At 69.5% G+C, this 42539-nt stretch carries 40 protein-coding genes and 4 pseudogenes; 23 read left to right on the top strand and 21 right to left on the bottom strand.

Annotated features, from left to right (window positions below; genetic code table 11):
- Positions 1-535 precede the first annotated feature (535 nt).
- Positions 536-1345, top strand: a complete 810-nt coding sequence (locus ACWD5O_RS31925; protein ID WP_450087588.1) for a nucleotidyl transferase AbiEii/AbiGii toxin family protein — start codon at positions 536-538, stop codon at positions 1343-1345.
- 197 nt (positions 1346-1542) lie between these two features.
- Here the strand turns inward: ACWD5O_RS31925 and ACWD5O_RS31920 are convergent, their stop codons facing one another.
- Together ACWD5O_RS31920 and ACWD5O_RS31915 are read right to left on the bottom strand one after the other, a co-directional pair.
- Entirely contained in the window at positions 1543-1824 is a 282-nt protein-coding gene (locus tag ACWD5O_RS31920; protein ID WP_450087587.1) for a hypothetical protein, read from the bottom strand.
- A 426-nt stretch (positions 1825-2250) separates the two neighbouring features.
- Positions 2251-2454 (bottom strand): cold-shock protein, encoded by a 204-nt coding sequence (locus tag ACWD5O_RS31915; protein WP_250799179.1) that lies wholly within the window; start codon positions 2452-2454, stop codon positions 2251-2253.
- Positions 2455-2760: 306 nt separating this feature from the next.
- Here ACWD5O_RS31915 and ACWD5O_RS31910 point away from each other — a divergent pair.
- Both ACWD5O_RS31910 and ACWD5O_RS31905 read left to right on the top strand, forming a co-directional pair.
- Positions 2761-3300 (top strand): annotated as a pseudogene (locus tag ACWD5O_RS31910) (IS6 family transposase); the annotation flags it as partial.
- 232 nt (positions 3301-3532) lie between these two features.
- Positions 3533-6019 carry a tetratricopeptide repeat protein gene (locus ACWD5O_RS31905; RefSeq protein ID WP_450087586.1) on the top strand — a complete coding sequence of 829 codons (2487 nt, stop codon included), beginning with the start codon at positions 3533-3535 and terminating at the stop codon, positions 6017-6019.
- 529 nt (positions 6020-6548) lie between these two features.
- Here ACWD5O_RS31905 and ACWD5O_RS31900 read toward each other — a convergent pair.
- The 3 genes and pseudogenes from ACWD5O_RS31900 to ACWD5O_RS31890 all read right to left on the bottom strand — a co-directional run.
- Positions 6549-6725: pseudogene (locus ACWD5O_RS31900) on the bottom strand (site-specific integrase); the annotation flags it as partial.
- 202 nt (positions 6726-6927) lie between these two features.
- On the bottom strand, positions 6928-8115 hold the full coding sequence (locus ACWD5O_RS31895; RefSeq protein WP_450087585.1) for an FAD binding domain-containing protein: 1188 nt from the start codon (positions 8113-8115) through the stop codon (positions 6928-6930).
- Complete coding sequence (locus ACWD5O_RS31890) at positions 8108-8587, bottom strand: cupin domain-containing protein (protein WP_450087584.1); 480 nt, start codon at positions 8585-8587, stop codon at positions 8108-8110. Before ACWD5O_RS31890 ends, ACWD5O_RS31895 begins: the two co-directional genes overlap by 8 nt.
- A gap of 36 nt (positions 8588-8623) precedes the next feature.
- On the opposite strand from ACWD5O_RS31890, the gene ACWD5O_RS31885 reads away from it, so the two are divergent.
- Entirely contained in the window at positions 8624-10444 is a 1821-nt protein-coding gene (locus tag ACWD5O_RS31885) for a GAF domain-containing protein (protein WP_450087583.1), read from the top strand.
- Here the strand turns inward: ACWD5O_RS31885 and ACWD5O_RS31880 are convergent.
- The 4 genes from ACWD5O_RS31880 to ACWD5O_RS31865 all read right to left on the bottom strand — a co-directional run bounded on the left by ACWD5O_RS31880 (position 10417) and on the right by ACWD5O_RS31865 (position 15691).
- Entirely contained in the window at positions 10417-11601 is a 1185-nt protein-coding gene (locus ACWD5O_RS31880; RefSeq protein WP_450087582.1) for an MFS transporter, read from the bottom strand. The two genes, ACWD5O_RS31885 and ACWD5O_RS31880, sit on opposite strands and share 28 nt — an antisense overlap.
- 1 nt (position 11602) lies before the next feature.
- Entirely contained in the window at positions 11603-13066 is a 1464-nt protein-coding gene (locus ACWD5O_RS31875) for a CoA-acylating methylmalonate-semialdehyde dehydrogenase (protein ID WP_450087589.1), read from the bottom strand.
- A 101-nt stretch (positions 13067-13167) separates the two neighbouring features.
- A complete protein-coding gene (locus tag ACWD5O_RS31870; protein WP_387328934.1) occupies positions 13168-14442 on the bottom strand; it encodes a PucR family transcriptional regulator in 1275 nt (424 codons plus the stop codon).
- Positions 14443-14713: 271 nt separating this feature from the next.
- Positions 14714-15691 (bottom strand): LacI family DNA-binding transcriptional regulator, encoded by a 978-nt coding sequence (locus ACWD5O_RS31865; protein ID WP_450087581.1) that lies wholly within the window; start codon positions 15689-15691, stop codon positions 14714-14716.
- 436 nt (positions 15692-16127) lie between these two features.
- Here ACWD5O_RS31865 and ACWD5O_RS31860 point away from each other — a divergent pair, with 436 nt between their 5' ends.
- The 6 genes from ACWD5O_RS31860 (at position 16128) to ACWD5O_RS31835 (ending at position 22155) form a co-directional block, all read left to right on the top strand.
- Positions 16128-17195 carry an ABC transporter substrate-binding protein gene (locus ACWD5O_RS31860; RefSeq protein ID WP_354968024.1) on the top strand — a complete coding sequence of 356 codons (1068 nt, stop codon included), beginning with the start codon at positions 16128-16130 and terminating at the stop codon, positions 17193-17195.
- Positions 17196-17273: 78 nt separating this feature from the next.
- Positions 17274-18131 (top strand): ABC transporter permease, encoded by an 858-nt coding sequence (locus ACWD5O_RS31855; protein ID WP_354968025.1) that lies wholly within the window; start codon positions 17274-17276, stop codon positions 18129-18131.
- Positions 18098-18952 carry an ABC transporter permease gene (locus tag ACWD5O_RS31850; protein WP_450087580.1) on the top strand — a complete coding sequence of 285 codons (855 nt, stop codon included), beginning with the start codon at positions 18098-18100 and terminating at the stop codon, positions 18950-18952. Before ACWD5O_RS31855 ends, ACWD5O_RS31850 begins: the two co-directional genes overlap by 34 nt.
- 49 nt (positions 18953-19001) lie before the next feature.
- On the top strand, positions 19002-19766 hold the full coding sequence (locus tag ACWD5O_RS31845; RefSeq protein WP_354968027.1) for an ABC transporter ATP-binding protein: 765 nt from the start codon (positions 19002-19004) through the stop codon (positions 19764-19766).
- 26 nt (positions 19767-19792) lie between these two features.
- A complete protein-coding gene (gene hisD / locus ACWD5O_RS31840; protein ID WP_354968028.1) occupies positions 19793-21103 on the top strand; it encodes a histidinol dehydrogenase in 1311 nt (436 codons plus the stop codon).
- Between the two features lie 41 nt (positions 21104-21144).
- A complete protein-coding gene (locus tag ACWD5O_RS31835; protein ID WP_450087579.1) occupies positions 21145-22155 on the top strand; it encodes an amidohydrolase family protein in 1011 nt (336 codons plus the stop codon).
- A gap of 23 nt (positions 22156-22178) precedes the next feature.
- On the opposite strand, the gene ACWD5O_RS31830 is transcribed toward ACWD5O_RS31835, so the two are convergent.
- From ACWD5O_RS31830 to ACWD5O_RS31820, 3 genes are all read right to left on the bottom strand, one after another.
- Positions 22179-22589, bottom strand: coding sequence for a GlcG/HbpS family heme-binding protein (locus ACWD5O_RS31830; protein ID WP_354968062.1), 411 nt, complete (start codon positions 22587-22589; stop codon positions 22179-22181).
- Between the two features lie 5 nt (positions 22590-22594).
- Positions 22595-23485 (bottom strand): NAD(P)-dependent oxidoreductase, encoded by an 891-nt coding sequence (locus tag ACWD5O_RS31825; protein WP_354968030.1) that lies wholly within the window; start codon positions 23483-23485, stop codon positions 22595-22597.
- A gap of 91 nt (positions 23486-23576) precedes the next feature.
- Positions 23577-24833, bottom strand: a complete 1257-nt coding sequence (locus ACWD5O_RS31820) for a PucR family transcriptional regulator (protein ID WP_450087578.1) — start codon at positions 24831-24833, stop codon at positions 23577-23579.
- A 111-nt stretch (positions 24834-24944) separates the two neighbouring features.
- On the opposite strand from ACWD5O_RS31820, the gene ACWD5O_RS31815 reads away from it, so the two are divergent.
- The gene (locus tag ACWD5O_RS31815; RefSeq protein WP_354968032.1) at positions 24945-25640 is read left to right on the top strand and encodes a cyclase family protein; all 696 of its coding nucleotides are present in this window, start codon (positions 24945-24947) and stop codon (positions 25638-25640) included.
- Positions 25637-26437, top strand: a complete 801-nt coding sequence (locus ACWD5O_RS31810; RefSeq protein ID WP_354968033.1) for an SDR family NAD(P)-dependent oxidoreductase — start codon at positions 25637-25639, stop codon at positions 26435-26437. Before ACWD5O_RS31815 ends, ACWD5O_RS31810 begins: the two co-directional genes overlap by 4 nt.
- On the opposite strand, the gene ACWD5O_RS31805 is transcribed toward ACWD5O_RS31810, so the two are convergent.
- Genes ACWD5O_RS31805 through ACWD5O_RS31795 form a run of 3 tightly spaced genes read right to left on the bottom strand, consistent with a single transcriptional unit; the run spans position 26434 to position 29372 of the window.
- Positions 26434-27084 carry a GntR family transcriptional regulator gene (locus tag ACWD5O_RS31805; RefSeq protein WP_354968034.1) on the bottom strand — a complete coding sequence of 217 codons (651 nt, stop codon included), beginning with the start codon at positions 27082-27084 and terminating at the stop codon, positions 26434-26436. The two genes, ACWD5O_RS31810 and ACWD5O_RS31805, sit on opposite strands and share 4 nt — an antisense overlap.
- A gap of 45 nt (positions 27085-27129) precedes the next feature.
- Complete coding sequence (locus ACWD5O_RS31800) at positions 27130-27837, bottom strand: enoyl-CoA hydratase/isomerase family protein (protein WP_354968035.1); 708 nt, start codon at positions 27835-27837, stop codon at positions 27130-27132.
- Entirely contained in the window at positions 27837-29372 is a 1536-nt protein-coding gene (locus ACWD5O_RS31795) for an aldehyde dehydrogenase (RefSeq protein ID WP_450005022.1), read from the bottom strand. Before ACWD5O_RS31795 ends, ACWD5O_RS31800 begins: the two co-directional genes overlap by 1 nt.
- Before the next feature lie 29 nt (positions 29373-29401).
- Here ACWD5O_RS31795 and ACWD5O_RS31790 point away from each other — a divergent pair, with 29 nt between their 5' ends.
- From ACWD5O_RS31790 to ACWD5O_RS31770, 5 genes are all read left to right on the top strand, one after another.
- Positions 29402-30295 (top strand): NAD(P)-dependent oxidoreductase, encoded by an 894-nt coding sequence (locus ACWD5O_RS31790; protein WP_450005021.1) that lies wholly within the window; start codon positions 29402-29404, stop codon positions 30293-30295.
- Positions 30292-31038, top strand: a complete 747-nt coding sequence (locus ACWD5O_RS31785) for an SDR family oxidoreductase (protein ID WP_450087577.1) — start codon at positions 30292-30294, stop codon at positions 31036-31038. The genes ACWD5O_RS31790 and ACWD5O_RS31785 overlap by 4 nt, the downstream gene beginning before the upstream one ends.
- 249 nt (positions 31039-31287) lie before the next feature.
- Positions 31288-32391: an LLM class flavin-dependent oxidoreductase gene (locus ACWD5O_RS31780; protein ID WP_354968039.1), complete on the top strand. Its 1104-nt coding sequence runs from the start codon at positions 31288-31290 to the stop codon at positions 32389-32391.
- A complete protein-coding gene (locus ACWD5O_RS31775; protein ID WP_354968040.1) occupies positions 32388-32951 on the top strand; it encodes a carboxymuconolactone decarboxylase family protein in 564 nt (187 codons plus the stop codon). Before ACWD5O_RS31780 ends, ACWD5O_RS31775 begins: the two co-directional genes overlap by 4 nt.
- The gene (locus tag ACWD5O_RS31770; protein WP_354968041.1) at positions 32948-33670 is read left to right on the top strand and encodes an alpha/beta fold hydrolase; all 723 of its coding nucleotides are present in this window, start codon (positions 32948-32950) and stop codon (positions 33668-33670) included. The genes ACWD5O_RS31775 and ACWD5O_RS31770 overlap by 4 nt, the downstream gene beginning before the upstream one ends.
- A 741-nt stretch (positions 33671-34411) precedes the next feature.
- Here ACWD5O_RS31770 and ACWD5O_RS31765 read toward each other — a convergent pair.
- Positions 34412-35413 carry a Gfo/Idh/MocA family protein gene (locus ACWD5O_RS31765; RefSeq protein ID WP_450005020.1) on the bottom strand — a complete coding sequence of 334 codons (1002 nt, stop codon included), beginning with the start codon at positions 35411-35413 and terminating at the stop codon, positions 34412-34414.
- A 202-nt stretch (positions 35414-35615) separates the two neighbouring features.
- Between ACWD5O_RS31765 and ACWD5O_RS31760 the strand changes: the two genes are divergently transcribed.
- Entirely contained in the window at positions 35616-36836 is a 1221-nt protein-coding gene (locus ACWD5O_RS31760; protein ID WP_450087576.1) for a flavin reductase, read from the top strand.
- A gap of 635 nt (positions 36837-37471) precedes the next feature.
- Here ACWD5O_RS31760 and ACWD5O_RS31755 read toward each other — a convergent pair.
- The 5 genes and pseudogenes from ACWD5O_RS31755 to ACWD5O_RS31735 form a co-directional block, all read right to left on the bottom strand.
- Positions 37472-38053 (bottom strand): integrase core domain-containing protein, encoded by a 582-nt coding sequence (locus ACWD5O_RS31755; protein WP_450087575.1) that lies wholly within the window; start codon positions 38051-38053, stop codon positions 37472-37474.
- Positions 38054-38171: 118 nt separating this feature from the next.
- Positions 38172-38387, bottom strand: a pseudogene (locus ACWD5O_RS31750) (DDE-type integrase/transposase/recombinase); the annotation flags it as partial.
- Entirely contained in the window at positions 38281-38508 is a 228-nt protein-coding gene (locus tag ACWD5O_RS31745) for a hypothetical protein (RefSeq protein WP_450087590.1), read from the bottom strand. The gene ACWD5O_RS31745 and the pseudogene ACWD5O_RS31750, both read right to left, overlap by 107 nt.
- 199 nt (positions 38509-38707) lie before the next feature.
- Positions 38708-38965 (bottom strand): annotated as a pseudogene (locus ACWD5O_RS31740) (alcohol dehydrogenase catalytic domain-containing protein); the annotation flags it as partial.
- A 172-nt stretch (positions 38966-39137) separates the two neighbouring features.
- Positions 39138-39836, bottom strand: a complete 699-nt coding sequence (locus ACWD5O_RS31735) for a hypothetical protein (RefSeq protein ID WP_450087574.1) — start codon at positions 39834-39836, stop codon at positions 39138-39140.
- 498 nt (positions 39837-40334) lie between these two features.
- Here ACWD5O_RS31735 and ACWD5O_RS31730 point away from each other — a divergent pair, with 498 nt between their 5' ends.
- The 5 genes from ACWD5O_RS31730 to ACWD5O_RS31710 all read left to right on the top strand — a co-directional run bounded on the left by ACWD5O_RS31730 (position 40335) and on the right by ACWD5O_RS31710 (position 42421).
- Positions 40335-40553, top strand: a complete 219-nt coding sequence (locus ACWD5O_RS31730; RefSeq protein ID WP_354968059.1) for a hypothetical protein — start codon at positions 40335-40337, stop codon at positions 40551-40553.
- 5 nt (positions 40554-40558) lie between these two features.
- Positions 40559-40681: a hypothetical protein gene (locus ACWD5O_RS31725; RefSeq protein ID WP_450005035.1), complete on the top strand. Its 123-nt coding sequence runs from the start codon at positions 40559-40561 to the stop codon at positions 40679-40681.
- Between the two features lie 157 nt (positions 40682-40838).
- Positions 40839-41723 (top strand): MHYT domain-containing protein, encoded by an 885-nt coding sequence (locus ACWD5O_RS31720; protein ID WP_450087573.1) that lies wholly within the window; start codon positions 40839-40841, stop codon positions 41721-41723.
- A 19-nt stretch (positions 41724-41742) separates the two neighbouring features.
- Complete coding sequence (locus ACWD5O_RS31715; RefSeq protein ID WP_450087572.1) at positions 41743-42210, top strand: GIY-YIG nuclease family protein; 468 nt, start codon at positions 41743-41745, stop codon at positions 42208-42210.
- Between the two features lie 37 nt (positions 42211-42247).
- Positions 42248-42421, top strand: a complete 174-nt coding sequence (locus ACWD5O_RS31710) for a hypothetical protein (RefSeq protein WP_450087571.1) — start codon at positions 42248-42250, stop codon at positions 42419-42421.
- The last annotated feature ends 118 nt before the right edge of the window (positions 42422-42539 follow it).

The following is a 42539-nucleotide window of genomic DNA, read 5'->3' as shown; positions in this document are numbered from 1 at the left end:
CGACGGCCCAACGGAGAGGACTCTCACCCCTCTCGACATTCCGGCGCCTCGTGGCGCACACAGCAGCGAAGTACAGCAACCGTGCCAGCCGAACCGAGCCGAGATGCGCCTCAGCAGGCCGTTTTACCTCGCATCCAGCTCGAGCCGACCCGCTCGCCGAGAGTTCACACCGATGAGGTCACTGGATCGATCTCAGTATCGCCCACCATGAATATAGGCAGGTAGGAAGCCCGTCGTCGGATCCACCGGTAACGGGCTTCTACGCTCTTCCCCCTTAATTGGGAGCAGATTGGGAGCACGGCGCTCCCGCCCTTGGTTGGGCTGGCGTCCCCTATGGCCCTCTGCCTGCGTTCATTAGGGTGTCCTGCCTCGGATCCGTCGGTTGGCAAACTCCACTCGCGACCGGCTTGATCGCACCTCCCGCGACCCTCAGCAACTGGAGTTCGACCAGCCGCCTGCTCGACGTGCGGGTTCCGATGACCAAGCCAGCGTTGGTGCCTGAGACCGCTCGTTCCGACCGGCCCTGCTACCGGTTGTGCCGGGCGTCTTGCAGTACCCGAACGCCTACCGCGCCGGCGAGCCCGACTTCCTCGTAGCGGCCACCGGCCAGCTGTGGACCAACGCGACGCGCCGCCACGAATCACGTCTTGGCGGCCATCGCCGCAACCACCTGGGGCCAGTATCTGGTCTTGCGCGGCAGCGTCACCATTGCGGCCTGGGTCGGCGACGCCGCCGCGAGCCGGGCGACCTCGACTTCGTCGTCACCCCGCACACCATCACCAGCGACAGCACCGACGCCCGCACGCTGCTCGATGACATCAAGACCGCCATCCGAACCGCAACGGGCGCCGGCCTGCAACCAGACCGGATCACCGAGTCCGCCATCTGGACGTACGAACGCGCTGACGGACGCCGCCTGCTCATCCCGTTCAGCACCCCGGAGGCATCGGACGGCCACGTACAGATCGACATCGTCTTCGGCGAACGACTTCCTCTCCCGCCAGAGGTGCTGATCCTGCCCGACGTCGACGAGTCGTTACTGGCCGCGCCCGCCTCGCTGGCGCTGGCGTGGAAGCCGCTGCGGCTGGCCACCGACATGTACCCGCAAGGCAAGGACCTCTACGACGCGGTCCTGCTCGCCGAACACACCGCCGTTGACCAAGCCCTCGTCCGCCAACTCATGCGACCGGAACTCGGCGCCGAAGCCGATACCTTCACGGCCGAGACCGTGCTGTCCTGGGAGGTCGACTGGTCCAACTTCACCGACGAGTACTCCGGAATTACGGGCACCGCCGAGCAGTGGACCAGGCGGCTGGCACTGGCCCTCGATCACGCCTGGACCTGACCAAGCCAGAACAGGTCGGCAGGACCGGCACCCGCTCCATCCGGCTGTCGTGACAGTTGGTAACGCGCGATAGGCGGCATGAGAGTTAACGGTTCCCGGCAGAGTCTATCGATCGACACGGTCCTGCCCTCATCGCTGCGTCAGAGCAGAGTGACCGCGTCGCGGCGGCGATGTAGCGGCGGCCGTGCGGCGCACGATCAGAATGGTGCGGGTCCGCGGCCTGCCAACGACATCAACACCTGCGTGGCGAGTAGCTTGCGTATGCCGGTGACGACGACTCTCCCCATCCGATCGTAGGGCAGTTCCAATTGCAGCCCTTCGACTGCGTTGCGAAGGTCTGCCGTGATCTCGTCCGGACGGAATGTGCCCCCCCAGCCGTTGAGTCCTCCGCGCTGGTTGGTACTGAGGGAAGCCATGCCGGATATGCATGCGCCGTCGACCAGGATCAGCCTCGCAGGACCCGAGTAGGTCGTCGTCATAATCATCAACCCTTCAGGATGTAACGCCGTGCACCCCGGGTCCCGGCTGTCTGACAGTCATCAGGAGGCGAGGCGTCGAGTCCGACCACGGCGTGCTCCACCTGGACCGCGACCGTACGTGCCTCAACCGTCAGGGCGGCGGCGATGCGGAATTCGGCTCGTTAGCGATAAGGGTCGATGTCCGTGTCTGTCTGGTTCATGAGCCAGAGGCGCGCCTTGGGCGAGCTGACAGTCGGCCTGGGCAGACTAGCGCCCGAGGTCCGAATCGATCCAGAGAAGAGAACACGGGGGCAATGCTGAGCGCGCTCCACACCGAGATGGCCGGACTTCTGCCGATCAGACGATCTTCGCGATGCCGTGGTGAACGCATGAAACGCCGAACGGCGGCCCGCTGAACCAGTCGGGCCGCCGTTCGCAGAGTGTGGATCAAAGCGGGCGGATGTTCTCCGCCTGCAGGCCCTTCTGGCCTTGGGTGATGTCGAACTCCACCTTCTGATTCTCGTCGAGGCTGCGGAAGCCGCTCGCCGAGATCGCGGAGAAGTGGGCGAAGACGTCGGCGCCGCCGTCGTCCGGGCTGATGAAGCCGAAGCCCTTGTCGGCGTTGAACCACTTCACGGTACCTGTAGTCATGTCTGCTCCTTCGCAGGCTGTTAGAGACCGCACTGCGCGGACCCTTACGCCGCCGCGTTGATCACCCGCGTCGAAACGACACGAAAAGCGCCTGGATGGGTTTCAGATGCCCCATCAGGCGCCGGAAGACGTCTACGGAAATCAAAACTGCAACTCGGGCACCGTAGCACATGATCCGTCGTCGATCCCATGGCGGTGAGTGGACCTGGTCACTCGTCTGCTTGCCACGCCGCGTGGACGGCACGTTGACCGGGTTCACGATGGGCTAGTCGTCGTCCCCACCGCGTGCGGGCGCGGTTGGGGTGCTTCCGATGGGTGCAACGGTTCACCCCGTTGCTGGCCGACGCGGCCCGGTTCGCTCGCCACTCCCCGGGTGATCGGTGGTTCGTCGACGAGACGTATGTGAAGGTCAACGGGGTGTGGCGGTACGTCTACCGGGCGATCGACCAGCACGGGCAGGTCATCGACGTGCTCGTCTCGGCCCGCCGTGACGCCGCCGCGGCCCGGCGGTTCTTCCAGAAGGCCCTACGGATGCTGAAGGTGACGCCTACCGAGGTGGTCACCGACGCCGCGCCGGTCTACCCCGCCGTGCTCGACGACCTGATCTCCTCGGCCTGGCACCATGTCGAGCGGCACGCGAACAATCCGATCGAGGCCGATCACAGCCAGCTCAAGCACCGGTTACGACCCATGCGTGTGCTCCGAACCGACCAGACCGCACAAGTGATCATCGCCGGACACGCATTCATCCAGAACCTCCGCCGTGGACACTACGAACTCGGGCTCGACAGTCAGCCCAAGCTCCGAGTCGCTTCGGCGTTCAGTGAACCCGCCCGGGCCATCTGACGCGAACCCGACCCGGGCGTAACGCACCTCCCCATCAGATAATGCAACGGCGCCCTCCGGCCCACACCTCTGTTGCGCAGGCAACCACAACACACCACCAGACCAACACCGCATCCAGCAGCGCGACGACGGCGAATGCGCGCCGGTGATACAGGCCGATCCGGGGATGCCTTGCGCGCGACTGCTGTGATGAGGTGGCTGCGACTGGTGACCGGAGCCGGATGGGGTGTGAATGCGCTGGGCGACGGTGATCCTCGGGGCGGTGGTGGCCGGGGCGATTGGCTGGTGGGCGGCCGCTGGGCCGAACCACCAGGACAGCGACGTCGCGGTCGGTGTCGCCGCCGCGATCGTCACGATCGTCGTCACTGCGCTGACGAAGTGGGCCAACCGCGACGGTCACCCCATCCCGGACCCCGACCAGCTCGCCGCCCGCGACACCGGACCGTTGCCGCCCGGCGCGGCCGGAACCGACCCGCCGCAGATGGTGATCGGCGATCTGCCCGGGCAGGCGGTCGCCTGGCAAGACCGGGTCGAGCTGCTGGACCGGTTGACGGTGATGGCCGGGCACGGCCGGACTGTCGTGGTCTGCGCGGTGACCGGGCAGCGCGGCATCGGCAAAACGCAGCTTGCCGCCGCATACGCCCGCGCCCGCGTCGCCGAAGGCTGGCCCGTGGTGGTGTGGGTCGTCGCCGACACCCCCGCCAACCTGGTCACCGGCCTGGACGCACTCGCCGCCCAAGCAGGAGTCCGCCAACCCGACACCGACCCCGTCGACGCCGCCCGCGCCGCCCTGGCGTGGCTGCGCGCGCATTCCGGCCCCTGTCTGCTGGTCTACGACAACGCCGTCGACCCGGACCTCATCCGCGCCTGGACCCCACCGGTCGGTGCTGTGCATACCGTGGTCACCACCACCCGCCACGACTTCGGCAACCTCGGCGAACCCGTCGACGTCACCCTGTTCACCCCGACCGAAGCCGTCACCTACCTACGTGCCCGAACCGGACTCACCGACGACACCGGCGCGGGTGAGGTCGCCGAACAGCTCGGCTGGCTGCCCCTCGCCCTCGCGCAGGCCGGCGCGGTCATCGGCCCGCGCCGCCGCTACCGCAGCTACCGCGCCTACCTGGACCGGCTCGCCACCATGTCCGTCACCGACATGCTGCCACGCCCCAGCGGCGACCCCTACCCGCACGGCGCCGCCGAGGCGATCCTGCTCGCCCTGGACGACCTCGCCGCCAACGACCCCGACGGACACGCCCGCAACCTGCTCGATCACCTCGCCGTGCTGGCCCCCACCGGCGTCGACCCCGCCATGCTCGCCCACCTCACCGACGACGACACCGCCGCGGTCGTCCTCGCCGAACGGTCGCTGACCATCCCCACCGTCGACACCGACCGCACCGTGGTCCACCGGCTCGTGCAGCGCGTCGTCCGTGACCACAACCAGCACCTCGGCCGACTCGACACGCTGCTGAGCGACACCGTCGACCGGCTCGACGCCGCCGCACAGCAGACTGGCGAGCAATGGGCGACCCGTACCCTCATCGCCGACTACGTTCAACACGCCCAGACCCTCGCTGCGCACCCCACCGACGAATCCACCACACGACGGTTGCTCACCCTGCGGATATGGATGCAGTACTGGCTGGGCCGGGTCCACAGTGTCAGTGCCGCGCTCACTCACGGCGCGGCCCTCGTCGAAGACTGCGAGCGGGTCCTCGGCCCGGACCATCCCGAAACCCTGGAATCGCGCAATGACCTGGCCTTGGCCTACCAGGCGGTGGGGCGGCTGGACGAGGCGATCGACCTGTACCAGCGCACCCTCGCCGACCGCGAGCGGGTCCTCGGCCCGGACCACCCCGACACCCTGGCCTCGCGCAACACCCTCGGCGGCGCCTACCGGTTGGTGGGGCGGCTGGACGAGTCGATCGACCTGGTGCAGCGCACCCTCGCCGACCGCGAGCGGGTCCTCGGTCCGGACCACCGCGCCACCCTGGCCTCGCGCAACGACGTGGCCAATGCGTACTGGATGGTGGGGCGGCTGGGCGAGGCGATCGACCTGGTGCAGCGCACCCTCGCCGACCGCGAGCGGGTCCTCGGCTCGGACCATCCCGAGACCCTGGCCTCGCGGAACGTCCTGGCCTCTTCCTATCAGATCATGGGGCGGCTGGACGAGGCAATCGACCTGCAGCAGCGCACCCTCGCCGACCGCGAGCGGATCCTCGGCTCGGACCATCCCGACGCCCTGGTCTCGCGCAACGACCTGGCCTTGGCCTACCAGGCGGTGGGGCGGCTGGACGAGGCGGTCGAACTTTGCCAGCGCACCCTCTCCGACTGCGAGCGGGTCCTCGGCCCGGACCACCCCCACACCCTTGGCTCCCGCAACGACCTGGCCTACGCCTACCAGGCGGTGGGGCGACTGGACGAGGCGATCGACCTGCACCAGCGCACCCTCGCCGACCGCGAGCGGGTCCTCGGCCCGGACCATCCCGACACCCTGACCTCGCGCAACAACCTCGCCGGCGCCTACCAGACGGTGGGGCGACTGGACGAGGCGATCGACCTGCACCAGCGCACCCTCGCCGACCGCGAGCGGATCCTCGGCCCGGACCACCCCGAGACCCTGGCGTCGCGCAACAACCTCGCAGGCGCCTGCGAGACGGTGGGGCGGCTGGACGAGGCGATCGACCCGCACGATCAACCGGCTGCACAGCAGTGAAGCACAGCAGCCAAAGGCACCGAGCCGGACCCGTTCGGACCCGCGCAACCCTTCTGACCTCGGACGGGACCTCACCGGACCACCGGGCCGACAGTTCGCATCGAAGGGGTCTGATCCGTTGTGCCCCCGTCGCGCTGGGAGAAATCCGGGAGATGATCTTGTAAATGACCGTTCCCGGCACCGATGCAGACCAACGGTCACTAACGCTTTGACCTGCATATCTGCACTCAGCCGAAGGGCACGGAAGCGACTTGACCTTGTTCGGGACGAAGGGGTTGCCAGTTCGGTGCGGGTCTCGCAGATCGCCGCCCGACCGCTGGGGGAGTACAGCAGCGGAGTACAGCAGCCGACCGCTCCACAGGGTTCCGTACCGTGCCGAGAGAACCCGTCTGACCTGGGCTGGGGAGCGGTCGGGACGGCTTGCGCGTCTCTGGGGGTCAGGGGGTCGTCGGTTCAAATCCGGCCGTTCCGACGCAGCTCAGAGGGCACATCTGATCGACGGACGTGCCCTCTCGTCGTAGCTGGGTGACTAATTGAGTGACAACGCCTCAGGGTCGAAGATCCGGTCCATGGCGATCGCACCGCTCAGGAGCACCAGCCGGAGTTGGTGCCGGTAGACGCTCTCGGTGACGGTCGTGCCGGAGTGGCCGCAAAGGTCGGCGATCTGTTCGATGCTGACGCCGCTGTCCGACAGCAGGGACACGAAGGGGATTCCTTGGCGAGACCACACCACTGTGTTGCGAGGCTGCGCGGTTCGAGGTGCTGGCAACCGGCGAGGAAGTGCCCCTCGATGAGATGATCTTGTTGTGCCGTTGAGGTGCGAGGTCTGTGGACGCTGGGCGGTCAGGTAGGCCGCAGTCGAGGGGTCTTCCCGGTTGCATGCGTCCCACAACCCCACCAGAGGCGTCCTACTGGTCGGGGCCGTAGAGGCCGAAATGCAGCGCTGGGTCAGCCGGATCCCAGGTGTTCGTGAACTGTGACCGTGCACCCATCTCGGCAACTCGACTGAGAAGGTTGTTGCCCAACGCCAGCCGGGCCGGCTCCCAGGCGGCCAGCGCGCGCGGAATGTCGGGCTCAGCAGAGAGCGCGTCCGCGAGCGCCCAGGCGTCGGCGGCCGCCTTGGCGGTGCCGGCCGCTGCGTGGGGTCGCGCAGCGAACGCAGCGTCGCCGATCAAGGCCACGCGTCCGAAAGCCATCTTGCGCACCGCGATGTCGAGAACGATCTGGATGTACGGCTGGGCGGTCCGGGTCACCAGCTCGGCTGCCGCGGGTGGCAGCAGCTCCAAGGCGTCGGAACGCATCCGGTCGACGTACCGCTGCTGCACCTGTCCCGGGTGCACCGAGACGGGGGCGGTGAAGCCGCGCTGGTCGGTGACCATCTCGTCCAGTTCCGGGCCCTCGGGGACGTTGCGGTACCAGACGTAGTTGAGCTGCCGGTCCCCTCGGGAGAGGCTGCCGTTGCTGTCGGGGATTGGGTACATGCAGATGTGCGAGGCGTCGATGACGGCGTAGGTCGTCGCCTTGTGGATGAGGTCGGCCGTCTCGACCGACACTGTGCGCTCGGGCACGGTTCCACGCCAGCCGATGTAGCCCGAGTAGCGCGGCTGGAACTGCGGCTGAAGCCGCCGGCGCCCGATCGACGAGATTCCGTCGGCGAACACCACGAGTTCTGCACTCTCGGTCCGGCCGCTGGTGAAGCGGATGTTCACGCCGTCGTCGTCCTGACTGACTCCGACGGCGTACTCGCCGAGGTGGTAGTGGTCGGTGCCGAAGTCGTCCAGCAGCACGCGGTACATCGTTGTCCAGGAGCTGAATCGCCAGGCGGCGGGCTCCTCATGCACGATCTTGTTTCCTACGCCCAGGTAGCGCGTAACCGACGAGCCGATGCTGATGTCGTCGACGCCGAAGCCGTGAGGTCGTTCGACGATCCAGCGGACGGTGTCGGGCTGGAGGACGATGCCGCCGCCTCGGCCGTCGAGGTACGTCGGGGTTCGCTCGAAGACGTCGACCTCGAAGCCCTGCTCGCGCAGCAGCAGGGCCGCGGTGAGTCCGGCGAACGAGCCGCCGACGACGACCGCGCGGCGCGCCTCAGTCATGGTCGTACCTCTCGCTGTTGTCGAGTGCGGGTCCGTACGGGTGGTGCTCGAGGTTGACGACGATGGCGTCCTGGGTGGTGCGCGCGACGATCATCCGCACCGGCTCGGCGCCGCTGGCGTTCTCCTCCCAGTGCACGACGTGGGGCTTGATGTAGACGAAGTCGCCTGGGTGCGCCTCCCGCATTTCGTCGAGGGTGTCGCCGACCCACCAGCGACCCACCCCGCTGAGCACGTAGAGCGCGGTCTCGGACTGGCCGTGGTGGTGGACACCGGTCTTGCTGCCCGGGGGGAGCACCGAGAGCCCCATCCACAGGTCCTGGGACCCGAGGCGGCGGGCGGAGACGGCCTCGAAGCGCTTCAGGCCGGACGTCTGGGGTGTCTCGTCGGATAGGTCGTCGGCGCGGATGATGTGCACGTCGGCCACGCGGGACGTCCCGGGCGGCTCGGCCTCGGACAGGTGGTGGTCGTTCATGGCGCCTACTGTGGCCTCCGCTGGCCCCGTTCGGACATGTGTCGCCACACAGGTATAGCGCGGAGTCGGGTGTCGTGGCACAGTCACGCCATGCAGACGAGCGGTGCCCTGCACCTGCGCCCCTGGCTCGAGGCGATCGCGACCATCGCCACCGTGATCAATCGACCGGTTTCGCTACCAGAGGTGCTCGACCTCGTGTCCGAGACGGCGGCCCGCCTGCTTGGCTACGATTTCTGCGCCGTCTTGATCGTCGACGAGGACGGCAATTCGCTGGCCATCACCGGCACTTACGGCCTCTCGTCGAGCTACATCCAGCAGGTCAACGCCGACCATCCGGTGATGCTGGACCCGGACGACGAGCTGCAGGCTCCCTCCAGCAAAGCGTTCCTCACCGGTAGGTCCGTGCAGGTGGTTGATACCCTGGCCGACGCGACCTTCCTCCCGTGGGGTGGGGTGGCGCGCCAGCAGGGCTACCGCTCGTTGATCTCGGTCCCCGTTGTGTCGTCGGGCGTGCCCGTCGGGACGCTCAACTGCTACAAGCGGGTTCCCCACGAGTACGGCGCCGACGAGCGGGATCTGCTCTCTCTGCTCGCCGACCAGGCCGGCGTCGCGATCGAGACGACCAGGCTGCGCGATCGCGAGGCCGCGACCATCGCCGAGCTGCTCGCGGCCAACACCGCTCTCGCCGAGCAGCACGAGTTGCTGCGTCGCGGGGAGGCGGTGCATGAGCAGTTCACCCAGGTCGCGCTCCGGGGCGGTGGCGTTGCGGGGGTCGCGGCGGCGCTGACCGAGGTGCTGGGTACGTCGGTCGTGGTGACAGAGGAACCGTCTGGGGCCGAGCTGGCCGCGGTGAAGCGTGACGAGAAGCCTCTCGTCACACAGGACACGGAGGCGCACTCGACGCCGGTGATGCTCGGCCTGGACACGGTCGCTCGGATCTGGGTCCCCCGGTCCGTGCTGCCGCTGCCCGCCATCGACGTCCGCGCGCTCGAGCACGCCGCCACGGTCTGCGCCCTCGAGGTGCTGCGGGCCCGCACGGCACTCGAGGTCGAGTGGCGCCTGTCCGGCGAGGTGGTCACGGACCTGCTCACCGGGAACCCAGCGGGGTTGGTGACGGCCGCCGAGCGGGCGGGCCGGCTCGGTCTCGACCTGACGAACCCGCATGCCGTGATCGTGGTCCACGGCGGCACGCAGCGTGCCGGGTCCGCCCGCGTCCTGTCGGTCGCGAGGTCGCTGGTGGCCACCGCTCAGCCCCGTGCGTTGGTCAGCGCGATCGCGGACGACGTCGTGCTGCTGTTGCCGGCGAAGGACCAGGCCGACGCCTTGGACCGCGCCGGTCAGCTCCAACGGCAGCTGCGCCGTATCAGCGTCGGGGCGGACACCGGGGTGGCAGTCTCGCCGCTCTGCACGACGCTCGCCGACTACCCCGCGGCCTACCGACGTGCCCGCGGTGCGGCGACGATCGCCCAGCTCCGTGGGCAGGCCGACACGGTCGCGAGCTTCGAGTCGCTGGGCGTGCACGGGCTGCTGCTGCAGCTCGAGGACGTCTCGGAGCTACGTCGCTTCGCCGCCGAGACGCTCGCCCCGATCCGCGCCCACGACGCTACGCGCGGGACTGCTCTCGAGCAGACGCTGCGCGCCTACGTCGCCCACGACCTCAACACCGCTGCCACTGCCACCACGCTGTTCGTGCACCCCAACACGGTCGGCCTGCGCATCCGCAAGGCCGAGCAGCTGCTGGGGGTGTCCACCGCGCACGTGCGGTCCCTCGCCGAACTCCAGATCGCGCTGAGTGCCGACGAGGTGGCCGACGCGCTCGGGACCCGTGGTCAGGACGGCGGCACGGCACGTGGCTGAGCACCGCTCGGGAGCACGAGCAACGGCACCAGCCACAGCATGGCGACGACGACCAGTGTCCAGGAGGCGTGCCCGTGGTCGGCTGCCCACCCCATGACCGGGGTCGCCGTGACGACGAGACCGAACGCGGCCGTGTTCATCATCCCGACGGCAGCCGCCGGTCGCTGCGGGTAGCGCGCCTGGACGGCGCCGACCACGCTCGCGAACGGCAGTCCGCTGAACAGCCCGAGCACCACCACGGCCAGGACCGCGACCACCGGCGCGGTCGGTCGGGACAGCGCCATGGTGGCGGCCGAGCACGCGATCAGTGCGAGGACACAGATCGTCCGGCTGTGGGTGGGCCACATCGCCGCGACGTGGCCGCCGAGAGGCCGGCTCACCACGGAGAGGCCGAGCACGCCCGATCCGATCACGGCGGCCGCCGTGGACTCGAACGACCAGATGTCGACGAGCAACGTGGTGGCCCATGACGAGAGTACGAGGCCCACTCCGAGCGTGACGGCGTGGACGGCGGCGAGGCGGAACAGCTCACCGTCGCGCAACAGCGTCGACGGTGGTGATCCGGCGGTGTGGACGCCATGCGTGGGCGTCGCTCGGCGGGCTCCGTCCGGCGGTTGCCGCGCCGCCAATACCAGCGCGAGGGCCGTCACAGCAGCTGTCGTGACCCAGGGAGCCCGCCAGTCCAGCACGAGCTCGGCGAACGGCACCACGAGCACGGCCGCTCCCGACGCGGCGAGCGCCACGCCACCGAAGATCCCCATGCCCCACGATCCGCGGCCGCTGCTGCGCGCCAGCTCGGCTCCGGAGACGAAGCAGACGGCGAATCCCGTCCCGGAGGCGATCCTGGCCGCCACCGCCAGCCAGGGCAGGGGAGCCAGCAGGGCCAGCAGGTGCGCGGCGACGACGAGGGACAGCCCGGCGACCGCCGCCGTTCGCACGCCGAGGCGGTCGACCAGGATCCCGCCGGGGAACTGGAGGGCGGCATAGGGCGCGGCCAGCGCGGCGGTGAGCAGGCCGACCCAGAGAAGGTCGGCGCCGTAGGCGGCCGCCATGGTGCTCGCTGCGGCGCCCGCGGCCGTCATCGCCCAGCCGGCCGAACCGCCGAGCAGGCAGGCAAGAAGGAGCGTCGGAGCGGGGGGCGCCGCCGTGGTCGTCACTTCAGGTGTTCTGCGGGAAGCCGAGCTGTACTCCGCCGCTCGGCGCGCCCCACCGCGACGTGACCACCTTGGCGCGGGTGAAGAACCGCACCCCCTCGGCACCGTGGGCGTGCGTGTCGCCGAACAGTGAGTTCTTCCAGCCGCCGAAGGAGTGGTGCGCCACCGGCACCGGCACCGGCACGTTGATCCCGACCATGCCGACCTGCACCTCGTTTTGGAACCGCCGGGCGGCCGGCCCGCTGGAGGTGAACAGGGCGGTGCCGTTGCCATAGGGGTTGGCGTTGATCAGGCGAAGCGCCTCGTCGAAGGATTCCGTTCGTACGACTGCGAGAACCGGGCCGAACACCTCGTCGCGGTAGACCGACATCTCGGGTGTGACATGGTCGACCAGCGTCGGCCCCAGCCAGAAGCCTGACGCCTCGCCATCCACGTCCCAGTCGCGGCCGTCGACGACGAGCTTGCCGCCCTCCGCCTCCGCCGCCTCGACGTACGAGGCAACCCGATCGCGGTGCTCGCGCGTCACGAGTGGCCCCATGTCGACGTCGCGGCGTCCGGACCCGACCGACAGGGCACGTGTCCGGTCGGCGATTCGGGTCACCAGGTCGTCCGCTACCGGTCCCACCGCGACGACAACGCTGATCGCCATGCACCGCTCGCCGGCCGAGCCGTAGCCCGCGCTGACGGCGGCGTCCGCAGCGGCGTCGAGGTCGGCGTCGGGGAGCACGACCATGTGGTTCTTGGCGCCGCCGAGGGCCTGCACGCGTTTGCCCGACACGGCCGCGGTCTCGTAGACGTGCCGCGCGACGTGCGTCGATCCCACGAACGACACCGCCTCGATCGCGGGATGTCTGAGCAGCGCGTCGACCGCTTCGGCGTCGCCCTGCACGACGTTGAACACACCGGCCGGCAGGCCTGCCTCCTCCCACAGCCGCGCCAGCCAGATTGAGGCCGACGGGGTCTTTTCGCTGGGCTTGAGCACGACGGTGTTGCCCGCCGCGATGGCCACCGGCACGAACCACAGGGGCACCATGGCCGGGAAGTTGAACGGGTTGATCACGGCGACCGGTCCCAACGGCTGGCGTACGGTCGACACGTCGACACCGGTGGCGGCGTTCTCACTCACGGCGCCCTGCAGCAGCTGGGCGATCCCGCAGGCGACTTCGACGACCTCCTGGCCGCGGCTGACCTCTGCGACGGCGTCCGCCATCACCTTGCCGTGCTCGTCGGTGATCAGCTCGGCCAGCTCCGTCTTGCGTGTGTTCAGCAGCTCGCGGAAACCGAACAGTGTCTGGGTGCGGCGGGCTAACGACGTGTCGCGCCACGCCGGGAACGCCGCGACGGCGGCGTCGACCACGCGGGCCACGTCGTGCGTGGACGCCAGTGCCACCGCGGCGGTCACCGCTCCGGTCGCTGGGTTGGTGACCGAGGCGGTACGGGTGCTCGCACCCGCGAATTCTCGCCCCATCCAGTGGTTCACACGCGCCACGTCGCCGTTCATCTACTCGCTCCTCATGCGGGGACCCTCAGGATGGGAGGTCCGGCCGTGCGGTGTACTCACGCCGGGCGTCATCCCGGCGTGCCGGGACTGACCGGCGGCGGCAGTGTCGGGCTGTCGGCCCGACTGTTGTTCTCGGTCAGCAGCCGCGCGAGCCTCAGCGCGACCTGGAGCTCGGTCCGTCGCTCCGTCAGCGGGCGGCCCAGCAGCTCTGCGGCCCTCTGCAGCCGGTTGCGCACGGTGTGCTCGTGCAGGTGGAGGTGCGCGGCGGTGGTCACATGGCTGCCCCACCGTTGGGACGCCTCGACGGTCTCGCGCAGCCGCGCGGCCAGGTCGTCGTCGGCACCGAGCTGTCCGAGTTCGGCGTGGACGAACGCACGGGCCTTGACCGGGTCGGCCATCAACAGGATCTCGAGGCTGACGTCGGGGTGACCCAGCACCCTGGGGCTGCCCGCCGCACCCCACGCCGTGCGTACCCGTTGCACGTCCTGCACCTGGAGCCAGCCGGCCCGCACGCCCTGTACGCCGACGTGCGGGTCGCTGACCGACGCTTCGACGCCGAGGCCGCGGAGGCAGTCGGTCAGGTTGGCGATCCTCGCGGCGCGCCATCCCGGTGGCCGGGGGTGTGCCAGCCACACCACCGTGTTGGTGAGGTCGACCGCATGGACGAGGGTGTCGCGGGTGTGGCACGCCTTGCGCAGCGCGTTGAGGATCTGGCGCGCAGCGCCTTCGGGCATCGCCGGCAGCAGCACGGTGATGTGGCTGGCGTCGAGGGGATAGTCGAGCAGCACCAGGTCCGACGGTGGGAGTGGCGTGGAGTCCTCGCGCAGCAGATGCTGGACGAGGCCGTTGCGTACGTGCTCGCGCGAGCGGCTCAGCGCCTCGTCGGCCCGGGCGAAGCTGTCCGCGACCTGCGATGCCACCTGGTGCTGGTAGCCGAGCAGCAGCGCGGTCATGCTGCGTAGTGCCTCGAGGCTCTCCGCGCGCGGGACGTCGTTGCGGTCGGCCCGCTCGACCAGCCGGTCGCTCCACTCGTGCCACATGGTCAGGAAGCCCACACGGTAGGACCGCTGCAGCGCCGTCTGCGGCAACCTGAGCCGGGCCTGCATGCGGGCCAGGGCGAACGGCTCGGCGAGCGTCACCTCAGTGAGGTGGATCCGCCCGGCGATGACCTGGCGGAGATGGCGGAGGTTCTCGACCACGCTGGCCCGTAGCCGGGTCACGAACTCGTCGTTGTCGCGCAACGTGTCGAACGCCGCCGCGAGGTCCGCCTCGACGACCTGGTCCGCCAGGGCCACCAGATCCACGCCGTCGGAGGCCTCGCGTGCCCACGTCGGCAGGCGCACGTCAGCGTCTGGACGCGGTCGTGGGGCTGGTGTGGGCGTAGTCACCTGGTGGAGCGAGGCGGAGGTCATGAGGCCACGGTGCCGCCGGCCGCGGATCCGTGCCGATGTGTCGCTCACCACACTGTCGCCTCAGAAATGGGTGGCCCCACATGGTGGCGCGTCGCGTGACGCGGCGAGGCTGTGGCGCATGGGTGGTGCCGAACCTACCGCCCCCGCTCGAGGAGGACATGCCATGTCACCAGCGACGGCCGGGCCCTGTGGGCACCGGGTGTCAGCGGGCCACCCGCTGGGTGGTCGACCGCTGCACGAGGCTGGTGGCGAACAGACGCTCGCGCCCGGCGCCGATGTCGCCGCCGTGCTCGATGCGCTCCACGAGCAGGCGGGCGGCCGTCCGTGCCATCTCCGACAGGGGCTGGCGGACCGTGGTCAGCTGGAACACCTCCCAGGCTGCCATCGGAACGTCGTCGAAGCCGAGCACCGAAACGTCGCCCGGCACGTCCAGGCCAAGCGACTTCGCGGCGTCGATGGCGCCGAACGCGATCACGTCGTTGCCGCAGATCAGCGCGGTCGGGGGAGTGGCCAGCCGGAGCAGCTCTCGGGCGTTCTGGTAGCCGCACTGGTGCGAGTACGGTCCTTCGCGGACGAGACGCTCGTCGAGTGCGATCCCGGCGTCGATGATGCCGGCGTGTCTGTCTCTGCTCGTCGAGGTGTTGGCGGGGCCACGGATGACGCCGATGGTGCGGTGGCCGAAGTCCAGCAGATGGCGAGCGGCGGCGCGTCCGCCCTGGTAGTTGTCCGCAATGACGCGGTCGACGTCCATCGCGTCGACGTACCGGTTGAGAAGCACGACCGGCAGGTCCCGCCCGGCGAGGGCCTGGCCGAGCCGCGAGTCGAGGGTGGCCGTCGTGACCAGGACGCCGTCGATCGACCGGTTGAGCAGGTTGACCAGGGCCTCCTGCCCGGTCGGGATGTCGGTGCGCTCGGCGAACAGCACGACCCGGTAGCCCATAATCTGCAGCTCGTCGTGTACCGGCGTGAGCAGCGTCGGGAAGAACGGGTTGGTCAGGTCGGCGACGACAACACCGATGGTGCGTGTGCGCTGTGGCGTCGGGGGAGCCACCCACGATGGGCGGTAACCCAGCCGCTCGGCGGTCTCCTCGATGAGGCGGCGGGTGTCCTCCCGCACCCGGGGGTCGCCCCGCAGGGCGCGCGAGACCGTCGACTGGGAGACGCCGGCGGCCTGCGCCACGGTCGAGCTGTTCGTCGCCGGGCGCGCGCGTCGCCGTCGTCCCGGACCGTCGCCCGTCGTGCCCGGATTCACGCTCACAAGCCGTCTCACTTTCTTCTCGTGTCCAGGCACCGGCCCTCGATGCGGGCAGAAATGCATAATCTATGCACAACGAAGATAGGCGACCATCTCGTTGCTGTCAACTTCCTAGAACCCCGTGTACGTCCGGAAATATCGGCACGCAGGCGTGAACCCGGCGGCCGTTGAGCGCATGGTCGAGAACAGGAGCATGCATAAGTTTCCGAGAAATGCTTGACTTGCAAGATTAGTCACGGCAGTGTCAGGCGCCACATCCCCACCACTTCACCCCCACCCCCCAACCACCACCAGGCCCGTCGTAGCGCGACGCCCCTTGATCGCACCCTCGGACGGGTCGAACGACTCTGAGAGGCACGATATGAGCACTGCACGCATCTTCCGTCCCCACCGCTGGCGCCTGGTGGCCGCCGCCAGCGTCATTGCCCTGCTGGTCTCCGGCTGTGGGTCGCGTCCAGGCGCCGCCAAGGGCGGCGAGGCAAAGGACGCCGGCGGCGTCGTCAACATGGTGATGGCTCCCGACCCGGTCTGGAAGTGGATGGAGAGCCAAGGCATCAAGCAGCAGATGGAGGAGGAGGCGGGGATTCAGGTCCTCACCTCGTCCTCTTGGGACGAGTACGGGGTGTACGCCGGCGGCCACGCGGACGTCGTCTCAGCCGCGTCGTACGAGGTACCCGACCTGGAAAAGCAGACCGGCGAGAAGACAACAATCTTCGGCAAGTTCAATTCCGACAGAAGCATCCTGGCCGTGTCGGCAAAGAGCAACGCCCAGACCATCTGCGACCTCAAGGGCAAGAAGATCGTGACGCACAGCGCCGTCTCGATCACGATCATGTGGGGCGTCTACGCCCGCAAGTTCTGCAACCTCGACCTGCGCGCCGGGGGCGGCGACTTCGAGCTCGTCGTGACCGACCCGCAGAACGCCGCCGGCCTCATCGAGCGTGGTGACGCCGACGCCGGTCTGCTGCTGCCCGACTTCTCGATTCCGCAGCTGTCCAGCGGCGCGATCAAGCCGCTCTACGACTCCAAGTCGGTCTCGCAGATTTACGCCGAGAAGTTCTCCTCCGACCCGCAGAACGTCACCCACCCCCAGAACAATGTCTTCGTCGCTCGTAAGGCCTGGGTCGAGAAGAACCCCGAGGAGGCGGCCTTCCTGGTCAAGATCTGGGACCGCGGCGTGCAGGAGTGGGCTAAGAACCGCGACGCGATCGTCAAGGCCTACCCCGAGGACTTCGCCGCCGAGACGCCCGAGGAGAAGGCGTTCATCCAGGACTGGCTGGCCAACAAGTACGACTGGTTCGTCGACACGACCTACCTCGACCAGGCGTGGGTCGACAGCGAGACCAAGCTGTTCGAACTGATGAAGGAGACCGGCTACGTCGACAAGAACACGCCGGCCCCCGACTTCACCATCCTCCCGAAGTCCTGAACCTCGAGTCCCGACGCATCCAGCAGGCCCGGTGTGGCCGGGTGAGTGGGCCCGGTAGGGCCGAGTGAAGGAGAGATGATGACGGATCAGCTGGTGGGCGCGGCTCCGGCCGCGCCCCCCGCGGACCCCGACGACCGCGAGGCGAGCGCCCGCAGGATCGCCCGGCTGCGGCGCTGGCGGCGCACCGGCCTGCTCGTCATGGGCTGGATCGCGATGTTCCTGCTATGGGAGTTCGGCTCTTGGTGGTACGGATCCCGGCTGCTGCCCCGCCCGCACGAGGTCATCCAAGCGGCGGTCGAGATCGTCGAGAACGGCAACTTCGTCACCGACTTCTCGGCGAGCGTGCTGAAGACCTTCGCCGGTTTCGGGGTCGCCGCCGCCGTCGGGGCGCCGGTCGGCTATCTGATGGGCCGGTACAACTACTGGCGGGCGTTCTTCCACGATGGCGTGACCATCGCCGGCACGATCCCCGCGATCGTCTACGCGGTCATGTCGCTGATCGTGTTCGGCCTGTCGAACTTCGGGCCGATCCTCGCGGTCGCGCTCGTGTCCGCGCCCTACGTCGCGCTCAACGTCGCCGAGGGCATCCGAGGCGTCGACAAGTCCCTGGTCACCATGAGCGAGGCATTCGGGCGGGCCCCGCACCAGATCCGCCGGGAGGTGCTGCTCCCGACGATCGTGCCGTTCGTGTTCGCCGCGATCCGGATGTGCTTCGCGGTGGCCTGGAAGGTCGAGGCGCTGACCGAAGTGTTCGGAGGCCGCAACGGTGTCGGCTTCCAGATCCGCACCGAGTACCAGCTCTACGACATCGCTGCCGTGCTCGCGTGGACGTCCCTGTTCATCGTGTTCATGCTCCTCATTGAGCGCCTGGTCCTGTTCAAGGCCGAGGCACGGCTCCTCGCATGGCGTCCGGAGGAAAGGAGTTCCGCCTTATGAGCACCACGTTCCAGGCCACCGTCAACCGGCGCCGCTCGACCAGCGAGATCGAGCAGAGCACGCCGACCTGGCGCAAGCGGCTCACCTCCGACGGGGCCGCCCGGGTCGCCGCGCTGCTGTCCTTCTTCCTGTTCTGGGTCCTGATGTCGCTGCTCTTCGGCCGCGTCCCGGGCCCGGTCGAGGTGGTGCAGCGGCTCGGCGAGGAGTTCTCCCGCGGCGAGGTCTTCGGCAACTTCGGCTCGACGCTCTACCGCTTCGGCGTCGGGTTGCTGCTCGCGACCGTCGTGGGCATCGCGATCGGTGTGCTGATGGGCCTCTCCTCGCTGTCCCGGGCGTTCTTCGAGAGCCCGGTCCTGGTCGGCCTGTCGATCCCGGCGATCATCTGGTCGTTTCTCACGGTGATGTGGTTCGGCTTCGGCGACATGAGCCCGATCATCACGACGTTTCTGACCTCGGTGCCGTTCGTGGTCGTCAACGTCGCCCAAGGCGTGCGGGGCGTCTCCCGCGACCTGCGCGACATGTCGTCGACGTACAACGTGCCGGTCACCCGCCGCATCCGCGACCTCGTCCTCCCAGCCGTCACCGGGTACATCGCGGCCGGCGTGCGCTTCGCGATCATCATCGGCTGGAACGGCGTCCTGCTCGCCGAATGGTTCGGCGGCGGCGGGGGCGTCGGTTACCGTGCCCGCTTCTGGTACGACGCCAACCGGTTCGGCGGGTTCGCCGCCTGGGTCGTGCTGTTCGTCGGCTTCATCGTGCTGCTCGACCGGCTCGTGCTCGACCGCGCGATCAAGCGCGCCTTCCGCTGGCGGGATGGCTGATGACCCCGTCCGCCCCCATCCTGCACACCCCCAGCCCTAGGGAGCTCTCGTGGCAGTCCTGACCGTCAAGAACCTCGCCAAGACCTTCAACCTGGGCACTCCCCGGGCGAGCCGGGTCCTTGACGACATCTCCTTCGAGGTGAGCGGCCAGACATTCGTTTCGATCGTCGGGCCGTCGGGCTGCGGCAAGAGCACGTTGCTCAACATCATCTCGGGTGTGGAGGAGCACACCTCCGGCGAGATCAGCCTGACCAGTGACGATGGCGGCCCGGCCCGTATGGGCTACGTCTTCCAGGACCCGCGGCTGCTTCCCTGGCGCAGCGTCATGCGAAACATGATGTACGTCCAGAACGACCGGAGCGAGGCCACCGTGGCCAGGGCCAAGCGGTACCTCGAGATGGTGGGCCTGGCGAAGAACGCCAACTTCTATCCCGGTCAGCTGTCCGGCGGCATGCAGCAGCGCGTCGGCATCGCCCGCGCCTTCGCGGTCGAGCCCGACCTGCTGCTGATGGACGAACCGTTCAGCCACCTCGACGCGATCACCGCCCGAGGGCTTCGCGCGCAGCTACAGGACATCTGGGCCCAGTCGAAGAAGACCGTGGTCTTCGTGACCCACGACGTCGTCGAGGCCGTCGAGCTGTCCGACCGGATCATCGTGCTCCAGCCCGGCGGCCGGATCTACGAGGACATCACCATCGATCTGCCCCGCCCGCGCCGGCAGACCGACCCCACGGTGGCCACCCTCCAGGCCGAGGTGCTCGCGCGTCTCGAGGCCATGAAGGAAATGAGCCCCACTGCCGAGCCCGTGGCCTGACCGCACCCGCCCAGTACAGGAGCACCATGAGCACCCACCTGAAGTCCCCCACCGGCGGCGTGCCCGCCGCCCACGGCAACGACGACGTCTCCGTCGTCGTCCGCGAGGTGATCAAGGACGTTCGCGCGAACGGCGACGAGGCCGTACGCCGCTACTCCGAGAAGTTCGACAACTGGTCGCCCGAGTCGTTCAGGCTCGGGCCGGAGCAGATCGAGGAGCTCGTCGCGTCACTGACGTCCGAGGTCGTCGACGACATCCGAACCGTGCAGGCCAACGTCCGCGACTTCGCCCAACGCCAGCGCGACACCCTGCAGGACCTGGAGGTGGAGACCCAGCCGGGCGTGTTCCTGGGCCAGAAGCACCTGCCGATCGTCGCGGCCGGTGCCTACGTGCCCGGGGGCCGCTACCCGCTGACCGCCTCGGCGCACATGACCGTCGTGACGGCGAAGGTCGCCGGGGTCGAGCGAGTCACTGCCTGCACCCCGCCGCTGCGCGGAAAGATCCCAGCGGCGACCGTGGCCGCCCTGCACCTGGCCGGCGCGGACGAGATCTTCCTGCTCGGCGGTGTCCAGGCGGTCGCCGCGATGGCCATCGGCACCGAGTCGATCGGCAAGGTCGACCTGATCGCCGGCCCCGGCAACGCGTACGTCGCCGAGGCGAAGCGGCAGCTGTTCGGTGAGGTTGGCATCGACCTGTTCGCCGGACCGACCGAGATCCTCGTCGTGGCCGACGATGCGGCCGATCCGTTCGTGGTGGCCGTCGACCTGCTCAGCCAGGCCGAGCACGGGCCGGACTCCCCGGCGGTGCTCATCACCACCTCAGAAGCACTCGCCCGAGCGGTCATGGTCCACGTCGACGAGATCCTTCCGGGCATGTCGACCAACGACATGGCCGGCCCCGCGTGGCGCGACCACGGGGAGGTGCACGTCGTCGAAAACCTCGACGCGGCGTACGCGCTCGCCGACACCTACGCCAGCGAGCACGTGCAAATCCTCACCCGCAACCCGCGCGAGGCCCTGGACAAGATGCGGCACTACGGCGCGCTCTTCCTCGGCGAGGGCACCTGCGTGTCATATGGCGACAAGGTGATCGGCACCAACCACGTGCTGCCCACCCGCGGTGCCGCCCGCTACACCGGCGGGCTGTGGGTCGGGAAGTACCTGCGCACCGTGACGTACCAGGAGGTCACCGATCCCGCCGCCAGCGCCCGGCTCGGCGAGCTGTGCGGCCGCGCCGCACGCGTGGAGCTCTTCGAGGGTCACGCCCGCTCCGGCGACGTCCGGGCCGCGAAGTACGCCGGCGCGCAGCTGCCCTGGGCGCCCACGCCCGTCGGCTGAGTCCGCTTTCGCCCCACGTCCCAACGAACAGAAGGTCATCCATGCCCAGCGGATCCCACCGAACCGTCGACATCCACGCCCACGTCATCCTCCCCGACTGCCAGCCGCTCGTGGAGGGGCTGATGGCGCCGGAGATGGAGCCGTTCAGCTACTACGGCGGCGACGAGACCAACGCCTACCAGCTCGAGCACGTCCGCGAGATCATGCCGCAGGCAACCGACCCGCAGACACGGATCGCCGACATGGACCGGATGGGCATCGACGTCCAGGCCATCTCGGTGGCCCCGGCCGGCTACTTCTACTGGGCCGACCCGGAGCTCGCCCGTGAGCTCGCCCGGATGCAGAACGAGAACCTCGCCAAGATCGTCGGCGACCACGCCAATCGGTTCGTCGGGTTGGCCACCGTACCGATGCAGGACGTGCGATCGGCGGTCGAGGAACTCGAGCGGTGCGTCACGGAGTACGACTTCCGGGGCGTCGAGATCAACACCAACGTCATGGGAATGGATCTCGACGACCGCCGGTTCCGGCCGTTCTTCGCCAAGGCGGAGGAGCTCGACGTCGTCGTGATGCTGCACCCCAACGGGTTCACGGGCGGCGAACGGTTCCGGAAGTACTACCTGACCAACGTCATCGGCAACCCGCTCGACACCACGCTCGCGCTGACCCGGATCATCCATGGCGGGGTCCTCGAGGAACACCCCAACCTCAAGCTGGTCGCCGTGCACGGCGGCGGCTACCTGCCGTTCTACTCCTCCCGAATGGACCACGCCTACGAGTTGCGGCCCGAAGGCCGGCACCACATCTCACGACCGCCGAGCACCTACCTCAAGCAGATCTACGTCGACTGCCTGGTGTTCGACGCGCCGCACCTGGAGTTCCTGGTCCAGCAGATGGGGGCCGATCACGTCGTCATCGGCACCGACTATCCGTTCGACATGGGCCACTACGACCCGCTCGGCCAGATTGACGAGACCCGCGGGCTCAGCGACGACGACCGGGAGGCCATCCGCGGTCGGACGGCAGCGCGGCTGCTGAAGCTCACCGACTGATCCGCCGACCGGGGCGCGCGCCGTCAGACCAAACCGGCGGCCGCGATCCCGGCCAGCACGCACGCCTCGTCCACGTCCGAGACGTCGCCACTTGCGCCGACGGCTCCCAGCAGGGAGCCGTCGGCGTCGCGTACCAGAACACCTCCCGCCGCGGGCGCCAGCCGACCGCCGGTCACTGCGGCGAGCGAGGCGAAGAACGTCGGCTGCCGCTCCGCCCGCTGGGCGATCTCCCGCGACGACATGCCCATACCGAGCGCGCCGAAGGCCTTGGCGGTCGCGATCTCGACGCGCAGGATGCCCGCGCCGTCCTCGCGCTTCACCACGACCACATGGCCGCCCGGGTCGAGCACCGCCACCGCGAGCGGCGCCGCCCTGACCACGCGGGCGTGTCGCAGCGTCCCGGCGGCAACCGCCTCCGCCTGCGCCAAGGTCATCCCGCTCAACCCCGCACCTCCGCCTCGACGACCTCCAGCAGCGCGGCCGCGTCGGCATCGGCCCACCCGGCGTCCACCGCCTTCGTGTACAGCGGCAGTGTCGCGTCGAGCACCGGCGTGGCGACGCCGACCGACGCGGCCAGCTCCTGCACCAATGAAACGTCCTTGACGAACATCGACACCCGCGCGGTCGCCGGCCGGTAGGCACGCTCGACCATGAGCGACCCGCGCTTGTCGAAGATGACCGACCCGCCCGCCCCCTCGCGGACCGTCTCGAAGAGGACCGCCGGGTCGAGGCCCGCGGCCACGCCGAGCGCGAACGCCTCCGCCGTCGACGCGTTGTGGATCGACACCAGCAGGTTGGCGACCAGCTTCATCGTGATGCCGTGGCCGAAGGGCCCGACGAACCGCACTGACCGCGCGAACGCTGTCATCACCGGACGGGCCTTCTCGAACGCCGCCTCGTCGCCGCTGCCGAGCACCACCAGGTCGCGGTCGCGGGCCTGCGCGCCGGTACCGCTGAGCGGGCAGTCGAGCAGCGGTACGCCGACCGCGGCGAGCAGATCGCGGCACTCCTGCTTCACGGCCAGCGACAGCGTCGACGTCTCGACGACGACGAGGTCGGCCGGCTCCGCGGCGGCGAGGCCCCGGCACACCTCCAGCGCCGCCGCGGCGGACGGAAGCGAGGTGACCACGACCGCCGACTCGCGCGCGAGGGCGGCGAGGTCGCGGGCCGGGCGGCCGCCGCGGGCGACCAGTTCGTCGACCGCGGGCCGGGCCAGGTCGGTGCCGGTCACGTCGAAGCCGGCGGTCAGCAGGTGGCCGGACATCGCCGACCCCATGATCCCGAGGCCGACCACGCCGACCGTCGTCACGTCCGTCTGGGCTGTCGTCATCCGGCCACCCTAGGGCGAGCCGGTGTGAACAGGGGTGTCAGCAAACGTCAGTGCCGGGCCGCCGGACTGCTGGGCGACAGGTGTCCCAGGCTCAGGGGCGGCGCAGCACGAGGTCGCAGGCGATGCGGACCTCGGGGCGGTCGAGCCGGAGCCCCGAAATCGCGGCTATCCGGTCGAGCCGGTGCCGGACGGTGGTGACGTGCACGCCGAGCTCACGGGCCGTCGCCGAGGCGCTGCCGCACGCTGCGAGGAACGCGCGCAGAGTGCGCTCCAGCTCGCCGCCTTCTGGCCCGGTGCCGCGGTCGGCCGCGCGCAGCCGATCGATCCCCGACAGCCGGACACCCGCCGGCAGCGCGGCAACCACGTCCGCGACGAGCACCACGGCGTCGACGTCTGCGTACGCGACGAACGACCCGTCGTCGCCTGCCACGACTGTCGCGGCCGTCGCCTCGGCACGCAGCCGCGGCAGGACGGCGAGGCCGGCGCCGACCGAGCTCGCCGCGACCCTCATGGTGCGCAGCGGGCCGTCGCCGGCGAGCCTCAACACCTCCTGGCCGAGCCGCGCGGCCGTCTTCTCGGACTCTTCGGCGCGCAGGGCCACCAGGGCGAGCCCGCCGTCGCCGCGGGGGGTCACCACCCAGCGGCGGTGGAACGAGTCAAGACAGAGCCGCAGGTGCTCCAGCAGGCGCGTCCTCCCGGCCTCCCCGTCCTCCGTCCGTGCCCGCGCCTGTGCCGGACCGGCGACGGACAGGACCACGAAGCGCCCGTCCCGGTCGAAGCCGAGCCGGTCGGCAGCTGCAGGTGCCCCGGGCAGTCCGTCGAGCAGCGCGGAGGCGAGCCGCGACCGGTGCGCCTCCTCGGCGTCGAGCCGCTCAAGGTGCCGCAGCAGGGCGGGCGTCTCCTCGTCGACGGCGCGGCGGAAGATGCGGGCCGCCCCGTCGCCGAGCGGCCGCTCGCCCTCCGCGACCCAGGCGAACCCCAGCAGGCGGTCTCCGGCCCGGAACGCCGTGATCAGCCGGCGGTGCGCCTTCCGCGGGCCGTCGGACAGGTCGACGACGTCCGCGGTGCCGCGGAGCCGGTCGAGGCTTCCGGTCCGGGTCAGATGCTCGAGCCACACACCCGGGATCCTGCGGCCGAGGATCGCCTCGGCGCGGCCACGGTCCATCGGGCCGACGAAAGCGGAGTAACCGAGCACTCGGAACGACGGGTCCTCCAGGATGACCGGCCCGCCCACCACCTCGGCGATCCGGTCCGCGATGTCGAACGGCGACGCGGTGGTCCCGGGCCGGGGCGGTGTCGGGGCTGCCGAACCGGGGCGCCGGAGCGCTTCATCGATCGGTGCGTTCATGACCGTAAATCTACTCCGATTAGAGCGTCCGTGCCGCGCGCGGCCGCCCTAGAGTTCCGACACCCAGCCACCCCGGTCAGCGGGGCCGGCCCGACGGAAGGGAGCGTCGACGTGCAGCTCGTCGACCTGTCACAGGACATCTACCAGGGCATGCAGGTCTATCCCGGCCACCTCAAGACCGTGGTGTTCGACCACGCGTTGCACGAAGAGACGGCGCTGCGCTTCGTGGGCGGCTTCTCGTTCCAGACCAAGGGCATCATCTTCAACGACAACGGCCCGACCCACGTCGACTCGTTCTCCCACCTCGACCCCGACCCGTCGGCCCAGACCATCGACCAGATGTCGCTCGACCTGTTCTACGGCGCGGCGGTCTGCCTCGACGTCTCGCACGTCGGCGCCGGCCAGGACATCACCGCCGAGCACCTCGACGCGGCGCAGGACGCCGTCGACGTGACCGTCGAGCGCGGCGACATCCTGCTGCTGCACACCGGGACGCACGGCCGGTACGCCGGGCAGCCGCAGTACCTCACCGAATTCCCCGGTCTCGGGGAGACCGGCAGCGAATGGATTGTCGAGCACGGGGTGAAGACATTCGGCGTGGACAGCCCGACACCCGACAACCCGACCAGCAAGTCCTACCCGTGCCACATGATGTGCCGCCGCCACCACATCACCCACTACGAGAACCTCACCAACCTCGACCAGCTGATCGGCAAGCGGTTCACGTTCATCGGCTTCCCGCTCAAGGTGCTCGGCGCCCACGGCGGCCCGACCCGCGCGGTCGCCCTGCTCGACGGTCCGGCGTGACCACCGTCGACGGGCCCGCCTTCCCGGGCGACCGGGTGGCGGGCCGTACCGCCGTCGTGACCGGTGCCGGCAGCGGGCTTGGCCGTGCGATCACGCTCGCTCTCGCGGCCCGCGGCGCCCGCGTGGTCGCGGTCGGGCGCAACCGGGAGCGGCTCGATGCAGTGGCGGCCGAGGCCAAGGCGATGCCCGGGAGCGTCCGGGTCACGGCGGCCGACGTGTCCGACCCGGCGAGCGTTGCCGCGCTCGCCGAGGAGGTGGCCGACGAGACGGTGGAGATCCTGGTCAACAACGCCGGCGTCCCTGGCCCCGTCGCGCCGCTGGTCGACATCGAGCCCGACGAGTGGGACGACGTCTTCGCGACCAACGTCCGCGGCATCTACCTGATGTGCCGGGCGTTCCTCCCGGCGATGGTCGAGCGGGGCGTCGGCGATGTGATCAACCTCGCGTCGGTGAGCGGCAAGCGCCCGCTGACCCGCCGCACGCCGTACACCGCTTCCAAAATGGCGGTGATCGGGCTGACCGCGACACTCGCGTACGAAGTGGGCCCGGCAGGCGTCTCGGTGAACTGCCTGTCGCCGGGTCCGGTCCAGGGGCCGCGGATGACCCGCAACTTCAACCTGGAGGCCGAGCGCACCGGGACGACGTACGAGGAGGCCGAGGAGGCGTTCGTGTCGCGGGCAGCGCTGCACCGGATGCTCACCGAGGACGAGGTGGCCGCGGCCGTCGTCGCGATGCTGCACATGCCCGGCCTCTGCGCGGCCGACATCGACCTGTCCGCGGGGATGGTGGCGCGCTAAGCCCCGTCCCGCTCCTGGGTGAGCAGGTAGTCGAGCACGACGGCGTGTGACGACGCGAGGTGGGCGCGGGTGAGCTCGGCGGCAGCCCGCGCTTCCTGCGCCTTCACCGCGTCGAGGATCTGCCGGTGCTCCTCCTGCAGGTGCCCGGCCTGGCCGACCACGTCGAGGTGGAAATAGATGTAGCGGTCGGTGAGCCGCCGCAGCTGCTCGACCATCGCGATCATGCGCGGCCGTCCGGCCAGCGTGTAGACCTCCGCGTGGAAAGCCGCGTTGGTCTCCACCCAGGTGCCCGGCCAGATGGCCGGGTCATCCATCACCGCGAGCAGATGGGTCATCCGCGTGATGCCGGCCCGGCCCACCCGCGGGACGGCGAGCCGGGTGGCGACGGGTTCGACCGCCTCACGCAGCTCGTAGAGTTCCTGCAGGTCGTCGATGGACAGCGGGGTCACCACCGCGGTGGCGCCGCGTAGCTCGACGAGCCCTTCGCTGGCGAGCTGCTGGAGGGCGTCGCGGACCGGGATGCGGCTAACGCCGTACTCCTCGGCCAGGCCGGCCTGCGACAGCGCGGTCCCCGGCCGGAGCTGTCCGCTGGACACACGCTCGCGCAGGCTACCCGCCACTCGCGCGGCGGCCGACTCGGTGGACACCCGAGCAGTCTGCCGTACGTCGGTTGAACCCGTCATGCCGCCACGTCAGCGCTCGCCACGGCGTAGCGACCCGACCACGAGCCGGTCGATGCTCACGTCGAGAGCGCGCTCGTCGCCAACATCGCCGAACACCCTGAGCATGTCCTTGATGTCGCCGTGCACCCGCGGGCTGCGGGCGCGCAGCTGCGCAACCATGTCGTCGACCCGCTTGGTCAGGGCGTCACGCGTGTCGACCACCTCGTTGAGCAGGCCGAGCTCCGCCGCCTGTTCGGCGGCCAGTGGCTCTCCCGTCGCGGTGAGCCAGAACGCCTTCCGGCGGCCGACCACGCGAGGCAGCCAGGCGAGGACCAGGGCCGGCGCGAGGCCGATGCCGACTTCGGGGAACCGGAAGGCCGCGTCCCGCACCGCCACCGACACGTCGAAGGCCGCCACCAGGCCGACACCGAACCCGGCCGCGTCGCCCTGCACCTCGGCGACGGTCACCAGCCTCGTCCGCTGCGCCGAGCGGGTGAGCCCGGCGAGCGCCTCGGCCTCCGCCCGCACCTCGGCCGGGGTCGAGCCGCCACGGTCGCGGCCAAGGCAGAACACGTCACCGGTTGCCCGTAGGCGCAGCACGTGCGCGCCCTCCGGCGGGTCGTCGAGTACGGCCGCCAGCTGTCCGCACAGCTCGATGCTGAACAGGTTCTCCGGGGGCCGGGACAGCTCGGCCAGGATCACGCCGTTCTCGACCGGGTGGATGGTCAGGTCGCTCATCAGTTCAGCCTTCCGGTCGCTTTGCCGCCGTACCAGTCAACGTCGTCGGGCGCCGTCCGGACGGTGACCGCACGCACCTGCGTGAAGTCGTGGAACGACTCCCAGCCGCCCTCGCGGCCAATTCCGCTCTCCTTGAGACCACCCCACGGGGAGGACGGGTCCAGGCGGTGGTGGTCGTTGATCCAGACCATCCCGGCCTCGAGCCGGGACGCCACGCGGTGGGCGCGGGCGATGTCACGGGTCCATATCGCGGAGCCGAGGGCGTACGGCGAGTCGTTGGCGATCGCGACGGCCTCGTCCTCCTCGTCGAAGGGGATCGCCACGACGACGGGCCCGAAGATCTCCTCGCGGGCCACGGTCATGTCGTTGGTGACATTGGCCAGCACGGTCGGCTGCACGAAGAAGCCGTCCTCCAGCCCGGGCACGGTCGCGGCGGCGCCACCCGTGACGACGCGGGCGCCGGACCGCACGCCCTCGGCGATGCGGCCGAGGATCCGGTCCCTGGCTCGGGCGGAGATCACCGGGCCGAGCTGTGTGGACTCGTCGCTGGGGTTGCCGATGCGAATTCCCTCGGCGACCGCGGTCAGCGCGTCGAGGAACCCGTCGTGGATGCTGCGGTGCACCAGCAGCCGGCTACCCGCGATGCAGGTCTGGCCGGCCCCGATGAAGCCGCCGAACGCGGCGCCGCGCGCGGCCACGTCGACGGGTGTGTCACCGAAGATGATGACCGGCGACTTACCGCCGAGCTCTAGTGTGGTCTTGGCGAAGCGCCTCGCGGCCGCGAGCGCGATCGACCGGCCAGGCTCGGTGCCGCCGGTGAACACCACCTTCTTTACCAACGGGTGCTCGGTGAGAGCGGCGCCCACGACCGGGCCGAGGCCGTTGACGACGTTGAGTACGCCGTCGGGAATGCCGGCCTCGTGGGCGATGTCGGCCAGCAGCATCGCGGTCAGGGGGGTCTGCTCGGACGGCTTCAGCACCACCGAGTTGCCGGTCGTCAGCGCGGGCGCGAGGGACTTCGACGCGATCATCATCGGGTGGTTGAACGACGCCAGGATCGTGACCACGCCGAGGGGCAGCCGGCTGGTGTACGAGTGGTAGGGCCCGGGCATCGGGACCACCGCGTCGCGGTCCGCGAGCAGCAGCGAGGCGTTGTAGCGGTACCACTCCGGCAGCCGGGTGATCTGCGCCTTCGTCTCGGTCAGTGGCCGGCCGTTGTTGGCGGTCTCCAGCTGGTAGAGGTCGCTCATCCGCGCCGCGATCCCGTCGGCGAACCGGTGCAGGATCCGCGACCGCTCGTGGATTGGCATCCGGCTCCACACGCCGGAGTCGAAGGCCTCCTGGGCGACCCGGACGGCCTCCTCGACGTCGGCCTGGTCGGCACTGTCGGCGACCGCGAGCACGCCGCCCGTCGCGGGATTGACGACATCGAGCCGAGGGCCCCGCCCCTCGACGACCCGGCCGCCGATGCGTAGCCCGGTCGCCAGTGGTCCAGAGGGGAGCGCCACCGTCGGCTGGATGTGGGCCGTGGTCACGGTGCCGTCCGCTTGGTATACATCATGGCGTGAAGGTATACACGAGTTCTGGTCAGGTCAACGGTCCCCGCGTCTCCGTGCTCGGCACCGGGGTGATGGGCGCCAGGATGGCGCGCAACCTCGCCGCGGCCGGGCTGCCGCTCAACGTCTGGAACCGCACGCCCGAGCGGGCGGCCCCGCTGGCCAAGGCCGGCGCCCGAGTGGCCCCGACGGTCGCCGACGCTGTCCGCGACGCCGACGTCGTCCTGACGATGCTGTGGGACGCCGACACCGTCGAGGAGGTGCTCCGCGACGCGGACGGAGCGTTCGCGCAGGGCGCGGTGCTGCTGCAGACCAGCACCGTCGGCGTCGACGGCGCCGCGCGCCTGGCCGACGTGGCGGCCGAGCTCGGGTTGCGGTACGTCGACGCGCCGGTCCTCGGTACCAAACATCCCGCTGAGCAGGGAACCCTCGTCGTGCTGGCGTCCGGGCCCGCCGACACGCGGGCCGTGCTCACTCCAGTGCTCGACGCAATCGGCTCCCGGACCGTCTGGCTCGGCGAGGCCGGCACGGCCTCGCGGCTCAAGCTCGCGGCCAACGCGTTCGTGCTCAACGTGACGGCGGCCATCGCCGAGTCGATGGCGGTGGCGGGCGCGCTCGGCCTCGCCCCGACAGCGTTCCTGGACGCGATCCACGGCGGCCCGATGGAGTCGCCGTTCGTCGCGGCCAAGGGCACCCTGATGGCGGCAGGCGACTACCCGCTCTCCTTCGCAGTCGACAGCGGGATCAAGGACGCCCGATTCATCCTCGCCGCGGCCGGCGACGCCGCGCCCCTCACCGCCGTCACGCTCGAGCTGCTCGCGACCGCCTCCGCGGCAGGCCACGGCGGCGACGACATCGCGGCGCTCGCCCACGCCGTATCCCAGCCGCGGGGGGCGCGGTGAGCCGCCCAGTTGCCGTCGTCACGGGCGGCACGCGTGGCATCGGGGCTGCCACGGCCGAACTCCTCGCCGACCGCGGCCACGACCTGGTGCTGGGCTACCGGTCGCGCGACGCCGAGGCGGCCGAGCTGGCCGAACAGCTGGGCGAGCGGGGCGTAGAGGTGCGCACCGTGCGCTGCGACGTCGCAGACGAGGCTGATGTCGAGCGACTGTTCGCCGTCGCCGACGCGCTGGGTCCGCTGGCCGCGCTGGTCAACAACGCCGGGGTCCTCGAACAGCAACGGTCGATGGTCGAAATCGACATGGCTCGCTGGCGCCGGGTCTTCTCCGTCAACGTCTTCGGCGCGGCCGCGTGTTGCCGTGCCGCGGTCCGCCGCATGTCCACCCAGACCGGCGGCAAGGGCGGCGCGATCGTCAACCTGTCGTCGCGCGCCGCGCAGCTCGGCTCGCCTCAGGAGTACGTCGACTACGCCGCCAGCAAGGCCGCTGTCGACACGATGACCCGGGGACTCGCGCTGGAGGTGGCCCGGCACGGCGTGCGGGTGAACGCCGTGCGCCCCGGCATCATCGACACCGAGATTCACGCGGGGGGTGGGGATCCGGGGCGCGTGCCGCGGCTCGGCCCCGCGCAGCCGATGGGACGGCCGGGCACGGCCGTCGAGGTCGCAGAGGCCGTCGTGTGGCTGCTCTCACCAGCAGCGTCGTACATCACCGGCACCATGCTCGACGTTTCGGGCGGCCGCTGAACCGACGACGCCTGCCGGCTCCCTCGGTGCGCGGGCTGATCATCGAAGCCGGCCGCCTGCACGTCATCGCCAGCCGCATGACAGCGATGGTTCAGCGCTGGCTACCGCGGCGGCACCGTCACTGACGACTTGCGTCATTCACCGCCTGCGGATTCACAGGCCACGCCACTGCCCAGACACAGATCACGAACGAGACTGCCGATACGCGGAACAGACCGCGGGGCGACGCACAGGAAGCGAGAGCACGCCGTGAGACTGGGTTACTTCTCGATGCCGCTGCACCCACTCGGCCGGACGTGGGCCGAAACCCTCCAGGAGGACCGCGAGGCGGTCATCCTGGCGGACTCGCTGGGCTTCCACGACGCGTTCATCGGAGAACACCTCACCGACCAGCACGAGAACATCACCAACAGCCTGCTGTTCCTCGCAACGCTGATCTCCGACACGCAGCACATTCGGCTGGCGACCGGCACCACGAACCTGTCACAGCAGCACCCGGCGCTGGTAGCGGCGAACTCAGCGATGTTTGACCACCTCAGCAACGGCCGGTTCATCCTCGGCATCAGCCCTGGCGCGCTGACCTCCGACGCGGAGGCGCTCGGCATCCTGCACGAGGACCGCAATCGGATCTTCGCCGAGGCGATCGACGTGATCACGAAGATCTGGGAGCTGGACCCGCCGTACTCAATCGATCTGCCCGACAACCGGTTCAAGGTCACCACCGAGACCACCATCGACCTCGACTTCGGCGTCGGCATCATGCCGAAGCCGCTCCAGCAGCCCCGGCCCGAGATTGTCGGCACCGTCGTGGCGCCGTTCTCCAAAGGCGTCATCGCGATGGGCCAACGGGACTTCCACCCGCTGTCGGCCAACTTCCTGCTCCCGCAGTGGGTGGCCACCCATTGGCCCAACTATGTTCAGGGCAAGCAAGCCGCCGGCGAGGTGGCAGCCCCGGCCGACTGGCGCGTGGCTCGTACCGTGTTCATCGCCGACGACCCTAGCGTGGCGCAGGCCTACGGCCGCGACAACGAGGACAGCCCGTACCGGTTCTACTACTCGCAGATGCTGAAGAAGATGCGGAAACTCGGCCGCCTCGAGCTGTTCAAGACGCACCGGGACCAGCCGGACGAGGAGATCACGCTCGACTACGTTCTCGACAAGCTGGTCATCGCCGGCACGCCGGAGTCGGTTACCGAGCAGATCCTCGCCTTCCGCCAGGAGATCGGCGAGTTCGGCGAACTCGTGTACGCCGGACTGGACTGGGTCGACCCGCGGCTGGCCCGCCGCTCGATGGAGTTGATGGCGCAGAAGGTCATGCCCGACGTCAACTCGGCCCTGGGCTCCGCGGCGTGAGCGACCGCCTGCCACTGCTCTCCGACGCCGAGCTCACCCACGAGCAGCGCTCGGCCGCCGCACGGATCGCCGCCGGTCCGCGCGGCGCGGTCTTCGGGCCGTTCGTGCCACTGCTGCGCAGCCCCGAACTGATGACCCGGCTCCAACTGGTCGGCGAGTACCTGCGGTTCGACAGCGCACTCGACGACGACCTGGTGGAGCTGGTGATCCTCTACGTCGCGCGGGCTTGGGACCAGGAGTTCGAGTTCGGCTACCACCAGCCGCTGGCGTTGCAGGCAGGCCTCCCCGAGGACGTCGTCGACGCCGTCGCGCGGGGCGTGCGGCCGGCGGGTGGCCGGCCGGAGGTCGGTTATGTGTACGACCTGCTCGACGAACTGCACATCACGCGCCAGGTCTCCGACGCGACGTACGCCTCCGCTGTCGAGGCACTGGGCGAGGCGCGGGTCGTCGAGGTGGTCGGCACAGCCGGCTACTACACCACTCTGGCAATGACGATGAACACCGCCCGGACGCCCCCGCCCGCCCGGGCGCCACGACTTCCGGCCCGGGAGCGCGCATGAAGGCCCCGCTGGTCCTACTGCACCCGCTGGGTGTCGACCACCGGTTCTGGAACCCAGTGGTCGAAGCGCTGCCCGACGACGTGGGCGACGTCGTTGTGCCCGACCTGCTGGGTCACGGGTCCGCCCCGCTGCCGCCGCAGGGCGCGACAATTGATGACTTCGCCGATGCGATCGAGGCTGACATCGCCAGGCATAGCGAGGTCCATCTCGTAGGGGTGTCGCTCGGCGGCCTGGTCGCCCAGGTGCTCGCAGCTCGACGGCCCGACCTTGTGAAGCGACTCGTCGTCGCCGACGCCGTCGCGGTCTACCCCGACGCCATGCGAGCGATGTGGCGCAACCGGGCTGCCACGGTGCGGCGTGAGGGCCTCGAGGCCGCCGTCGAGCCGATGGAGGCGCTGTGGTTCTCCGAGGCGTTCCGCCGGGACGCGACCGATGCGGTCGAGCGCGTGCGCCGGATCCTGCTGGCCAGCGACCCAGAGGGCTACGCCCGCACATGTGAGGCGTTGGCGATCGCGGACACCACCGCCGTGGTGGGGTCGGTTGCGGCGTCGGTGCTCGTGGCGTGCGGCAAGGACGACGCTCTGCCGTTCCGGCAAGCGACCCAATGGTTCGCCGCGACGCTTCCAGCGGTGACGGTGGCGTGGCTCCCGGGCGGGCACGCCGCGGCATACGAGCACCCGAAGCCTTTTGCGGACGTGGTGGCGGGCTTTCTCTCCTGACCGTCGGTGCGGATAAGCCGTCGCCTCGCGTTCGGCCTGGGCGAGGGAGACGTAGGAGCAGCCGTACCAGCCGGACGGCGACCTCAGGCAGGGTTCGCCGCCGCTGAAGGGAGTGGCCGAGCAGCGCCGTCTTGTGCAGCCGGTTTCGCACCGTGCGCTCGTTGCAGTCGCAGCTGCTCTGCCGCCGCTACGTAACTGCTTACCCCACCCCCATGCCCACTCGTCGTCCAGACCGTAGAGCTGGCCGAGGGGGAGGGAGACAACGCTGTTGGCGTATCCGGAACTGGCGAGGATTTGGTCGACTTTGTCGACGATCCACCGCTCGCCTGCCTTGCCGTCAGCGTAGAGCTGAGCCAGGTGGGTGAAGGCTTCCATCGCGGCGGCGCCATCTGTTCCTGGCGCGGCAACACCACATTATGCAAGCGCGGCCGGGAGCAGGGCCCGGATCCGTGCGGGTCGTCGCCGTGAAGCCTGGCGAGCTCGGCGAGGGCTGGCCCGTCTTATCCCCCTGCGAGCCAGAACGCGGCCCACCGAGGGATCCACTCGGTGGGCAACGCGCCCAGCGTCAGCCACGCGACAGGAGTTGGTGCGGGATCCTCGCTGCCGGAGTGTCTGGGCAAATCGTGCATTCGGTCACCGTGTCGACTCGGTGGTGATCGCGAGACGTTTCTTCGCTGGAGTGGTTAGGCGCGGACCGCTAGGGAAGCCGGCTGCTGTCGAACCACGATGCGCCTCGGGTCGTCACGACGAACCACCCACCCGTTCAACGAGCCCGCTGTGCGCCGAGCGGGTGATCGCCTCGAACGCGTCGACGTTGTACAGCATCTCCTCGTACAACACCGGGTACGGCGCTTCGCCGGCGGCGGCACGGGCGAACGCTTCGATGTTCTCGCGGACACTCGGGTACGGCGGCAAGAACACCGTCTTCGGCTCCGCTCCCCGGTGCACGGTGGTGACATCCCAGCCGCGCGGGAGCTCGGGGTGGTTGCGATCACGGATCTCCACCCACGCCTTGGACCCGAGCACCGTCACCCGGCCGACGAACGGCGTGGTGAGGATGGCCGTGATCATCGCAGTTCGGCCGTTCTCGAAGCCCATGGTGATTGTGAGAGTGTCACCGTTTTCGAACGTCGTCGCGTGGATGGCGAGGCGGGCCCACACCTCCACCGGTCGACCGAACACCGCGATCGCCAGGTCGACCATGTGGATGCCGGTGGCCGACAGCGGGCCGACCGGCGCGGCCGCGGTGGACAGCCGCCAGTTGTCGCCCGGCAGGTCCAGGAACTTGTCCTGGCTGAAGTTGCCCTCGAACACCAGCGGGGTACCTAGCTCGCCGCTGCGGCACATCTCGCGCAGTTGCTGGACGGCCGGCTCGAAGCGGCGCTCGTGGCCGATGCCGAGCTGCACGCCCGCCGCCTGCACCGCCGCGATGGCGGCACGGGCCTCGCGGCCGTTGGTGGTCAGCGGCTTCTCGCAGAACACGTGCTTGCCAGCCCTGGCCGCGGCCACAATCTGTTCCGCGTGCAAGCGGTGCGGCGTGCAAAGGATCACCGCCTCGACGGCCTCGTCCGCGAGGGCCTCGTCCAGCGAGGTCGCCACGCGGATGCCGTGCTCGGCTCCGCGCTCACGGGCGGATTTGGCGACGTCCACGCCCAGTACGACTCGAACGTGCTCGCTGTTGGCCAGGTCGGTGACGATCTTCTGGCCCCACCATCCGAGGCCCACGACGGCTGCGTTGATCATCCGAGAAGTCAAGCCTCGGGACCGGGGAAAGCGGACTGTCCCCCGACGTGAAATTCACCCGCCGCGATGACGGAATCCGTCAGTCCCACCGGATACCTCGCCGGGTACGACGCGGAGCAGCAGCCTTCTTACGGTCCCCGGCACCCCGGCACCCGCAATCACACGGCTTGCGTGAGTGCCCACCTTCCCCCCGCTTTGTTCAATGAGCAGCACCGGGAAGAAGGACGTGACACTGTCCGCAGCCAATCCCGGCAGCGACGACGGAGGTAGTGGAATGAAGCCCGCCAGCACCAGCACGGACCGGTCGGTGGATGCGGCCAACTTCCGGCACGTCGTCGGTCACCTCGCCAGCGGGGTCACCGTCGTCACGACCGAGGCGGACGGCAAGCGTCACGGCATGACGGCGAGTTCCGTGACGTCGCTGTCGCTCGACCCGCCGATGATGCTCGCTTGCATCAACAACGCCGTCCCAACCGCACAGGCGGTGTCGATGTCCAGGCGGTACGTCGTCAACGTGCTCGGCGAGGACCAGGGCGAGCTCGCCAAGCAGTTCGCCATCGCGAGCAGTGACAAATTTCGCGGTGTCGCCCTCCGCATTGGGGCGTCCGGGCTGCCGCTGCTCAGCGACGCCCTCGCGCATATCGAGTGCGAGGTCGTCGAGTCGGTCGTCGGCGGTACCCACACGATCTTTCTGGGGCGGGTGGTGTCCGCGACCGCCGGCCAGGGGCAGCCGCTGACGTACTTCCGCGGCGGGTTCGGCCGGTTCGAGTTCGCTCGCGACGATGAGGTCTACGGACGCGCGCGCGAGCTCGTTCTGAGCCGGGTGTACCCCGCCGACCACGCGTTGCCGCTCGACGAACTGGCGACGCAACTCGACGTCGACCCGGCAGCTGCGTTCTACGCGCTGACCCGGCTGTCGTCGGATGGGCTGGTCCGCCGTGACCCGGACCGCGGCTACGTGGTCGCGCCGCTCGACGTGCGCACCTCCGACGAGACCTTCGACGCCCGGCTCGCGATCGAACTCGGCGTTATCGCGCTATCGATGCATCGGGTGACCGATGACGAGGTGGCCGAGCTGCGTCGCCGTTTCGACACGATGGCCGCGCTGCTCGTCGACGACCGGTTCGTGGACTTTCACGGCTATCTCGCCGCCAACTACGCGTTTCACGAGCACCTCGTGTCCCTCGCCTGCAATCCGCTGCTCACGTCGACGTTCGGTCGTCTCAGCATCAAGAGCGTGATGACCCGCTCATTCGGGTCGACGCCGGAAACGTCACAGAAGTTCGTGAAGGTTCAAGGGCGCCTGGTGGAAGCGTTCGAGCGGCGTGACGCACGTGCCGCGAAGCAGGCCGCCGTCGACTACTGCGAGCTCGCAAAGAAGCGGGTCCGCGAGATCCTGGCGTTCACCGGCGGACGGCTCTAGATGCGCCTGCTTACAGTCGGCTGATCGGGGATCCGCCGGGCGCGCTGTGCGGTTCGGCTCAGTTCCGCGTGAGCTTCCTCGATCGCCGCAAGGGTGGCCTGCAGGTGCTGGAGGGTCAGGCGCACGGCGGCCTGTTCGTCCCGCCGCTGGTAGATGTTAAGAAGCTCCTTGTGCTCGGCGTTCGCCTCGGGCGACGGAACATTTGGAGCATAACGGTTGCAATTGCAGGGCCCGGATGTCCGCCCATCGTGGTGACCCCTTCCTGATTTTCGGCCAAGGACCTGAACGGCCCTTAAAGAAAGGCCGAGGTAAGGTCCGATCACGGTTTACCAAGTCAGGCGCGAGGGGTAGCCTCCTGGAAAACTCTCAGTCCATGAGTCGACGAACGACATGCCACGAGACAGGCCTCCGGTATAACCCATTCCGATTAATCGTGTTGGTCCACGCTCATTGGCCTCTGTCGAGGCCGTCCGATTCGGAGGTGTTTGATGAGGCCGGACGAAGGTGTTCCAATCCGATGGATCACTTGGCCAGCTGGCGTAATCGCCGCGCTCGCCTGGGGGGCTGGTCGCCTTACGTCGATCGCGTTTCTTGACCTCATCTTCGTCGCCGCTGTCGCTTGGTTAGGCGGTTGGTTATTGAGCGACTTTACTTGCCGCTACCTCACCCGGCGTGGGGAGCTCGCACCGCGGGAGGGCGAAGTCGAGTGGGCGGTCGACGAGCCGAGACCGCGCCCACAGTGACGGAGCCGCCATTTCCTCGAAATGCTCGCCGACATGCGGCCGGTCGCTGTCGATCGTGCTCACCCCCGTCCAGGCCGGCGACAACCCGCACCTGCTGGCGTTGTTGAGCCCTATCTGCGTCAGCGAGCCTGGATCGGGCCGGCCCGCAAGAACCCCCCACATACTGATCATCGACAAGGGCTTGTGCTTTCTGTCAATCCCCTCGAATCGTGGAGGGCTCCGTTCTGCGGCCCGGGCCTCCAGGGCGCGGGTGGTTGATCGTTCGTAGTCGATGGGGGAGTGCCAGTCGCAGACCGAGTGTCGGCGGCGCCGGTTGTAGAAGTCGGTGATCCAGGTGGCGATCTTCAGGCGGGCTTCGGTGCGGGTGCGGAACTGGCGGCAGTGGACGTACTCGACCTTGATGGTGGAGAAGGTGGCCTCGTCGACGGCGTTGTCGAAGCACGACCCGACTCGGCCCATCGACTGGCTTTCCAACCGGCGCAGGCCCGGGCGAAGTCAGCCGAGGTGTACTGGGCGGATTCAATCGGTCGTCGCTGCCGCGGTCGCTGTGGAAGATCACCCCGTCGACGGTGCCGCCACGGCTGGCGGCGCCCATGGACAGGGACGCGGTGGTCAGGTCCGCGTCGTGATGCGCGCTCATGGCGTAGCCGAGCAGCCGGCGGGAGTACAGGTCGAGCACCGTGGACAAGTACAGCTTGCCCTCATCGGTGATGACCTCGGTCAGGTCCCCGCACCACAACAGGTTCGGCGCGACGGCGGTCCACGTAGGCGTCCACGCCCTCGGGCGCGGCGGCCCGAATCCGCTCATGCAGACCGGGCCCATAGCGCACGGGTGTTACGCCGAGCGAGGAGAGGAACTCGTGGTTGCCTTCGCCCGCGGTGCGGATGACCCGGGCCCCGCGCAGCAACGCCAGCTGCGCCGCGACCACCCCGACACCGCGGACACCACCACGGTGTCGCCGGCCCGCGGGGTGACGGCCTCCACCGACGCCCAGGCGGTGGCCCCGGCCCGGGGGTGGTCGCAGCCTCGTCCCAGCCCAGGCCGTCGGGCTTGGCCGCGACCACCGACACGTCTGCGGCGACGAACTCAGCTTGCGCCGCGCGTGGCGTGAAGCCGATGACGGCCTGTCCGGGGGCGAAACCGGCGACCTTCGGTCCCACCTCGGCGACCACCCCCGAAAAGTCGTTACCCTGCCCTTCCGGGAAGGTCGCCGGCCTGATGTCGGCGAAGATGCCCTCCCGGATACCGATCTCCCCAGGGTTGAGCGCCGCGGTGACGACCTCGACAACCACCTGCCTCGGTCCCGCCGACGGCCGCGGCACTTCCAGGACCTCCAGCACCTCCGGACCGCCCGTACCGTCGGAATCGCACCGCTCGCATTCCATCCTCCTTCTCGGCCGCTCGTCTGCGTATCGGGCCTCGGTCGCGCACGTGGCATGCCGAGCGCCGCGGCCGTCGTCCGAAGGTCGCGACGTACCAGGGTCAGCAGGGAGGGCATCGCCACGCTCGGTGTTGCCCTGCGCCGACTTGCCTGAACCGTTGGCGCGGACTTCCCGGTCAGCTCGGGTAGCCCGTCCCCCGCGCCGGGGACTGCCGGCGCGTCGCGTCTGACTGCCAGGGCTCGTTCGTGGAATGGCTGCGCGGCGAATCGGTCCAGCGTGAACCGCCGGCCATCGCCGGCGCCGGTTCGTCGGACTTACCCGGCTTCGTCGGATCCTCACCCTGCTTCGTCGAGCCGAGCCCGTCCGCGCCGAGCGGGCGGTCCTGTTCCGATACCGGCGGAATGATCGTGTCCGGGACAACGATCGTCGGCTCATCGGCGTCCGACTGCGGCCAGCGCCGCCACCGCTGGACACTGGCGACCCCGACCAGGAGCAGCGAGCCCAGCAGCAGCGTCGTCCCGGTCCGTACGGGGGTGAGCACGTCAATCTGGTAACCCGCCACGCTCAGCTTGTGACTGAGTAGGTCCAGCCACCGTGCCGGGCTGAACAACAGGCCTGCGTAGCTGACCGTGTACGCAAGTCCGGTCAGCACCGAGCCGATCGGGGAGATCCGGACGGTGGCGATGAGCCCGAGGAGAAGGCCAGCAGCCGCCAGTACCAGCAACGGCTTCAGCAGAGCGTTAGGGTCGAGCGCATCACCACTGTCCTGCGCATCCGCGAACACCCGCAGGGACCGGCCTTGTCCAGCGGCGAGCAGGACCCAGGCCAGCGGACCCACGATGAGCGCGGCGATTACGGTCTTGATGTGTCGCATTCGAGCAAGGTACCGAGCTTCCCTCGTTGATCGGCAACCCGATAAGCAAAACTTAAGTTGCCGTCAGGCAACGTCGTCCGGCTAGCTGACTGCGTCGAAGGTGGGCTGTCAGCGTGCGTAGCGCTCGGTGAGTTCCGCGCCGATCCGGGCGAGTTCCCGGCGACTGCTGGCGGGTAGCCGCTGGGCGTGCGCGACGAGTGCCACCACGATCCCCTCCACGCCCAGGGTCCGCGGCCGGGTTACCAGCGCGTCCAGGAATTCGCCGAGTGCCGCGCGGTCCTCGATCTGGCAGGGAACCTCCTGCAGTACGAGGAGGTGCCTGAGGCCCTGGAGTACCGGCAGAGCATCTCCGGCGAGCGCTGACCGACCAGCTTCCGTCCGGCCCGCCTGGCGCGGGCCGGTGCGGTGGTTGATCGACCGGCAACCACGACCGGAAAGGAGCCGGCCGGACCAGCCGGGGCTGGGGCGAGGTCCCGCCAGAGCGGCACGGCCTGCTCGGTGTCGACGGTGACCTGCGGCCGTCCCAGGATGGTCTTCACCTGCGGTGCTCAGCGCGAGTTCGCTGAGCAGCTCGTTCACGTCGCCCACGAGTGGCTGAAGCCGATGACCGGACCGCTGCAGACCCTCGACCCCCTGGCCGCGCGGCTGGACGGTTTCGTCGGCAGCATGTTCGTTCAGATGAGGGGCGACGGCGGCCTCGACTGGCATCAGGTTTGAACAGGGTGGTCGACCTGCTCGGCCAGCTCGCCGACTCCGGCGGGGCGTCGGCTGACCTGCGGTCCACCGGCCGGCAGGCGATCGACGCGTTCAACCGGAGGGTGCTGGCCGACCACGCGGCCGCCTGATTCATCATTCGGGCAGGTGGCGACGGTGAATAGACGCATTGGACAGTCGCCACGACGGCACTGAATGCCCGAAGGTGCCGTTGCGCCTCGTGAGACGCCCCCGGATCATGGCCGTGGCACATCGTTACGCACGGGCCATTCTTCGGGGGAAACCGCCGTGGCGGAGATCAATCACTTTGAGTACGGGTGGATCACGCCCGCGTTGAGCTACGCGCTATCGGTGCTCGGCTCGTTCCTGGGCCTGATCTGTGCCACCCGCATCCGCATCGCGAGCAGCGCAGGCCAGCGGGTCTGGTGGGGCGGGTTGGCCGCCCTGGCGATCGGCGGCACCGCCATCTGGACCATGCACTTCATGGCGATGCTCGGCTTCGCCGTCGAGGGTACCCGGATCCGGTACGACCTGCCGATCACCGCGGCCAGCGCGGTCTTCGCCGTGGTGGCGGTCGGCATCGGACTGGCCATTGCCGGCACCGGGCGGGTGTCCGTACTGCGCATCGTCGGCGGCGGCCTCTTCACCGGCGCCGGGGTCGCGGCGATGCACTACACCGGCATGGCGGCGATGCGGCTCGACGGACGGCTCAGCTACGACCGGACCCGGGTGGTGCTCTCGATTGTCATCGCGGTGGTCGCCGCCACGGTGGCGCTCTGGCTGGCGGTGACCGTCCGCCGAGGCCTGGTGATTTTCGGCTCCGCGCTGGTGATGGGCGTTGCGGTCAACGGCATGCATTTCACCGGGATGAGTGCCCTCTCTGCGCACCTGCATCCGGGCGGGGGCGAGGTCGCCGGTGCGGACGTGAGCACCCTGCTGGTGCCGATCATCCTGGCGGTGATCTTCGTGGTGGTCGGCCTGGTCTACGCGCTGCTTGCGGCCCCCACGGACGAGGACCGCGCCGCAGCGGCGTACCTGAACGGCCGGCTCACCGCCGAGCCCGCCGACCGATCGGGCGAAGTGACTGCGGACCCGGTAGGGCTCCGCGCCCGGCCGACCCTGGGGCGGCCGGGCACGCCGTTTCCGTCCCGCCCGGACCGCGCCCCCCTCTGACGGATCGCGTCGGTCGTCCGTGAGGTGGGCGGCTCTAGCTGGCGTCCTGCCGGGCAGCCAGCGCATCGACGAGGCGGCGGCCGAGGCCGTGGACTATCGGGCCGCGAACATCCGCGCCGGGTACGTCTACGAAATCTCCAACATCGGGGCCTTCCGCGAGCATATGGTGAAGATCGGCATGACCCGACGCCTCGACCCGCTCGACCGGGTGCGGGAGCTCAGCGACGCCTCGGTGCCGTTCAACTTCGACGTGCACGCCCTGTTCTTCTCCGACGACGCCGTCGGCATCGAGACCCAGATGCACACCCGCCTGGCGGACCGTCGCGTGAACCTCGTCAACCAGCGCCGCGAGTTCTTCCGCGTCACCCCGCAGGAGGCCAAGGGGCACCTGCTCGCGCTGACCGGCAACCTCCTGCAGTACGAGGAGGTGCCCGAGGCCCTGGAGTACCGGCAGAGCCTCACCAGCAAGCAGGCAGCGAACGTCTGACCGGCCTGCTTCCGTCCGGCCTGCCGCGCGCGCGCCGGTGCGGTGGCCGACCGACCATGGCGACCACAACCCCCAGGAGGAGACCACGGCCCGGCAGACGACCATCACTGACACCCGGCCCGCCGCCGACGACCCGGTGCTCGACGGCAACGGCAACCCCGTCCCCGTCCCCGCCTTCATCGTCCCCGACGGGCCTTCCGGGCGATCATAGCCGGCAGCGTGCCCGCAAAGGACCGCGAGCACTACCTCGCCAAGAGCGAGGCCCGTGTCGGCATCACCAGGTGCGAGCGCTGCTGACCGGCCAGCCACCGCACCGGCCCGAGCGGGCC

The sequence above is a fragment of the Micromonospora sp. NPDC005161 genome, assembly GCF_053599855.1.
Note: the sequence above shows the minus strand (reverse complement) of the source record. Positions and strands in the feature narration are given on the sequence as shown.

Excerpts from the sequence above, each read along its gene's own strand:
- ACWD5O_RS31800 (WP_354968035.1), bottom strand. The coding sequence starts at position 27,837 with ATGAGCGACCTGACCATCCACCCGGTCGAGAACGGCGTGATCCTGGCC.
- ACWD5O_RS31835 (WP_450087579.1), top strand. The coding sequence starts at position 21,145 with ATGCCCAGCGGATCCCACCGAACCGTCGACATCCACGCCCACGTCATC.
- ACWD5O_RS31855 (WP_354968025.1), top strand. The coding sequence starts at position 17,274 with ATGACGGATCAGCTGGTGGGCGCGGCTCCGGCCGCGCCCCCCGCGGAC.
- ACWD5O_RS31915 (WP_250799179.1), bottom strand. The coding sequence starts at position 2,454 with ATGACTACAGGTACCGTGAAGTGGTTCAACGCCGACAAGGGCTTCGGC.
- ACWD5O_RS31825 (WP_354968030.1), bottom strand. The coding sequence starts at position 23,485 with ATGACGACAGCCCAGACGGACGTGACGACGGTCGGCGTGGTCGGCCTC.
- ACWD5O_RS31860 (WP_354968024.1), top strand. The coding sequence starts at position 16,128 with ATGAGCACTGCACGCATCTTCCGTCCCCACCGCTGGCGCCTGGTGGCC.
- hisD (WP_354968028.1), top strand. The coding sequence starts at position 19,793 with ATGAGCACCCACCTGAAGTCCCCCACCGGCGGCGTGCCCGCCGCCCAC.
- ACWD5O_RS31735 (WP_450087574.1), bottom strand. The coding sequence starts at position 39,836 with ATGCGACACATCAAGACCGTAATCGCCGCGCTCATCGTGGGTCCGCTG.
- ACWD5O_RS31885 (WP_450087583.1), top strand. The coding sequence starts at position 8,624 with ATGTGTCGCCACACAGGTATAGCGCGGAGTCGGGTGTCGTGGCACAGT.
- ACWD5O_RS31905 (WP_450087586.1), top strand. The coding sequence starts at position 3,533 with ATGCGCTGGGCGACGGTGATCCTCGGGGCGGTGGTGGCCGGGGCGATT.
- ACWD5O_RS31850 (WP_450087580.1), top strand. The coding sequence starts at position 18,098 with ATGGCGTCCGGAGGAAAGGAGTTCCGCCTTATGAGCACCACGTTCCAG.
- ACWD5O_RS31830 (WP_354968062.1), bottom strand. The coding sequence starts at position 22,589 with ATGACCTTGGCGCAGGCGGAGGCGGTTGCCGCCGGGACGCTGCGACAC.
- ACWD5O_RS31920 (WP_450087587.1), bottom strand. The coding sequence starts at position 1,824 with ATGACGACGACCTACTCGGGTCCTGCGAGGCTGATCCTGGTCGACGGC.
- ACWD5O_RS31875 (WP_450087589.1), bottom strand. The coding sequence starts at position 13,066 with ATGGGGCGAGAATTCGCGGGTGCGAGCACCCGTACCGCCTCGGTCACC.
- ACWD5O_RS31770 (WP_354968041.1), top strand. The coding sequence starts at position 32,948 with ATGAAGGCCCCGCTGGTCCTACTGCACCCGCTGGGTGTCGACCACCGG.
- ACWD5O_RS31820 (WP_450087578.1), bottom strand. The coding sequence starts at position 24,833 with ATGAACGCACCGATCGATGAAGCGCTCCGGCGCCCCGGTTCGGCAGCC.
- ACWD5O_RS31895 (WP_450087585.1), bottom strand. The coding sequence starts at position 8,115 with ATGACTGAGGCGCGCCGCGCGGTCGTCGTCGGCGGCTCGTTCGCCGGA.
- ACWD5O_RS31765 (WP_450005020.1), bottom strand. The coding sequence starts at position 35,413 with ATGATCAACGCAGCCGTCGTGGGCCTCGGATGGTGGGGCCAGAAGATC.
- ACWD5O_RS31760 (WP_450087576.1), top strand. The coding sequence starts at position 35,616 with ATGAGCAGCACCGGGAAGAAGGACGTGACACTGTCCGCAGCCAATCCC.
- ACWD5O_RS31890 (WP_450087584.1), bottom strand. The coding sequence starts at position 8,587 with ATGAACGACCACCACCTGTCCGAGGCCGAGCCGCCCGGGACGTCCCGC.